This window comes from Chryseobacterium sp. RR2-3-20, from assembly GCF_017808115.1.
GTDB lineage: Bacteria > Bacteroidota > Bacteroidia > Flavobacteriales > Weeksellaceae > Chryseobacterium > Chryseobacterium oryzae.
In genome coordinates, this window is record NZ_JADQBD010000014.1 from 1 (window position 1) to 53,978 (window position 53,978).

The 53,978-nt window shown below is 35.0% G+C and carries 46 protein-coding genes; 18 read left to right on the plus strand and 28 right to left on the minus strand.

Annotated elements, in window-relative coordinates; all coding sequences use genetic code 11:
• Positions 1-305: 305 nt before the first annotated feature.
• The 3 genes from IV513_RS05380 to IV513_RS05390 all read right to left on the minus strand — a co-directional run bounded on the left by IV513_RS05380 (position 306) and on the right by IV513_RS05390 (position 5,441).
• A complete protein-coding gene (locus IV513_RS05380; protein ID WP_209389539.1) occupies positions 306-1,004 on the minus strand; it encodes a C40 family peptidase in 699 nt (232 codons plus the stop codon).
• 341 nt (positions 1,005-1,345) lie between these two features.
• On the minus strand, positions 1,346-3,541 hold the full coding sequence (locus IV513_RS05385) for a glutamine synthetase III (protein WP_209389541.1): 2,196 nt from the start codon (positions 3,539-3,541) through the stop codon (positions 1,346-1,348).
• 115 nt (positions 3,542-3,656) lie between these two features.
• Positions 3,657-5,441 carry a T9SS type A sorting domain-containing protein gene (locus IV513_RS05390; protein WP_209389543.1) on the minus strand — a complete coding sequence of 595 codons (1,785 nt, stop codon included), beginning with the start codon at positions 5,439-5,441 and terminating at the stop codon, positions 3,657-3,659.
• Positions 5,442-5,681: 240 nt separating this feature from the next.
• Between IV513_RS05390 and IV513_RS05395 the strand changes: the two genes are divergently transcribed.
• Entirely contained in the window at positions 5,682-6,959 is a 1,278-nt protein-coding gene (locus tag IV513_RS05395) for a Y-family DNA polymerase (protein ID WP_209389551.1), read from the plus strand.
• An 8-nt stretch (positions 6,960-6,967) separates the two neighbouring features.
• Here the strand turns inward: IV513_RS05395 and IV513_RS05400 are convergent, their stop codons facing one another.
• Entirely contained in the window at positions 6,968-8,101 is a 1,134-nt protein-coding gene (locus IV513_RS05400) for a serine hydrolase (protein ID WP_209389553.1), read from the minus strand.
• Between the two features lie 70 nt (positions 8,102-8,171).
• Positions 8,172-9,713, minus strand: a complete 1,542-nt coding sequence (locus IV513_RS05405; RefSeq protein ID WP_209389555.1) for a glycine--tRNA ligase — start codon at positions 9,711-9,713, stop codon at positions 8,172-8,174.
• A gap of 417 nt (positions 9,714-10,130) precedes the next feature.
• On the opposite strand from IV513_RS05405, the gene IV513_RS05410 reads away from it, so the two are divergent.
• From IV513_RS05410 to IV513_RS05420, 3 genes are all read left to right on the plus strand, one after another.
• Positions 10,131-10,325: a DUF4177 domain-containing protein gene (locus tag IV513_RS05410; RefSeq protein WP_209389557.1), complete on the plus strand. Its 195-nt coding sequence runs from the start codon at positions 10,131-10,133 to the stop codon at positions 10,323-10,325.
• Positions 10,326-10,350: 25 nt separating this feature from the next.
• Positions 10,351-11,046: a pseudouridine synthase gene (locus tag IV513_RS05415; protein WP_209389559.1), complete on the plus strand. Its 696-nt coding sequence runs from the start codon at positions 10,351-10,353 to the stop codon at positions 11,044-11,046.
• 64 nt (positions 11,047-11,110) lie between these two features.
• Positions 11,111-12,148, plus strand: a complete 1,038-nt coding sequence (locus tag IV513_RS05420; protein WP_209389561.1) for a quinone-dependent dihydroorotate dehydrogenase — start codon at positions 11,111-11,113, stop codon at positions 12,146-12,148.
• Positions 12,149-12,190: 42 nt separating this feature from the next.
• Here IV513_RS05420 and IV513_RS05425 read toward each other — a convergent pair whose 3' ends face one another.
• On the minus strand, positions 12,191-13,435 hold the full coding sequence (locus IV513_RS05425; protein ID WP_209389564.1) for a DUF445 domain-containing protein: 1,245 nt from the start codon (positions 13,433-13,435) through the stop codon (positions 12,191-12,193).
• Between the two features lie 249 nt (positions 13,436-13,684).
• Between IV513_RS05425 and IV513_RS05430 the strand changes: the two genes are divergently transcribed.
• The 7 genes from IV513_RS05430 to hemE all read left to right on the plus strand — a co-directional run bounded on the left by IV513_RS05430 (position 13,685) and on the right by hemE (position 19,969).
• Positions 13,685-14,437, plus strand: a complete 753-nt coding sequence (locus IV513_RS05430; protein ID WP_209389566.1) for a murein L,D-transpeptidase catalytic domain family protein — start codon at positions 13,685-13,687, stop codon at positions 14,435-14,437.
• A 142-nt stretch (positions 14,438-14,579) separates the two neighbouring features.
• On the plus strand, positions 14,580-15,854 hold the full coding sequence (gene hemA / locus IV513_RS05435; RefSeq protein WP_209389568.1) for a glutamyl-tRNA reductase: 1,275 nt from the start codon (positions 14,580-14,582) through the stop codon (positions 15,852-15,854).
• A complete protein-coding gene (gene hemC / locus IV513_RS05440; protein WP_209389572.1) occupies positions 15,841-16,749 on the plus strand; it encodes a hydroxymethylbilane synthase in 909 nt (302 codons plus the stop codon). Before hemA ends, hemC begins: the two co-directional genes overlap by 14 nt.
• Positions 16,750-16,842: 93 nt before the next feature.
• On the plus strand, positions 16,843-17,424 hold the full coding sequence (locus tag IV513_RS05445; RefSeq protein ID WP_209389574.1) for a DUF1287 domain-containing protein: 582 nt from the start codon (positions 16,843-16,845) through the stop codon (positions 17,422-17,424).
• Between the two features lie 4 nt (positions 17,425-17,428).
• Entirely contained in the window at positions 17,429-18,088 is a 660-nt protein-coding gene (locus IV513_RS05450) for an N-acetylmuramoyl-L-alanine amidase (protein ID WP_245168869.1), read from the plus strand.
• A gap of 133 nt (positions 18,089-18,221) precedes the next feature.
• Entirely contained in the window at positions 18,222-18,908 is a 687-nt protein-coding gene (locus IV513_RS05455; RefSeq protein ID WP_209389576.1) for a uroporphyrinogen-III synthase, read from the plus strand.
• A 29-nt stretch (positions 18,909-18,937) separates the two neighbouring features.
• Positions 18,938-19,969, plus strand: coding sequence for a uroporphyrinogen decarboxylase (gene hemE, locus IV513_RS05460; protein ID WP_209389577.1), 1,032 nt, complete (start codon positions 18,938-18,940; stop codon positions 19,967-19,969).
• 193 nt (positions 19,970-20,162) lie between these two features.
• Here the strand turns inward: hemE and IV513_RS05465 are convergent, their stop codons facing one another.
• The 14 genes from IV513_RS05465 to IV513_RS05530 all read right to left on the minus strand — a co-directional run bounded on the left by IV513_RS05465 (position 20,163) and on the right by IV513_RS05530 (position 35,950).
• On the minus strand, positions 20,163-20,795 hold the full coding sequence (locus IV513_RS05465) for an NAD(P)H-dependent oxidoreductase (RefSeq protein ID WP_209389579.1): 633 nt from the start codon (positions 20,793-20,795) through the stop codon (positions 20,163-20,165).
• Positions 20,796-20,948: 153 nt separating this feature from the next.
• Entirely contained in the window at positions 20,949-22,169 is a 1,221-nt protein-coding gene (locus tag IV513_RS05470; protein WP_209389581.1) for an aminotransferase class V-fold PLP-dependent enzyme, read from the minus strand.
• Positions 22,170-22,297: 128 nt separating this feature from the next.
• Positions 22,298-23,152: a neutral zinc metallopeptidase gene (locus IV513_RS05475; RefSeq protein WP_209389582.1), complete on the minus strand. Its 855-nt coding sequence runs from the start codon at positions 23,150-23,152 to the stop codon at positions 22,298-22,300.
• Between the two features lie 47 nt (positions 23,153-23,199).
• Entirely contained in the window at positions 23,200-23,727 is a 528-nt protein-coding gene (gene ribH, locus IV513_RS05480) for a 6,7-dimethyl-8-ribityllumazine synthase (RefSeq protein WP_209389584.1), read from the minus strand.
• Between the two features lies 1 nt (position 23,728).
• On the minus strand, positions 23,729-24,418 hold the full coding sequence (locus IV513_RS05485; protein WP_209389585.1) for a tetratricopeptide repeat protein: 690 nt from the start codon (positions 24,416-24,418) through the stop codon (positions 23,729-23,731).
• A 169-nt stretch (positions 24,419-24,587) separates the two neighbouring features.
• Positions 24,588-25,124, minus strand: a complete 537-nt coding sequence (locus IV513_RS05490; protein WP_209389587.1) for an adenine phosphoribosyltransferase — start codon at positions 25,122-25,124, stop codon at positions 24,588-24,590.
• Between the two features lie 3 nt (positions 25,125-25,127).
• A complete protein-coding gene (locus IV513_RS05495) occupies positions 25,128-26,315 on the minus strand; it encodes a hypothetical protein (RefSeq protein WP_209389588.1) in 1,188 nt (395 codons plus the stop codon).
• A 53-nt stretch (positions 26,316-26,368) separates the two neighbouring features.
• Positions 26,369-27,388 (minus strand): hypothetical protein, encoded by a 1,020-nt coding sequence (locus tag IV513_RS05500; RefSeq protein ID WP_209389590.1) that lies wholly within the window; start codon positions 27,386-27,388, stop codon positions 26,369-26,371.
• A 158-nt stretch (positions 27,389-27,546) separates the two neighbouring features.
• Positions 27,547-28,878, minus strand: coding sequence for a quinol:cytochrome C oxidoreductase (locus tag IV513_RS05505; RefSeq protein WP_209389591.1), 1,332 nt, complete (start codon positions 28,876-28,878; stop codon positions 27,547-27,549).
• Positions 28,879-28,886: 8 nt separating this feature from the next.
• Positions 28,887-29,579, minus strand: a complete 693-nt coding sequence (locus tag IV513_RS05510; RefSeq protein WP_209389593.1) for a cytochrome c — start codon at positions 29,577-29,579, stop codon at positions 28,887-28,889.
• Entirely contained in the window at positions 29,572-30,093 is a 522-nt protein-coding gene (locus tag IV513_RS05515; protein ID WP_209389595.1) for a DUF3341 domain-containing protein, read from the minus strand. The genes IV513_RS05510 and IV513_RS05515 overlap by 8 nt, the downstream gene beginning before the upstream one ends.
• Positions 30,080-31,477 carry an NrfD/PsrC family molybdoenzyme membrane anchor subunit gene (gene nrfD, locus IV513_RS05520; protein WP_209389606.1) on the minus strand — a complete coding sequence of 466 codons (1,398 nt, stop codon included), beginning with the start codon at positions 31,475-31,477 and terminating at the stop codon, positions 30,080-30,082. The genes IV513_RS05515 and nrfD overlap by 14 nt, the downstream gene beginning before the upstream one ends.
• A gap of 25 nt (positions 31,478-31,502) precedes the next feature.
• The gene (locus IV513_RS05525; RefSeq protein WP_209389614.1) at positions 31,503-34,565 is read right to left on the minus strand and encodes a TAT-variant-translocated molybdopterin oxidoreductase; all 3,063 of its coding nucleotides are present in this window, start codon (positions 34,563-34,565) and stop codon (positions 31,503-31,505) included.
• A gap of 23 nt (positions 34,566-34,588) precedes the next feature.
• Positions 34,589-35,950 (minus strand): c-type cytochrome, encoded by a 1,362-nt coding sequence (locus tag IV513_RS05530; RefSeq protein WP_209389616.1) that lies wholly within the window; start codon positions 35,948-35,950, stop codon positions 34,589-34,591.
• 184 nt (positions 35,951-36,134) lie between these two features.
• Between IV513_RS05530 and IV513_RS05535 the strand changes: the two genes are divergently transcribed.
• On the plus strand, positions 36,135-36,662 hold the full coding sequence (locus IV513_RS05535; protein WP_209389618.1) for an SPOR domain-containing protein: 528 nt from the start codon (positions 36,135-36,137) through the stop codon (positions 36,660-36,662).
• A gap of 49 nt (positions 36,663-36,711) precedes the next feature.
• On the opposite strand, the gene IV513_RS05540 is transcribed toward IV513_RS05535, so the two are convergent.
• The 6 genes from IV513_RS05540 to ricT form a co-directional block, all read right to left on the minus strand.
• Positions 36,712-37,986: a DUF6080 domain-containing protein gene (locus IV513_RS05540; RefSeq protein ID WP_209389620.1), complete on the minus strand. Its 1,275-nt coding sequence runs from the start codon at positions 37,984-37,986 to the stop codon at positions 36,712-36,714.
• A gap of 72 nt (positions 37,987-38,058) precedes the next feature.
• A complete protein-coding gene (locus tag IV513_RS05545) occupies positions 38,059-39,417 on the minus strand; it encodes a T9SS type A sorting domain-containing protein (RefSeq protein ID WP_209389621.1) in 1,359 nt (452 codons plus the stop codon).
• Between the two features lie 77 nt (positions 39,418-39,494).
• Entirely contained in the window at positions 39,495-41,030 is a 1,536-nt protein-coding gene (locus tag IV513_RS05550; protein WP_209389622.1) for a YdiU family protein, read from the minus strand.
• A gap of 78 nt (positions 41,031-41,108) precedes the next feature.
• On the minus strand, positions 41,109-43,493 hold the full coding sequence (locus IV513_RS05555; protein ID WP_209389623.1) for a transglycosylase domain-containing protein: 2,385 nt from the start codon (positions 43,491-43,493) through the stop codon (positions 41,109-41,111).
• Positions 43,480-43,962: a gliding motility lipoprotein GldH gene (locus IV513_RS05560; RefSeq protein WP_209389624.1), complete on the minus strand. Its 483-nt coding sequence runs from the start codon at positions 43,960-43,962 to the stop codon at positions 43,480-43,482. The genes IV513_RS05555 and IV513_RS05560 overlap by 14 nt, the downstream gene beginning before the upstream one ends.
• Entirely contained in the window at positions 43,955-45,358 is a 1,404-nt protein-coding gene (gene ricT / locus IV513_RS05565) for a regulatory iron-sulfur-containing complex subunit RicT (protein ID WP_209389625.1), read from the minus strand. The genes IV513_RS05560 and ricT overlap by 8 nt, the downstream gene beginning before the upstream one ends.
• A 279-nt stretch (positions 45,359-45,637) precedes the next feature.
• Between ricT and IV513_RS05570 the strand changes: the two genes are divergently transcribed.
• The 4 genes from IV513_RS05570 (at position 45,638) to IV513_RS05585 (ending at position 50,098) form a co-directional block, all read left to right on the plus strand.
• Positions 45,638-46,876 (plus strand): OmpP1/FadL family transporter, encoded by a 1,239-nt coding sequence (locus tag IV513_RS05570; protein ID WP_209389626.1) that lies wholly within the window; start codon positions 45,638-45,640, stop codon positions 46,874-46,876.
• A gap of 8 nt (positions 46,877-46,884) precedes the next feature.
• A complete protein-coding gene (locus IV513_RS05575) occupies positions 46,885-48,363 on the plus strand; it encodes a G-D-S-L family lipolytic protein (protein ID WP_209389627.1) in 1,479 nt (492 codons plus the stop codon).
• A gap of 86 nt (positions 48,364-48,449) precedes the next feature.
• Positions 48,450-49,388, plus strand: a complete 939-nt coding sequence (locus IV513_RS05580) for a ribose-phosphate pyrophosphokinase (protein WP_209389628.1) — start codon at positions 48,450-48,452, stop codon at positions 49,386-49,388.
• A 56-nt stretch (positions 49,389-49,444) separates the two neighbouring features.
• The gene (locus IV513_RS05585) at positions 49,445-50,098 is read left to right on the plus strand and encodes a 50S ribosomal protein L25/general stress protein Ctc (RefSeq protein ID WP_209389629.1); all 654 of its coding nucleotides are present in this window, start codon (positions 49,445-49,447) and stop codon (positions 50,096-50,098) included.
• 81 nt (positions 50,099-50,179) lie between these two features.
• On the opposite strand, the gene pepT is transcribed toward IV513_RS05585, so the two are convergent.
• A complete protein-coding gene (gene pepT, locus IV513_RS05590) occupies positions 50,180-51,436 on the minus strand; it encodes a peptidase T (protein ID WP_209389630.1) in 1,257 nt (418 codons plus the stop codon).
• Positions 51,437-51,621: 185 nt separating this feature from the next.
• Here pepT and IV513_RS05595 point away from each other — a divergent pair, with 185 nt between their 5' ends.
• Both IV513_RS05595 and IV513_RS05600 read left to right on the plus strand, forming a co-directional pair.
• Positions 51,622-52,470 (plus strand): hydroxymethylglutaryl-CoA lyase, encoded by an 849-nt coding sequence (locus IV513_RS05595; protein ID WP_209389631.1) that lies wholly within the window; start codon positions 51,622-51,624, stop codon positions 52,468-52,470.
• Positions 52,471-52,567: 97 nt separating this feature from the next.
• Positions 52,568-52,969 (plus strand): OsmC family protein, encoded by a 402-nt coding sequence (locus IV513_RS05600; protein ID WP_209389632.1) that lies wholly within the window; start codon positions 52,568-52,570, stop codon positions 52,967-52,969.
• A gap of 56 nt (positions 52,970-53,025) precedes the next feature.
• On the opposite strand, the gene IV513_RS05605 is transcribed toward IV513_RS05600, so the two are convergent.
• Positions 53,026-53,865 (minus strand): GLPGLI family protein, encoded by an 840-nt coding sequence (locus tag IV513_RS05605; protein WP_209389633.1) that lies wholly within the window; start codon positions 53,863-53,865, stop codon positions 53,026-53,028.
• Between the last annotated feature and the right edge of the window lie 113 nt (positions 53,866-53,978).

The following is a 53,978-nucleotide window of genomic DNA, read 5'->3' on the forward strand; positions in this document are numbered from 1 at the left end:
TTACTGGTCATAACTGTATAATGTTTAAAAATAGTAAAAAGTTATTTGGCTTCGCCGAACCACTTCGTTAGGTTTCCGAAAAATTTTTTGAGCTTTGAGAGCTCAAAATTTTTCAGAATAACTTTTCTACTTACACAGTTAGTAGGACACTACCTTTAATTAATAAGTTTAGCTTAGAATCAAAAGTTTGGATACAATCCACTTAAGATACTTTATAACTTTTTTATATAACGGAATTCTATACAAAAAATCAAAGCCATCAGAATCTGATGGCTTTATATTTATATCAAATCAATTATCTAAGATTAAAAACCTACTGCTGAAGATGCAGCGAGAGCATTGTAGTTTTCTCCGTTTTCATTAATTACTCTTTTTGCAAACCTAAACTTTGGTCCCCAATAAGAGTCATTTAGAGAAGAAACCATCACTCCTTTGGAAGTAGCAGAATGTATAAACTTAATTTCTCCATCTTCTGTAACTTCTTCTACAATTCCTACGTGAGAAATTCTTTTTCCGTGAGAGAAGAAAATTAAATCGCCTTTCTGAAGATTTTCTTTCTCTACACTTTCTCCTTCCTGAGCCTGAGAAGCTGCTACTCTTGGTAAGCTAAGACCTGCAGCTGCACCAAATACAGACAGTACAAAAGCCGAGCAATCTATTCCATTCCTGGTAGTCCCTCCGTATCTGTAAGGAGTTCCCAAATATGTTGAAGCTTCTGCCAAAATATTATCAATAGTTTGGGTATGCTTAATTGCTTTTGCAATTTCAGAATTTTTTAAAGAGTTCTTTGCATTAGATAAAGCTACTGCCTTTTCTGAAACGAATGAACTGATTAATAATTTCTTATCCTTTTCTAGCTGAGTATCTAGGTCTGCAAGTTTGGCATCTGTTTTGTACTCTTTAGTGTAAGTTGCCGGTTTTGAAACTACATAATTTGTAACGCATGATTGTAATGATATTGTAGAAACAAAAGCAACTAAATAAAACAAAACTCTTTTCTTCATATAAATTTTATTATCCGTGTTAAAAAGGAATATTTATTTCTCTAAAGCATTACAAAAGTAGATATTCCCAAAAAAAACAGCCGTATATGAACAGTATCCAGCACTTGATTTAACACATTTTAACATATCTATTAAGTATGTTAAAGAAAAACAAACCGCAAGCTCCCATTTATGGTGATCCGGCGGTTTTTTTTATTAAGATTTTTTAACAAAATAGATTTTATCTCTTTTCCCAATCGGGATTTGTAATATTTTACCTTTAGCAACACTGCGTTAAATTTCAACAAAAAAAGTTCCCCGGAAAACCGGAGAACCTTCACTAATATGGAACTTTACAGATGTTATCTTGTAAATAACATTTCTCTGTATTTTGTCATTGGCCAAAGCTCATCATCAACCATCATCTCCAAGTCGTCTGATGCATCTCTAATTGTATCGAATAAAGGCTTAACTTTATTACAGTAATCTTCCGCCTGAGTTTGGCTTTCTGTAACAGATTTTGCCGCTTCTCTGGCTTTTATTAAATCTTCTACACCTAACTTAATTTTAGAAACATTTTCAGAAATATTGGTAATTAAACTCATTTGCTCTTTTGCTAAAGATTTGAATTCTTTTTCTCCGAAAATATCTTTCAAGCCTTTTACATTTTCAATTAATCTGTTCTGATAGTTTAATGCAGAAGGAATGATATGATTTCTTGCAATATCACTTAAAACTCTTGCTTCAATATCAATAACTGTAGAATATTTTTCCAGTTTAATTTCGTTTCTTGCTTCTACTTCTCTGTGCGTAAAAATTCCCATCTCTTCGTAAAGCTCTAAGAATTTCTGATCCATTTCCTGCTTTAATGCTTCAGGAGTCGTTTTCAGGTTATTTAGACCTCTTTTTTCTGCTTCTTTAGCCCAGTCATCAGAATATCCATCACCTTCAAACATAATGCTTTTACATTGTTTGATATACTCTCTCAATACATTGAAGATAGCTTCATCTTTCTTAAGACCGGTTTCAATTAAAGCATCCACTTCTTTTTTGAAATCGTTTAATTGTTTAGCTGCAATGGTGTTCATTACTGTCATAGATTCAGCACAGTTCGCAGAAGAACCCACCGCTCTGATTTCGAATTTATTTCCTGTAAATGCGAATGGAGAAGTTCTGTTTCTGTCGGTATTATCCAATAAAATTTCCGGAATTTTTCCGACAACATTCAATTTCAAATCTGTTTTTTCATCTGGAGAAAGTTTGCCTTCAGTTACTTTTTCAAGTTCTTCTAAAACTCGGAATAACTGGCTTCCGATAAATACAGAAATAATTGCCGGCGGAGCCTCGTTGGCACCCAATCTGTGATCGTTACTTGCTGAAGCGATACTTGCTCTTAAAAGATCGGCATATTCGTGAACAGCTTTAATGGTATTAACAAAGAACGTTAAAAACTGTAAATTTTTCTTTGGATTTTTACCCGGACTTAAAAGGTTTTCACCCGTGTCGGTTGCTAAAGACCAGTTGTTGTGTTTTCCGCTACCGTTTACACCCGCAAATGGTTTTTCGTGGAATAAAATATGGAAATGATGTCTGTGTGCGATTCTTGCCATTACATCCATCAACAAAGAGTTGTGGTCTACTGCGACGTTTACTTCCTCAAACATTGGAGCAAGTTCAAACTGGTTTGGAGCCACCTCGTTGTGTCTTGTAGTAACAGGAATTCCTAATTTCATGCATTCTACCTCCAATTCTTTCATAAAGTTCATTACTCTTGTAGGAATTGAACCGAAATAATGATCGTCTAACTGCTGCCCTTTTGCCGGAGAATGCCCCAACAAAGTTTTACCGGTTAAAACTAAGTCAGGACGAGATTGATACAATGCTGAATCTACCAAGAAATATTCTTGCTCCCACCCTAAAGTAGGCGTTACTTTGGTTACGTTTTTATCGAAATACTGCATTACATTGGTTGCAGCTTCGTCTACAGCGTTCAAAGCTCTTAACAGCGGCGCTTTATAATCTAAAGTTTCTCCCGTATAAGAGATGAAAATTGAAGGAATACATAATGTAGTTCCCATAATGAATGCCGGAGATGTAGGATCCCATGCGGTATAACCTCTTGCTTCAAAAGTGTTTCTAATACCACCATTTGGAAAAGAAGATGCATCCGGTTCCTGCTGAATCAGTAAATTTCCACTGAATCTTTCTATAGCTCTGCCTCCTTCGATGGGAGTGAAGAAAGAATCGTGTTTTTCTGCCGTAGATCCTGTTAATGGCTGAAACCAGTGAGTGTAGTGGGTTACCCCTTTGCTCATTGCCCAGTCTTTCATGGCTACTGCAACCTGATCTGCGATGTGTCTTTGGATTTTACTTCCTTTTTTTACAGCATCCATAATAGAATTGAATGCCTCTTTCGTTAAATATTCTCTCATGGTTTCTTCTGAGAAAACATTTTGACAGAATAACTCTGATAATTTTACAGGAACTTCCACAGAATTATCTTTTCTAAAGTCCTTAAATGGTAAAGTTTCTAACGCTTTGAATCTTAAAGTTGACATATTAGGTTTGATTTTACGGGGCAAATTTACAAAAAAATATATTACAAAATAAAAACACCCCTATTTTTTAAGGGGTGCTTTGAAATTATATTCAATATATATTCTTATTGGATTTCTAATTAACCGTCATTTTAAAAACTTTCAAATTTTTATCATTTTCATCAAGAATATGAATCATGTAGATTCCGTTTTTCAGAAAGCCATGCATATCAAAATTCTGGGTTTTTGCTTTTTTAGATGGAGGACTTGCCAAAAATCTTCCTGCACTGTCATAAATCTTAACCTTACAGCGTTGCTTTTCTAAAACATTTCCCGACAAGGTAAAATTCCCGTTATTAGGATTATTATAAAGCACCAGATCTTTTAGCAGTTCTGTTTCGGAAGTTCCCATTTCAGATTCTTTGGGAGAAAACTTCACCAAATAACCAAAAGGTAAATCTTGTGGGTTTATGGCATTAGGATAAGCTCCGTTAGAGGTTGCAATACCGCTTATTGCAGTGGTAGACCCCCAAAGATACAAATTACCTGCATGATCGAAAGATGTATTTATAGACTCTCCATATGTAGAATTAAGATTCTTCGCCCCTCCGAAATAAGAACAGAACTGACGGTTACCACTATCATCGAAACTTGTAAAAAACACATTTCCCCAATAAGAATTATTAGGAGGGGTTGCCAAAAAAGCTCCGGGAGTAGACATATTGTCTGTTCCAAAAGTATTTCCACCAACAACAATTTTATTATTTCCTAATGCTATTTCCCCACTGCCCCATATGTCATCAAAACCATTCCCGCCGAAATAAGTTCCCCACAAACGATTGCCGGTATCATCAAATTTATTCAGGAACAAATCTGTACCTCCCAATATTTGTGTTCTGTAAGTTCCGGGTGTAGCATAATAGCTGCCAACAACACCATCTGCAATTCCGTAGAGATAAATACCATTTTGGTTTACGTTGAAATTAAAAATCCCACTACCAGCTGCACTGGGATTATTTACCCCTATACTGGTTCCCCAAACCAAAGTAGCCGTATCTGCATTAAACTTACAAAGAACTTGGTTGCCGCTGCTTTGCTGAAAGGTTCCGGGAGTAACCAAAGACTGTTGTACACTCAGAGAAAAATCTGTCCAAAAATACAGTCCTCCATTGTAATATGCCGCATAGATAGGTGTTGGAAAATAAGTCCCTATTTGCTTACTTCCTGTTGCCGAAAGCTTTACATAAAAGCCATTTAGACCTGATGGACCAAAGTTGGTGTAATTTTCCTGAAAAACACCGGGGTTGGAAAGCCCTGCAATTTCCTGCTTTACATCTCCCACCACATATACAGCATCGCCATCAGCAAAACAAGATACACTAATAGAGTAAGGTAAATATGTTGCATAGATTACATTACCATTAGGGGCATATTTATACAAAACCACTGTTTTATTGATGGAACCAACCGGGGATGAAAGCCAGGCACCAGAAGTGGCAAGATTGGGAACCAATCCTGCAAATCGCTTTAATATATATCTATTATTCTGCGCATCTATAGCCATTAACCTTTCAGAACTTCCAGCCACAGTTCCTTTATAAGCACCATACAACTGGGTTCCATTGGTTGAAAATATATTTAAAAATTGATTCTGTTGGCTACTATCATAAGCATGCCCCCCTGAAGAAATCGCAAATTGATTATGATATGAAGCCGGGTAAACATTATTATAATCTCCTGTAATGGCGTTTACAAAAACCTCATCTTGCTGATTAACAATAAATGCTTTAGTATCTACAAGATTCAAAACTTCCGTCCCTCCTCCTCCTACATATGTCCCCCAAGAACGATCGTAAGGGAACGATTGCGCAGAGAAGAAAGAGCAAATGAAAAATAAAATAAAGTATACAATTTTTCTCATAGATGAATATTTAAGTGTTAGGCATAAAATTACAATTTTTTTTTAAGTTGTATGATTAAATATTAGTTTCTTTAATTTAAGAAAAGCCAACACTACAGCTTTAAGCGACAAAAATCGTCGTATTTAAAAACATTTAAACCACTAAATACCAACACGTTAATTCAAAAGTTAAAATTTAAATTCAGAACAAAATTTCGTTGAGAAATCTTTAGATTTGTTTTTCTAAAATAACTTTTTCCGATGTACGCTCTGGTAGACTGCAATAACTTTTTTGTTTCCTGCGAAAGAACTTTAGACCCCAATCTTGAAGGTCTACCCGTTGTTGTTCTTAGCAATAATGATGGGTGTGTGGTTTCCCGAAGCAAAGAAGCAAAAGATTTGGGAATCCCCATGGCTGCTCCTGCGTTTAAGTACAAAGAACTGTTTAAGAAACACCATGTAAAATGTTTCTCTGCAAAATTTGAACTGTACAATTTCAAAAGCCAGGAGGTTATCCATATTTCAAAATCTTATGTTGGAGAAAGAGATTATGAAGTTTACAGTATAGACGAACTTTTTCTGGATCTTAGAAGCTTTAAATATTTTGACATCTCTGAGTATTGCATTCAGCTTAAAGAAGAAATTAAAGCCAGCACTAAAATCCCTGTAAGCATAGGAATTGCACCAACAAAAACATTGTGCAAAGTAGCCAACAGAATTGTAAAAAAAGACCCCGAAAGATTTAATGGTGTTTTCGCTTTAGACACGCCAGAAAAAATTGAAAAAGCTTTAAAATGGCTCAACATTGGCGATGTTTGGGGAATAGGAAGAAGACTCGCCATAAAAATGCACGACAACGGCGTTCATAAAGCATGGGATTTATTGCAAAAACCAGAAATGTGGGTTCGTAAAGTAATGGGCATTCATGGGGTAAGAATGATTAATGAACTTAAAGGAATCCGCCAGTTGGAACTGGATGTACCTTCGCCCAAAAAGTCGATTGCCGTAACGAGAAGCTTTATGGAAATGCTTACCCAAAAAGAAGACGTTCGGGAACGTGTAGAAACTTTCGGTATGTACTGCTCCGAAAGATTAAGAAAACAAAATTCCTGCTGCACAATGATTACTGTTTTTCTGCAAACCAACCGCTTTAGAAAAGATTTGCCGGAATACAGAAATTCTAAAACCCAGATAATCTCCAACCCTACCAATTCATCTATTCTTATCGGCAGAATGGTAAACGATCTTTTCGAAGCTTTATTTAAAGAAGGATATCATTATAAAAAAGCGGGAGTAATAGTGAACAATTTTGTTCCGGAAGACCAAAGACAAATCAGCCTTTTCGAAAAAGATACTCAAAACCAACATCTTCCAGCGATGAAAGCTATGGATGCCATGAACAAAAAATTCGGAAAAGACAAAGTACGCCTTGGAAGCATGAGCGGAGAAAACACATGGGGAAGAAAACAATTATCTCCGGAATATGAAAAATTTTTGAAGAGCAATACCCTTTCTGAAGCTAATTTCCGATTTCACTGAAATTTTGCTTAAACAAACACTTTCACCGTTTCGTTTACCAAAAACTTTACCTGATCGGGTCTTCCCCTGTCTGTTTTCGGCAGATTTTGATAGCTTCCGGTTCTTACAATAACCATTTTATGCTCAGGAATTATAATAATGTACTGACCTTGTAATCCTAAAAAATAGTAATGCTTTATAGGATTATCTTGATTGATCCAGAATCCCATTCCGTAAATTTCTTCAGATTTCTGGGTTGGCTTTCGCATCTCATTGATAAAATCAAGATTTAAAAGTTGTTTGCCTTCAAATTGACCATCATTCAAAAACAACTGTCCGAGCTTAGCAAAATCTCTTGACGTAGCATGAATACAGCAATAAGTTTTTTCCATCCCCAAAGAATCTGTGCTCCAAATGGCATTATGTTCCATCCCCAAAGGAATCCAAAATTTTTCGGAAAGATAACTTGCCAAAGTTTGGTTAACCGCTTTTCTCACAGCAAATCCCAAAAGCTGAGTAGTACCACTCTGATATTCGAACCTCTCACCTGGTTTTTCTTTAAATATTCTTTTCAAAGTAGCACCCATCAGGTTTTTGCCATAATATGCTTTTGCATTGGGAAGAAAAGGATTTTTATAATCTTCTTTCCAGTCTAGACCAGATTCCATTTGTGCAAGATGTCTTAATGTTAAATCCTTGGCAAAATCTCTATTTTTAAATTCAACAAAATAATCTGAAAATTTTTGATCGATATTTTTAATTTTTCCTTCTTCCAGAGCTTTACCCAAAAGCATTACAGTTACTGCCTTTGCCATAGAAAACGAATTGGTAAGCGACGTTTTTTTATAGTTTTTATAATATTGTTCGTGAACCAGTTTCCCGTCTTTTACTACTAAAAAAGAAGCAGTATCAGAGTGCACTAAATCATCAACTATATTTTTAGGTAAAACTGTTTTATTGTAATTTTCTGTAGTTTCCCACGGCTTAGGATTTTTCGTTTCGATACTATTTTTAGAGAAAAAATTGCCGTCATCAATATTGGCACTCGTTTTTCCTTTAAGGTAGGTTTTAGAAATTCCGTTAATGAGATATCCGTAACCCAAAATATACAACGCCACCACTATAATTCCTAAAAAAAGAATAACATAAAAAAAAATTTGCATAAGAATTAATCTTTCTTCAAATGTAAAAATAATCAACAAAGAAAAAGCCCTGATTTCTCAAGGCTTTAATTTATATTTTAGAAAGTAAATTTCTGAAGTTCGTTTTCTCATCAATAATTCTTCTCAGCTCAGAAACAGGAACCCTTTCCTGAACCATAGTATCTCTGTCTCTTATCGTTACTGTATGATCGGTTAAAGAATCGTGATCTATGGTGATACAGTAAGGAGTACCAATGGCATCCTGCCTTCTGTAACGCTTTCCGATGGCATCTTTTTCTTCATAGAATAAATTGAAATCATATTTCAGATCATTGAAAACTTTTTCTGCATATTCTGCCAAACCATCTTTTTTCATCAACGGAAGGATAGCTGCTTTAATTGGTGCTAAAGCCGGTGGTAAAGATAAAACCGTTCTTTCTGAACCATCTTCCAACACTTCGTCTTTAAGGCAATGAGAAAATATGGAAAGGAATAATCTGTCTAACCCCACTGAAGTTTCTACAACATAAGGAACATAGTTTTCATTTCTTTCCGGATCGAAAAACTGAAGCTTTCTTCCTGAGAATTTTTCATGTTCCTTTAAGTCAAAATCCGTTCTTGAGTGAATACCTTCCAATTCTTTGAACCCGAATGGGAAATTAAATTCAATATCAGCTGCAGCATTTGCATAGTGAGCCAATTTTTCGTGATCATGGAATCTGTAGTTTTCATCACCTAAACCTAAAGCTTTATGCCAATTCAGACGTTTTTGCTTCCATTGTTCGTAGAAATCCAGTTCTGTGCCCGGAGCAACAAAAAACTGCATTTCCATTTGCTCAAATTCTCGCATTCTGAAAATAAACTGTCTTGCAACAATCTCATTTCTAAACGCTTTACCAATCTGTGCAATACCAAAAGGAAGCCTATGACGTGAAGTTTTCTGAACATTCAAAAAGTTAACAAAAATTCCCTGTGCCGTTTCCGGTCTCAAATAAAGATCCATCGCAGAATCTGCAGAAGCCCCCAATTTAGTTCCGAACATTAGGTTAAACTGTCTTACTTCCGTCCAGTTTTTAGAGCCAGTATCCGGATCAGCAATTTCTAATTCTTCAATTAATGCTTTTACATCAGCCAAATCTTCATTTTCAAGAGACTTTGCCAATCTGGAAAGAATCTGTTCTCTTTTTGCTCTGTATTCCAAAATTTTTGGATTTGTAGCAACGAACTGATCTTTATCAAAAGCATCCCCAAATCTTTTTGCCGCTTTTTCGATTTCCTTATTTTCTTTGTCTTCAATTTTAGCACAATAATCTTCCACCAAAACATCCGCACGGAAACGTTTTTTAGAATCTTTATTATCAATCAATGGATCGTTGAAAGCATCTACGTGTCCTGAAGCTTTCCATGTTGTAGGATGCATCAAAATCGCAGAATCAATACCTACAATATTTTCGTTAAGCTGTACCATCGCTTTCCACCAATATTGTTTGATATTATTTTTGAGCTCTGCACCGTTTTGCCCGTAATCATAAACAGCGGATAAACCATCGTAGATCTCACTGGAAGGGAAAATAAAACCATATTCCTTAGCGTGGGAAATCACTTTCCTGAAAACATCTTCTTGCTTTGCCATAAATTTTTCGTCTTATCTGCAAAAATAGTGAAAAAGCGGGAAGTTGGAAGATGGAAAAGAGAAGTTTTTAACTTTAAATTTTTAGGAGCCGGGAATCTGCTTTCCGTTTCAATTCCTCGCTCGGACGGCTCCGCTTCGCTCCGCCGCCTCGCTGCGGGATTTTCTCTGCAATCAGGGCTAGTTACAAGTCCGTTATAAAACAAAACAAGTTTTAAAAGGCCTATTTGTTCGCATAGTTAAGCCTTCAAATTTAAAAAAATACAAAGGTGTCGCTCCTCCGGAGCTCCGCAAACCTACAAATCATATTACTGGAGCACGTATAATTGTCCAAAACCTAACGGGTTTTTGAAACCCGTTAGGTTTAAGTTTAAATTTCAAAAATTTATTCTAAATTTAGAATTATAAAAGAAATTCATCATGAAAAAAAAAATCGAGTACAAAACAGTTGTTATTGAGCCTAAAGGTTTTTGGAAAACCAGATATGAACCGGCCGAAATGGATAAAATTTTAAACCAATATGGTAATGAAGGTTGGGAACTGGTAACTGCAGAAAGTAGAGATTATGGAGGAAGCTCTTATGGTATAATTTATACTTTTAAAAGAGAGTTGTAGAGCTAATTATATTTAGTTTTGCAAAATGTTAGAAATTCTTTATCAGGACGAATACCTTGTTGCCATCAACAAACCCAGCGGATTGCTGGTTCACAAGTCTTTTTATGCCGGAGAAGCAGATACTTATGCGATTCAGGAACTGAGAAAGCAGATCGGACAAAAAGTGTATCCGGTGCATCGGCTAGACCGAAAAACTTCTGGTGTTTTGCTATTCACTTTAGATAAAGATACGCTGAGAATGATGAGCACCCAATTTGAAGAAAAAATGGTTGAAAAAAGATACATTGCCATTCTCCGAGGCTGGGCAAAAGAAGAAGAAACCATTGATTATGATTTAATTAACGAAAATGAGGTTAGACAAAATGCTGTTACCCATTATCGCAGACTGCAGACTTCAGAGATAGATCTCCCCTTCTTAAAACACCCGACTTCAAGATATTGTTTGGTAGAAGCAATCCCTGAAACGGGTAGATTCCATCAGTTGAGAAAACATTTTAAACATATTTTACATCCGATTTTAGGGTGCAGAAAGCATGGCTGCAATAAACAGAACAAACTTTGGCTTCAAACTTTCGGCATCAACAAAATGACGCTTCATGCTCATAAATTGGTGTTTACTCATCCGGTTTCCAAAGATAGAATTACGCTTAATGCAACTGTTGATGAAGAATTCAGACAAGTAGGAGATATTTTAGGTTTCGATTTAAAAGCATACTCTTAAAAACTATCTCACATCAAGATTTCATTAATTTTAAAATGAGTATTTTTGTAAAACTTTTTTTTCAATGTACAAATCGCTCATTCGCCCGATTCTTTTCAAATTTGATCCTGAAGAAGTTCATCATTTTACTTTTTCAATGCTCAAAAATTTTGGTTTTATTACCAAATTATTTCTTCCAAAACCTATTGAAGACCAACGGCTGGAAAGAGAAGTTTTCGGATTAAAATTCAAAAATCCGGTTGGATTAGCAGCAGGTTTCGATAAAAATGCCGTTTTATTTAATGAATTGGGTGATTTGGGATTCGGGTTTGTAGAAATAGGAACGGTTACCCCAAAAGCTCAGGCAGGAAATCCTAAAAAAAGATTATTCCGACTGATTGAAGATGGCGGAATCATCAACAGAATGGGGTTTAACAATGACGGCTTAGAAGCAGCGATTGAAAAACTGAAAGGCAACAAAGGAAAAATAATCATCGGCGGAAACATCGGAAAAAACACCAACACAACACCAGAAAATTATACTCAGGATTATCTTGACTGTTTTGAAGGACTTCATCCTTACGTAGATTATTTTGTGCTGAATGTAAGTTGTCCGAATGTGGGAAGCCACGCCAAACTGGAAGATGTTGAATACCTCAGAGAATTGATTACAGCAGTTAAAAAAATCAATCAAAGCAAACCCACTCAGAAGCCAATTCTTTTAAAAATCGCTCCGGATTTGAATAACAATCAGCTTGATGAAATTATCGAATTGATTGCTGAAACCAAAATTGATGGTGTGGTTGTTTCTAATACCTCAGTGAACAGAGAAGGTCTGAAAACTTCGCCTGAAATTTTAGAACAGATCGGAAACGGTGGTTTAAGCGGAAAACCCATTCGTGAGAGAAGCACAAAAATGATCAAATATCTTTCAGATAAAAGTAAAAGGGCATTCCCGATTATTGGAGTGGGCGGAATTCATTCTGCAAAAGATGCGATTGAAAAACTAGATGCAGGAGCAAGTTTAGTTCAGCTTTATACCGGATTTATATATGAAGGTCCACAATTAATTAACGATATTAATCAGGAAATTTTAACAAGAGCAAGTCGTTTGCCGAGATAATTTTAAACTAAGCAGGGATTTTATACACTATTTTTTTTTGTTTTAAATGAAAAAATGCGAAATCGTGTAAATTATCAATCCCACCAATCCACCAACCAAAGTTCCGTTCACGCGGATAAACTGTAAGTCTTTCCCAACTTCCAGTTCAAGTTTTTGGCTCAGCTCTTTTCCCTGCCAGTTTCCGACGGTTGAACTGATCAGGTTTCCCGCCTGATGCGTATTTCTTAAAATATATTTGTAGGCCGTCGCTCTTACCCAAGAATCAATCTTATTCTGAAGACTTTCATCGGTTTTTAAGTTTTGAGAAAATTCATTCAGGTTTTTTGAAAGATAAATTTTCAGCGTAGAACCTTCATTTTGAAGCTCTTCTGTTAAAGTTTTTTTAATGGAATTCCAGATATCGGTAGAATATTCTGCTAGTTTATCGTTCTTTAAAAGGTCGTTTTTAATGGTTTTAAATTCATCATTCCATTTTGGATTTTCTTTTAAATCATTAGAAAATTCATAGATTTTTCTGGTAATTAAATCCCGGATTTCATGATTAGAATTCTCTTCCACTTCTTTAAAAAAATCTGAAAGTCCGCTGGCAATTTTATCGGCAATTTTGTTATCCACAAAAGAAGGAATAAAAGAATAACTTCCCTTTTTCACCCTTTCCTTAATCATTTCATCATTTTCAATAATATAATCTTTAATCTGTTTTGAAAGATTGGTAATGATTTTCTGATGGTCGTTTTTGTCTAAAAGATAAATAATTCCGTTTCCGAGAATCGTATTAAGCTTAATATTATTGGTCATTTCAGACACTTTTTTACTGATAAAATGACTGACCTGAGAGTCATCAAGCTTATTTAAAATATCCAGAATAATATCTGATAGATTTTTAATTAAAACTTCCTGATTTTTCTCTTTTCCGAGCCATTCCCCGACAAAACCTGAGATTTTAAGCTTTTGAATATAGGGGCGGATGTTTTCGGGAGAAAGAAAGTTGGAAACCACAAAATTTCCCAAATTATCACCCAGTTTCTGTTTACTGTTTTCAATTAAATTCGTGTGCGGAATGGGCAATCCCAACGGATGCCGGAACAGGGCAGTTACGGCAAACCAATCTGCCAAAGCACCCACCATTGCCGCCTCAGAAAAAGCTCGAACATAGCCAATCCAATGAGACTCTTGTGTTTTTTGTAGAATAGTGGTTGCAATAAAAACTAAAGCCATCAAAACAAAAAGTCCTGTAGCAAAAGCTTTGTATTTATTAAGTTGTTTTCGTTTAATTTCGTCATTCATAATCAAATATAATAAATTCGCAATGAATCCGTTTTACGATAAGTTTCGGTGTGTATAATGAACCAAAAAACATTTCAAAAAACATTCCATAATTTTGTTTTAACATAATTTCTAACAACAAAACACCTGTTTTTTTGGAGAAAATTGAGTTAAATACTCTTAAATTGAGTTAAACTTTTTCGAGATTAACGTATTGATAATTATGTTTTTATAATTTTGCACGACCGAGTTTAATTTAACATAATATTAATGAAAGGATTTTATAGCTTATTAGGAATGGTTTATCTTGTAACAACATCTTTTTACCTTTCTCCGGATAAAAAGATTTACAATTCTAACCATGCCTCCATCAGCAAAGAAACAAAAGCAGAAAGTAAATCGGCGATAAAAAGTACCGAAAGCTCTTCTGAAGAAATTTATAATGCTATTCTTTTTGAAACTGACCACAAACTGAATTTCGATGTTTTCGCAAAAGCTTTAACAGGATATAACAATCTTAAAAAAGCAGGAAAACTGGATGAAAATTCTCATCTTCTTACTGTATGCGATTTTTCTATGTCTTCTAACCAAAAAAGACTTTGGGTAATCGACATGAACGAGAGAAAAGTGGTCTTCAATTCTCTTGTGGCACATGGAAAGAATACCGGTGAAGAGTTTGCAGAAAAATTCTCTAATACCGAAAGTTCTTACCAAAGCAGTTTAGGGTTTTATATTACAGACACAACTTATGAAGGCGGAAATGGCTATTCTCTCAAACTTTTAGGGATGGATAAAGGCTTTAACGATGCTGCCTTACAAAGAGCTGTGGTAATGCATGGTGCAGATTATGTAAGCGAAGAATTTGCAGCAGCCCACAAAAGAATCGGAAGAAGTTGGGGCTGTCCCGCAGTTCCTAGAAATTTGGCTGAGCCGATTATCAATACCATTAAAGGCAAGAATGTACTTTTCATCTATTATCCAGACGAAAATTATCTCTCTTCCTCGGAATGGTTAAAATCTTAAATAAAACAGAAGCAGTCAATTGACTGCTTTTTTTGTTTACATTTTTTTAAATCTCATCATAATTTTATAGCTTTTTACGATAATTATCATACAGAGAATCAGAGAATCATTCGGCAAAAAATATGTAAATTTGCAGCTGATTATGACACAGTATAATAATATTCATCAGACCTCAAATTTTGCCGTTCTATCGGTGAGCTACGAAAAAGCCGATGTAGAAACAAGAGGGAAATTTGCTTTTTTTGATGATAATATTAAAAATTTTGTTGAAAGAATCCATCAGGAAAATCTTGGGGATGCATTTGTGGTTTCTACCTGTAACAGGACAGAGATTTACACCACTACTTCCAATTATCTTTTTGTAGCAGAAGAATACTGCAAAACCATTGGTGTAAATCTTTCAGATTTTCTTCAGTTTGCCAATATTTTAACAAAAGATGAGGCTTTAAACCATCTTTTTAGGGTTGCAGCAGGTTTGGAAAGCCAGATTATCGGAGATTTCGAAATCATCGGGCAAATTAAAAAAGCTTACGCCCGTTTTAAAAGGGAAAGAAAAAATTCTAATCCATTTTTAGAAAGATCGATTAATTCTGCGATTCAGATTTCAAAGAAAATAAAAAATGAAACCGGCATTTCCAACGGAGCAGCTTCTGTTTCTTATGCTGCGGTACATTACATTTTAAACAATCAAAAGAAAATTACCGAAAAAAATATTTTACTTCTCGGTGTAGGAGAAATCGGACAAAACACGGTAGAAAATTTGGTAAAACACGTTTATCAGCCGAAAATTAAAATCGCTAACCGAAGTCAGGAAAAAGCTGCCAAGATTTCAGAGAAATACAATATTCCGAATATCGATTATAATAATTTTGATCGTGAATTGAATGATACCGATATTTTAATTGTTGCAACAGGGGCAAAATCTCCCATTATCAACCAATCTCATTTTTCGAGCGGAAAAGAAATTCTGGTTATCGACCTTTCTATCCCAAACAATGTGGATAAAACTGTTTCTGAACTGGAACATGTTACCTTAATTGATGTTGATGAACTTTCCAAACAAATTCAGGAAACTATTCAGCAAAGAGAAAAAGAAATTCCGAAAGCCGAAAAAATCATCAAAGAAATGGCTAAGGATTTTATCGAATGGGAAAAAAAGAGAAAATTGGCTCCTAACATTCATCATTTCAAAGCTGTTCTTAAAAATATGGAACGCAACGAAATGCATAATTTCTACAGAAAGAATAAATATGTCAATATCACCGACATGGAGCTTTCAGATAAAATGATTCAGAAAATTACGAGCCGTTTTGCAAAATATATCATCGATAACCCTTTAAAAGCCGAAGAAATTAGTAAATTAATGCACGAAATTTTAGTTGAACAACCCAATAAAGAATTCAATGAAAAGCATTAGAATAGGAACCAGAAATTCGGCGCTTGCAATGTGGCAGGCTAGAGAAGTTGCAAGACAATTACAAAACCTCAATTATCTTACAGAAATTATCCCAATCGTTTCTTCTGGCGATAAAAACCTCCATAAACCGCTCTATTCTTTAGGAATTACAGGTGTTTTTACCCGAGATTTGGATATTGCTCTGCTGAATGATGAGATTGATATTGCAGTTCATTCTTTAAAAGATGTTCCCACAAAACTTCCGGAAAGCATTGAGATTGTTGCGTATCTCGAAAGAGATCATCCACAAGACGTGCTTATCAGAAGAAAATCTGCAGAAAATAAAGAGTTTCATGAACTTAAACTGGCAACAAGCAGTTTAAGAAGAAGAGCTTTTTGGCTTAAATATTATCCTGAAGCAGAATTTTCGGATATCCGTGGGAATATACAAACCAGACTTCAAAAACTTGAAGAGCAGGATTTCGATGCTACACTTTTATCCTTAGCTGGAATTAAAAGAATGAACATGGAAATTAACTACGAAATGCTTCCATTGATGATTCCTGCCCCTGCACAAGGCGTAGTTGCTGTTGCAGGACATTCTGACAAAAAAGAAATAAACGATATTCTTAAGAAAATTAATCACCAGAAAACCCAAATTTGTGTTGAAATTGAAAGAAATTTCCTAAGTACATTAGAAGGCGGGTGTACAGCTCCAATTGGTGCTTTTGCAGAAATAATAGAAAATCAGGTAAGATTTAAAGCCGCACTATGTTCTTTGGACGGTAAAAACTGCATCTCAACCGATGAAAGTTTTGAATATAATGAAGACGAAAATTTCGGTGAAAAATTTGCTAATATTGTATTAGAAAATGGGGGTAAAGAATTAATGGCTGAAATTAAAACTCAATTATAAAGTTTTATTTTTCAGTTAATTAAGAAATTATTATACTTTATTTTCAGAGCTTCTTTTTAAATTTTCCACTTTTCGGTTCTAAGTTTTCTGCCTATGAAAAAGTATTTTTCGTTCATTATTTTTTTATTTGTCCTATTTACTGCAAATGCACAAAACCCTTTTGCACATAAATTGTCTACTGCTGCCTTAGCTTTAACCAAAGATAAGGTAACTTATGATCCTTCATACATCACGATAAATTATCCTAATGGTGATGTTGCTGCAGATAAAGGCGTTTGTACAGATGTAATTATAAGAGCTTACAGGAAATTAGGCATCGATTTACAGAAAGAAGTGCATGAAGATATGAAGAAGAATTTTTCTTTATATCCTAAAAAATTTGGTTTAAAAAGACCAGACACCAATATAGATCATCGAAGAGTTCCTAATCTTATGGTATTTTTCAGCAGATTCGGAATTTCCAAATCAACGGAAACAAAACCTGAATTATATGTTCCCGGAGATATTGTTACATGGCTACTTCCTGGAAATCTAACCCATATCGGAATAGTCGTCAACAAAAAATCCGCAGACGGAAAACGATATTTAATTGTTCATAACATCGGTGGAGGACAGGTTTTGGAAGACTGTCTTTTTAAATTTACCATTACAGGACATTATCAATATTCAAAATAATTTTATGATGAAGAAGATAACTTCCATTATTTTTTTAATGATTCTGAATTTCAGTTTTGCACAGACTTCAGATTTAAAAATCATCAAAAAACCCATTAATTATTCTCCGGAAAGAATTCAGCTTAGTTTAGAATATCTCAAAGAGCATCATGGTCTTATACAGAAAACGGCAACCATTACTCCGAAAATAATTGTCCTTCATTATACTGCCGCAGGAAATGTTGAAAGTAATTTTAAATACTTCAACAAAACTTATCTTGAAAATGCAAGAAATACCTTAAAAAAACAAAGTAAGCTAAACGTTTCTTCACAATTTATTATCGACCGTGACGGAACTGTTTATCAGTTGATGGAACCCGATCAATTTGCGAGACACACCATCGGTCTTAATTATTGCGCCATAGGAATTGAAAATATTGGCAGCAAAACCCAACCGCTTACAGAGAAACAGGTCGTTGCCAACGCTCAGCTCATCAGACTTTTAACTCAAAAATATAAAATTGAATATCTAATTGGGCATTCTGAATATGGAGCTTTCAGAAATTCTAAATTATGGAAAGAAACTGATTCTAAATATTTCACAGAAAAAGAAGATCCCGGAAAAGATTTTATGAGCAAAGTGAGATATCAGGTAGCCGATTTAAAATTAAAGGAAAAGCCTTAAAATAAATTCTTAAACTAATTTTTTCATTTCTTCTCCAATAGAACAAAGCTTTTCAAGCCCATTAATAGTTAGCATTTAAAAAAACTTTGCGACCTTTACATTAAATATTGCCACTTAAAAAGGCAATTGAGAAATGAACATTTTATTTACTAAAAATATCAATAAAAATTATCTTTCTGAGAAATTAGGAGACGATATTTCGGCTAACTGCATAGAGGTCATAAAAACAACATCTCTTCCTGTAAAAAATTTCGATTTAAAAGATAAATCTATCATATTTACAAGCAGTAACGGTGTAAAAGCATTTTTTGAAAACGGTTTTCAGCCTCATGAAGATTTTACCGAAAAAAATTATAATAAAATCTACTGTGTAGGTGAGAAAACCAAAAAAGAGCTTAGAAAAAACGGGTTTGGAACCTTTAAAGTCTTAAAAAACGCAGAAACTCTTTCACGTTTCATTATAGAAAACTGTGCGCAGGAAAAATTTCTTCATTTTTGTGGAAATCTTGCATTAGATATTCTGGATCGGGAGCTTCCGCTACAGAATATTCAGTATAAAAAAGTTACGGTCTATGAGACGAAAGAACTAAATCCTAAGGTACATGAAAAATATCATGCAATAGTTTTTTTTAGCCCAAGTGGAGTTCGTAGTTTTGCGAAAAATAATTCTCTGGAAAACACCCTTCTTTTTTCGATTGGTGAAACCACTTCCAAAGAACTGAAAAAACTTACAAAAGCTGAAATTTTTACCAGTAAAGAGAATACTTTGCTGAATTTAATTTCGCTTATCAAAAACAAGGTTAAGATTAGCAAAATCTAATCCTGAAACCTATAATATCTATCAAGATTATGATTAAAAACGACCTATATTTAAAAGCACTTCGTGGAGAAACTGTAGAAAGACCTCCTGTTTGGATGATGAGACAGGCAGGAAGATATTTACCGGAATTTATTGCACTTCGTGATAAATATGATTTTTTTACGAGATGCCAAACTCCCGAATTAGCCTCTGAAATCACAGTTCAACCGATCCGCAGATTTCCTTTGGATGCTGCAATTTTATTTTCGGATATTTTGGTAGTTCCGCAAGCTATGGGAATAGATTTTAAAATGAAAGAATCTGTAGGACCTTGGCTTGAAGAACCTATTAGAACAGCCGAACAGGTAAATAATGTGGTTGTTCCCGATGTAGATGATACTTTAGGATACGTTTTTGATGCCATTGAACTTACTTTACAGAAACTGGATAACGAGATTCCTCTCATCGGATTTGCCGGTTCCCCATGGACCATTTTCTGTTACTGTATTGAAGGAAGAGGATCCAAAGATTTCAACATTGCTAAATCTTTCTGTTTCTTACAGCCAGAAGCAGCACACCAACTTTTACAGAAGATCACAGATACCACAATTGCTTATTTAAAAAGAAAGGTAGAAAAAGGAGTATCTGCAGTTCAGGTTTTTGATTCTTGGGGCGGAATGCTTTCTCCAGCAGATTATCAGGAATTTTCGCTGCAATACATCAATCAGATTGTAGATGCATTAAGTCCATTAACTCATGTTGTAGTTTTCGGAAAAGGATGTTGGTTTGCATTAGAAGATATGGCAAAATCTAAAGCATCTGCTCTTGGAGTAGATTGGACCATAACTCCCGAACTTGCAAGAAAATTCACCAATAATTCTGTAACATTGCAGGGAAATTTCGATCCTTCTCGATTACATTCTACTCCGGAAACCATTAAAAAAATGGTAACTGAAATGATTAACCGTTTTGGTAAAGATAAATACATTGCTAATTTGGGACACGGAATTTTACCTAACATCCCTGTAGAAAATGCAGAAGCATTTATACGAGCTGTAGTAGATTGGAAACCAAATCATTAAACAGATTAACAATTTAAAGCAATTCTTGCTTAAAATTAATCTGTGAAATTCTAAACTAAATAAAACCGCCTTTCAAAATTTTGAAAGGCGGTTTTTATAAAATAATTGTTATTTAATCTGAGTTGGAATAAGGATTTATGATAAAATGCAAAGTTAAACTAATGATTAAAATATTGCTTATCCTGAACACTCGTTATTTAATTTCAGTAATGAAATCTTCTTTTGCTTTTCTTACTTTGGTAAGATTTACCAACCAGTCGTTTTCAGAATCTCTGTAGCCTAACGGTAAAAGCAGAACACTTCTTAATCCTTTCTCTCTTAAATTCAGAACTTCATCTACTGCATCTGGAGAAAAACCTTCCATGGGTGTTGAATCTACTTCTTCAAAAGCTGCTGCGATAATAGCGGCTCCAAAACCAATATATGCCTGTTTTGCTGCGTGAGTAAAATTCTCTTCAGCCGGTCTCGGAGGATACACTTTTAAAAGCTGCTGTCTGTAGTTTTCCCAACCTTCATTTTTGAATCCTCTAATTTCGTTTGTTAAATCGAACATATTATTGATTCTCTCTTCGGTATAATTATCCCATGCTGCGAAAACCAAAAGATGCGAGCAATCTGTAATCTGAGACTGATTCCAAGCGTGAGGTTTTATTTTCTCCTTAACCTCCTGATTGGTGATGACCAAAATTTCGTAAGGCTGAAGCCCACTGGAAGTAGGAGCAAGCCTTGCCGCTTCTAATATGATGTCTATCTTATCCTGTGGTATTTTTTTACCATTCATTGCTTTTGTAGCAAATCTCCAGTTTAGTTTTTCTAACAATTCCATAATTGAATAAATTTCTCTGACAAAATTAATTTAAATACACTTCAAAAACTGCATAAAAACTAAATTTGAATTATTGTTAAAATCTATAATGTAACAAATATTATTACATTAAAATTGTTATCAAAAAACTTCTGTTTGGCTAACTAAAACCGTTTAAGCAAGCATTCTTTTTGCCTTTTTAACTCCTTCTACCAATACATCAATCTCATTAAAGGTATTATACACCGCAAAACTGGCTCTTACAGTACCGGCAATATCAAAGAAATCCATAATTGGCTGCGTACAATGATGTCCTGTTCTTACCGCAACACCCATTTTATCGAGGATCATCCCTACATCGGATGAAATACCTATTCCTTCAAGATTAAAAGAAACTACACCAGTTCTATGGGCTTTCTCACCATAAATTTTTAATCCTTCAATTTCCAGAAGCTGTCTTTGGGCATATTCCAATAAAGCATTTTCATGGTTTTGAATATTTTCATGCCCTACTCTTTCGATAAAATCAACAGCGGCACCTATAGCGATGTTACCTCCTACATTGGGTGTTCCGGCTTCATATTTGAAAGGCAAACCTGCATAAGTAGTTCCGTCAAAAGAACAAGTGGCAATCATTTCCCCACCTCCCTGAAATGGTGGTAACTTTTCAAGAATTTCTCTTTTCCCATATAAAACTCCGGTTCCCATAGGAGCGTACATTTTATGCCCGGAAAAAACAAAAAAATCACAATCTAAAGCCTGTACGTCTATCTTAAAATGTGGAGCCGACTGTGCACCGTCTATAATGATATAAGCATCTGAAGCTGCCCTTGTCTTAGAAGTAATTTCCGAGATCGGATTAACCACTCCTAAAGCATTAGATACTTGGTTTAAAGAAACAACTTTTGTTTTTTCACTAAGAAATTCATCTAAATATTCCAGTTGCAAAACACCATTTTCATCCATTGGTATTACTCTCAGTTTTGCACCGGTTCTTTCGCAAAGCATTTGCCAAGGAACAATGTTGGAGTGATGCTCAAGATATGAGATGATTATTTCATCGTCTTTTTTTAATTCAGAAGTTAAAATATAGGAAATTAAATTTATCCCTTCAGTCGTTCCTTTCGTGAAAATAACTTCAAAATCATGCTCTGCATTGATGAATTTCTGAATTTTCCTTCTGGAAAGTTCCATTTCTTCTGTTGCCAATTGGCTCAAAGTATGAATTCCACGGTGAACATTAGCGTTAATCTCAGTATAATAGCGGTTATAAGCTTCTAAAACTGAATTCGGTTTTTGCGATGTTGCGGCATTATCCAAGTAAACCAAAGGTTTACCATTTACTTCCTGATTTAATATAGAAAACTGACTTCTAATTTCTTGAATGTCAAACATTTAATTAAATTTTAATAATAAAGCTCCTTATTTAGAACTTTTCAAATTTACGGCTTTTTCCTGAAAATTTGGTTCAAAATATCTATTAGGTTCATAAAAAAACCTGAAGAAAACTTCAGGTTGTAAATTTATCTCGTTAACTGGCTAAAGGTATCCCCTTGTCGAATATCTCCAGTATTATATCCTTTCATAAACCATTCTTTCCTTTGCTCGGAAGAACCATGGGTAAAACTCTCCTGATTCACATATCCTTGAGATCTTTTTTGAATATTATCATCTCCAACGGCTTCAGCTGCATTTACGGCAGATTCCAGATCTCCAGGTTCAATAAAAGATTTTTCACGATCGCCTGTTATTCTCGCCCAAACTCCTGCATAAAAATCTGCCTGAAGCTCTGTGGCAACAGAAATTCTGTTCAGTTGTTCTTCAGAATATCTTCTGCTTCTTCGGGCTTCGTTCGTTTTGTCTAGTGTTCCCAACAAATTCTGTACATGATGTCCCATCTCGTGAGCTAGAACATACGCAACAGTAAACTCGGTAACTTTTGCACCAAATCTTTGCTGCAACTCACTAAAGAAACTCATATCCATATACACTGTTTGATCTGCCGGACAATAAAAAGGTCCCATAGCAGATTGTGCAGTACCACATCCCGAATCTGTATTTCTTTCAAATAAAACCACTCTAGCCGGACGATATTGCATACCGTTTTGACCAAAAACCTGAGTCCAGGTTTCTTCATTTTCTTTGGTAAGCATTCGTATAAATTCTTTTGTGTTGAGCTCTTCTTGTGTAAGCTGTCGCTGTTCTGTTCTTTGTGGTGAGCTAACTCCCGAAGAAAGTATTGCAGAAGGATCGCCACCTAAGAAAAACACAATTGCAGCAATAATAATGGTTCCTAAACCACCACCAACGATTGCCCCGCCTCCGCCGGAACCTCTTCTGTCGTCTACATTATCGCTTCTATCGTCTGTCCATTTCATAATTTGTAATTTTTAAAGTAAAGTTAAAAATTTTATTCAATCAGAAATTATTGGTTTTGAGAATTCCCAAATCCTATATTCCCTTTTTTATCGGATAGATTTCTTTTAAAATTAATCATGCTTAGAGCAGTAACAGCTGCTTCTACCCCTTTATTGCCTAAATCGCCTCCACTTCTCGCAATCGACTGTTCTTTTTTATCATCCGTTAAAACACAAAAAATAGTCGGCGTATCTGTAAGGATATTACAATCTTTTATTCCCTGCGCTACAGCATCGCATACGAAATCAAAATGAGGCGTTTCTCCTCTTATAACGCAACCAATTGCAATTACCGCATCAAATTTACGCTCCTTACACAGTTGCATACTTGCATAACTTAATTCGAAAGCACCGGGAACAGAAAAAACTTTTACATTTTCTGCTTTTACACCCTCTTTTTCCAGAATTTCCAAAGCTGCATCGCGAAGATTATGTGTTACAAAATCATTCCACTCAGAAAAAACAATGCCGATAGAAAAATCTTCGGCATTGGTTAAATCAAGTGGCTTGTAATCTGATAGATTAACTGTTGCCATTTTAGTTTAGATATTTAGACATTTCAATGTAAGAATCCGACATTCCGTTGTCGTAATCCTGATATTTTTCGTCGATTGTAGTAAAGTATTTTTTAGCTTCGGTATTTTTCTTCATTCCTAAAGCCAAAATACCAGCTTTTCTTGTAAAATAATAAGAAGTATATGGGTCGTCTGATGCAGAAGCCGCTTTATCTAATAAAGACAATGCTTCATCATTCTTATTCAAACCAGATTTTGCATCTGCCATTGCTCCATATTTCATCGCCATTAAAGTCTTATTATCTGAAGAAAATTTATCTAAAAGATCGTAAGCTTCCTGAAATTTACCTTCTTTAAACTTTATAAGCCCTGCATTGTAAGCAGATAATTTCCCAATTTCAGTAGAAGAATATTCGTTATAGGTCCCCATAAAACCTCCAAAAGCTTCTTTATCTTTACCTTCTGTAAGATTTTTCTGTGCTGCTAGATAAGTTTTTACTGCCTCTGCATTTTTTGGAGCCACAATAAATTGCTGATATCCGAAAAATCCTAAAACTCCTGCAATTAGCACTACAAAAGCAATACTTAAAGGTTTTTGATATTTTTCCAGGAATTTTTCTGTATTTAAAGCCTCTCTGTCGAGATCTTTAAAAAACTCTACTGTTTCTTTTCCTTCCAGCTCTTCCTGAGCATTTTTTCCCAATTTTGCCATAAATTCTTAAAAATTGAACTGCAAATTTAATTGTTTCTGAATGATTTACAAAATGTTTATTTGTATTATTAATGAATCCCCTTAAATACTTGAAAATCTATTAACTCATTTCATTCAAAATTAGATTCATTTTAAAATATTTTCCTTTTTGATGTCGCTAAGATTAATTTTAATATTCTAAAATATGATAAATCTCTGCACCGAATTTTTTTAGCTTTTCATCTCCTTTTAGGTCTTTTAAACCAATCAAAAAACTAAATTGCACTACTTCAGCACCTTGTTTTTCTACCAATTTTGCTGCAGCTTCCGTTGTTCCTCCGGTTGCCAAAAGATCATCATGAATGAGTATTCTCTGTCCTTTTTTTATTTGTCCTTCTCTGGTTTCTATTTCAGCACTTCCGTATTCCAAATTATATTTTTCTGAAATAACAGGAGGCGGAAGTTTTCCTTTTTTTCGGATTAAAATAAACGGAACATCCAATGCTACAGCAATGGCAATCCCAAAAAGATAACCACGACTTTCGATTCCACATACAGCATCTACTTTACCTTTACTGAATTGTACTAAATCTTTAATGACTTCTTCATACAATTTAGGATTAAGAAAAACAGGTGAAATATCTTTAAACTGTATTCCCGGAATAGGAAAATCAGAAATATTTTCTATAGTTGCTTCCAGCTTGGCAATTAGTTCTTTGGATGTCATAATTTAGGGATTAATCTTATAACTGGATATTTTCCATTCTCCGTTTACATTCTTCAGACCAAATGTTGCTTTTAAAGATGTGGTTTTACCGTTTTTATCGGTAACATCATACGTGGCATTGACACTGGATGAATTAGTGGAAGAACCATTGGTTGTAATATTTTTCACACTCACACTTTTAATGGCACCAAAACCAGAAGTAGGATTCGAGAATGATTCGTAGCTTCCCCAACTTGGATTATTGGACGATTCAAAAGCGGCTTTCAAATTTTGAGAATTTACATTATTCAAAAATTTACTCACTGTATTTTTAGGATCTGCAGTTGGCTGTTTAGACTGTACCGGCGCAGAAACAGAAGGTTCTGTACCCGTTTGAGTTCCTGCGGGATTATTCGGATCGATAACAGCATTCGGATCTTGGGTAACCATCGTAGAATCTGTTTTTGGAGCTTCCGGAACTTTCAGAGCAGAAGGGTTAACATCCAAACCAATTTTAGACATTTTAAACGTTTTTGCAGTCGTTTTAACAGAAACAGTAATGTCGATCTTATTATCATAAATTTTGGACGCCAATAAAGAAGCAAATTTTAAATTGAATCCTTTAAAATTATTATCCTGCATTAGATTTTTTGCCGTAGAAATTTTTGTTCCGTTGCTGTAAACCTCCAATATAGCTTCTAAGCCAGCCCCTGTAAATGCTACCGGATTTCCGGCATTATCTACCAAACGAGGAATAATCTGAATAGCAGTAGGACCATTTCCGTTATCGCCAGATAATTGAGTCGCAATACTTAATCCACTTGCTTTAACATCGTTAGGATCGCTTTCTTTAGCTAAATCATCCCCAAAAATATTCATTTCACCTAAGGAAGGCGGTGCAGTACTTGCCCACTCTATTCCGTTTTGCTGAGCAACCTGATCTGCCATTGCCAAAATTTCAGGCACTTTTTTTCCATTAATGAGTTGACCGAGTGCTTTTAATTCTGCAACATCACCATCTGCTTCAACACCGAAAGTTTTAAGAATATAAAGAGCTTCGTTAAATTTAATTTGCTTTATCGTAGTAAGACTCGATGCCATATCGTTGATACTCGACTGCAAAGTCTGAGTAGTGGATGCATCTACACTGTCTTTCTTACAAGAAGTAAACAAGAATAGACTGAACAACAACAGTAAAGAAAACTTTTTCATTTTAATAATGGTTTCCGACAAATTTAGTAAAAACCTTTATTAATACCGTTTTTTTATTTTTTGTTTTCTTTTTCCTTCAAATCTTCTTTAAAAAATGATGAAAATACGGACTGCATATTTGGAAATGATGATTCTTGCCAGTAATTTGTAGAATAATTACTATAATTTTTATTGAGTCTTATTTTTCCTTCCACATCATTCTCGTTGCTGAAATCTATTTCTGTAACATAAAAATTTCTGTAAGAAATGAGTTGGTTATATTCCGGTTCAGATTTATGTTTCAGTTTAATATATCCTATTTCAGCCGATTCCAAAAAGTCTCTTAAGGTTTTTTGAGATGCTTTTTCATATGAGTGATCTATAACAGCACTGATATCGTATAATCTATAACCGAATAAAGCAAGTTCTTTTTCCTGCAAAGCACTTCCGCTTATTTCAATCTCGTCTTTGGATGTTCCTTTAATTTCTTTAATATTTGCATTTCCAATTCTAAAATCTTCTATATTGCCTGCATTTTTAAGTTCGGGTAGATTAAGAAAAGCATTATAATCGAATTGACTTGTCTGTTTATGATCTTCCGTGGGATTTTGAAGTGTAAATAATCTATACTGTTCTATATTTTTACTTTTAAGCTTTTTAGTTTTATTATCAAAAACATAAGTGGCAATTCCATCAATGTAGCAATTTAGCTTTCCGTTAACCGTTACATAAGCATTAAAATTCCCTTTAAGAAAAATATATTTCGCCGGTTTGTTGTTTTTAATTACAACAGCTTCAATCTCTTTTACTTTATCATTAAGCTTAACAATATCTTTGTTGATCTCGTTGAATGAAAGTTTTGCTAACGGAAAATTATCATATATCAATTGAAAATCTTCCTGATCTTGTTTAATAGCAGACTGATCTATTTTACCATCAATATCGGAAGTTGCAAGAATATTTCCATCCTTTCCAAAAACAACCACTTTAGATAATGGTAAACCTGTTTTTTCAGATACAAATCTGATATTTTGTGAATTGAATAAGCTAAAAAATATCAGAAATAGAAAATTGAGTAAATAGGTCTTTTTCATAGTTTAGTTTTAATTGAATTAAGATAATAAGTTATACACTTAAAAGACTCCCAAATTATAAAAAGGTTGCCTGTTTAAAAAATTAAACTTATAAATTATTCAAAAAAAAGAGACTGATTTCAATAAATCAGTCTCTTTTAATATTAGTAATCCTTAAATTAGAAAGGATACTCGTAAATTTCAGATTCGTGTAGGTAAGGGTTACCTGTAGGAATTAATTTTAATTTAGCTAATGCAGAAAGCACAGTAAACATAAATAATCCCGCTACAAATAATATAGAACCTAATACCAGCAATAGAACTTCAGGTGTCTTCCAGTAAGGACCAACCGTTCCTGGCATTACCATATTAAAGTAGTCTAAAATGTGTCCACAAATAACTATTACAGCCATTGTTGTTACTACTTTGTAATTTCTCTTGATGCTGCTGCTTACTAATACCAATAATGGCAATACGAAGTTTACAATAAGCATTGGTAAGAAAGTAGAAGAATAGTGTTCGAATCTTCCGAAGAAGTAATTAACTTCTTCCGGAACGTTTGCATACCAGTACAACATAAACTGTGCGAACCATGTATATGTCCAAAGCATACTTGTTGCAAAAAGGAATACGCCTAAATCGTGTAAGTGATTATCGTTGAATTGTGGTAAGAAACCATTTTTTTTCAAGAATACACTTAGTAAAATAATAACAGCAATTCCACTAGAAAGGCAACTAACCATTGAGTACCAGATATACATTGTAGAATACCAGTGAGGGTCAATAGACATTAACCAATCCCATGCCCAAGCTGCAGAAGCAAATCCGAAGAATGCAATATATCCTACTGCCCATCTGTAAAGATATTGGTAATCTACTCTAGACTTTGTTTCGTCTACTTTTTTAGACATGGCCTTAAGTTTCCAAGCGAAGAACGAAGCTCCAACAACGTAGATAATTGTTCTTACTGCGTAGAAAGGAATATTCAAGAATCTTTTCTTTTCGAACAAGATTACATCAAATTCCGGCGAACCTTCTCTAGTTAATTCAGGATCCATCCAATGGAAAAGATGACCATTATGCGTGATATTAAGAATCATAATAATAATCAAAATAGCACCACCCCAAGGGATGTAAGAAGCAATAGCTTCCATTACTCTAGTGATAATAATTGGCCAACCTGCGTGTGCAGCGTGCTGAATACAATAGAAAAACAATACACAGCAGCTAACTCCGAAAAAGAATACGGCTACAAAGTGAATAGATGCTAATGGTGAATTATGAACCTGCAATTCAGCATGTTTAAGATGTGCTTCATGATCCTGCGGACCCACCATTTCGCTTGAATGTGTAGGAGCAGTATGACCTGAAGCATGTAATGCCTCCATCATGTGCTCAATTTTTTCTGTTGACATCCCTTTGTTCATAAAGAAACCAACAGCAAAAAGAACTAAACCTACAACAAGAAGTATTATAGAAGCTGATTTTAATTTTGGTGAAAAACTATACATTTCTTTTCTTATTTTTTAGTTTCGGTAGTTTCTTTCTTCTCATCCGGAGCAGCAGTTGTAGCAGCAGGAGCAGATGCTTTTTTGAATGTATTCATTACATACATTGCAACTCTCCATCTATCGCCAGCATTTAATTGACCAGCATAAGATCCCATTGCATTTCTACCGTTTGTTAATACATAATGTACAGATCCTACAGTAATATCTCTATCTGCGTAGTTTGGTACACCAGAATATGCTCCACTTTGTACAATTGTTCCTTGCCCGTCACCACCAGTTCCGTGGCATGCAGCACAAGTATGATCGAAAAGTATTTTTCCTCTTTCCAAATCTTTTGCAGCATTCGCAGGATTTAGCGGAGAAGTGGTAATTGCTTTTGATGCATCATATCCTGCATTATATTCATCTGGTGTTTTTGGAAGTTTACCTTCTTCAAATACGCCATCTTTATTTTGAGCAACTGAACCTTCTACAGGAGAAAGACCAGTAGCACCATTATTTCTTACAAACGCAGGAATTTCATTTTCATGATCAGAGTATGCATCTTGAGCTTTCATTAAAGGATCGTAAGCTACAGGGAAATACATATCTGGAAAATAAACAAGAGGTGCGTTTTCTTTTGGTCCGCAAGAATTAAGTAAAACTGTAGTTAAACCTAAAACCGCTGTAATTTTTAAAATATTTTTCTTCATTTTAAGCATCTTTAACGGTTATTTCTTCTACTCCTGTTTCAATAAGTAACTGTTTCACAGATTCTACATCATTGGTAACAAATTCCATTAAAAATTTATCATCCGTTGTTCTAGGATCTGGGTTTTGTGCTGGAGCACCAGGATACATTTTGTTTCTAACCAAGAAAGTTAAAGACATCATGTGTGCTGCACAGAAAACCATCAATTCAAACATTGGAACCACAAATGCAGGCATATTGTGTGCCCAGTCGAAAGCTGGTTTACCACCAATATTCTGAGCCCAGTCGTGGTTCATTACATACCAAGTAACTACAGCACCAATACTCACACCATATAAAGCATAAATAAAAGCAGCATCAGAAATTCTTGTTTTCTTTAAGCCTAAAGCTTTGTCTAGTCCGTGAACCGGAAACGGAGTATAAACTTCGTTGATTGCGATTCCTTTATCGTTGAATGCTTTAACGCCGTTCATTAAATCGTCGTCATCAGCATAAAGTCCGTATACAATTTTAGTGGTGCTCATCTCCTTCTTTTGCTTTATAAGTTTCACCTGAGATTTTCAAAATTGATTTCAATTCAGCCTGTGCAATTACAGGGAATGTTCTTGCATATAATAGGAATAATACAGAGAAAAATCCTATTGTTCCTAGATATACACCCACATCAATAATTGTTGGCTTAAACATAGTCCAAGATCCTGGTAAATAATCTCTAGAAAGGTTAATTACGATGATATCGAAACGCTCAAACCACATACCAATGTTAATGATTAATGCAACAATGAATGTCCAGATAATATTTGTTCTCAATCTCTTGAACCAGAATGAAGCCGGGATAACAAGGTTACAGATAATTAAAGACCAGAATGCCCACCAGTAAGGTCCAACAGCTGCACCAGGAGAAAGGTAAGTAAAGTCTTCATATCTAGAACCTGAATACCATCCGATGAAATATTCTGTTGCATAAGCAACTGTTACCATACCACCTGTTAAGATGATTACGATATTCATAATCTCGATATGATACATTGTAATATAATCCTCAAGGTGACAAACTTTTCTTGCAACCAATAATAGAGTCTGTACCATTGCGAATCCTGAGAAGATAGCTCCCGCTACGAAGTAAGGAGGATAAATGGTAGAGTGCCATCCTTTAATTACTGAAGTTGCGAAGTCAAAAGATACGGTAGTGTGTACTGAGAATACAAGCGGTGTTGCCAAACCTGCAAGAACCAAAGAAAGTTCTTCGAATCTTTGCCAGTGTTTTGCTTTACCACCCCATCCAAATGCAAGGAAAGTATAAATTTTCTTAGTCCAAGGTGTTTTTGCTCTATCTCTAATCATTGCAAAGTCAGGAATTAATCCCATGAACCAGAATACTGTAGATACAGAGAAATAAGTAGAGATTGCAAATACGTCCCAAAGTAGAGGAGAGTTAAAGTTCCCCCAAAGAGAACCGAACTGGTTCGGTAAAGGGAATACCCAATAACCTACCCAAACTCTACCCATGTGAATTACCGGGAAGATAGCCGCCTGTACAACAGCGAAGATTGTCATCGCTTCTGCAGAACGGTTTACCGACATTCTCCATCTTTGTCTAAATAATAATAATACCGCTGAGATTAGTGTACCGGCGTGACCAATACCTACCCACCATACAAAGTTGGTAATATCCCAACCCCAGTTAATAGTTCTGTTAAGCCCCCATGCTCCAATACCTGTCCCGATAGTGTAAGCGATACAGCCAAATCCGTAGATGAACAGAACCAAGGCTGCATATAGTGAAATCCACCATAATTTACCTGCTCTTTCTTCGATAGGTCGTGCAATATCTTCTGTGATATCGTGATAAGTTTTGTGACCAATAATCAGAGGTTCCCTTATCGGAGCTTCGTAATGTCCTGACATTTTTTACCTATTTATTATTTAAACTTTATTTTTCTACTCTGTTTCTTACTTTAGTATGATAGAACACATTTGGTTTTGTTCCGATCTCTTCAAGTAAATAATATCTTCTGTTATCAGAATATAGTTTTCTAACTTCAGATCCTTTATCATTCATATCTCCAAACTTCATAGAACCTGTAGAACAAGCCTTAGAACAAGCTGTTTGGAATTCACCGTCTACCACTTTTCTACCTTCTTTCTTAGCTTCAAGTATGGTATTCTGAGTCATTTGGATACACATAGAACATTTCTCCATAACCCCTCTTGTTCTTACAACAACATCAGGATTAAGAACCATTCTTCCAAGATCGTTATTCATGTTGAAATCGAACTTGTCATTCAAGTTATATGTAAACCAGTTGAAACGTCTAACTTTATATGGACAGTTGTTCGCACAATATCTTGTACCGATACATCTGTTGTAAGCCATGTGGTTTTGTCCTTGCTTACCATGAGAAGTTGCCGCAACCGGACAAACAGTTTCACACGGAGCGTGGTTACAGTGCTGACACATCACCGGTTGGAAGATAACATCAGGATTTTCTGCAGGATTTTCTAAAGCTCCTTCAATACCTAAAACTCTGCTTCCGTAAAGTTCCGGAACAGCCATTCCTTCTTTCAATCCGTCATAAACATCAACTTTCTGTTTAGAAGAATAGTAACGGTCGATTCTTAACCAATACATATCTCTAGACATTCTCATTTCTTCTTTTCCTACAACTGGAACGTTGTTTTCTGCCTGACAAGCAATGATACATGCTCCACAACCAGTACACGAGTTCAAATCTATAGATAAATTGAAGTGAGGACCGTCTGTGTCATCAAAAGCATCCCAAAGGTCTATTTTACCCGCTGGAAGTGCACCACTTATGGTGTGATATTCCAATGGTTTATTCCAACCTTTATGCTCATCATCGAAAGGTACGTTAATAAATTCAGCCAAAGGAACTTCTTTAGCAATATCATAACGACCCATTAAAGTATTTTGAAGCTGAATTCCAGCAAACTCATGATCTTCACCTGTTTTCTCAATGGAAACATTAGAAACCGCTAAGTTAGATCCATCGTATAATGGATAAGCATTTACTCCTGTATCAGCTGTAGCACCAGAATCTTTTTTACCATAACCTACTGCAAGACCAACAGATCCGTCTGCTTGACCTGGCTGAATAAATACCGGAACATTTTCAACTTTAACCCCATTTACTGTAAGATTCACTACAGAACCATCTAACTGCATTCTTGCATTCAAATCGTTCTCAATACCTAATCTTTCAGCGTCTTTTGGAGAAATAGTTAAATAGTTATCCCAAGACATTCTTGTTAATGGATCCGGTAATTCCTGCAACCATGGATTGTTTGCCTGAGTTCCGTCTCCCATTGAAGTCTTTGTATATAAAACTAATTCTAAATCTGAAGCTTTAAAGTTTCCTAATTCTGCAATCGCCTGATTTGCATTTCCTCCTGTATACGCTAAAGAAGTTGCATTAGCAGAGTTTACAAAACCATTATATAATGCTTTATTAAAAGAAGTACCACCAAGGATAGATGCAGCATTCGCTTTTAAATAATCATAATAATTATTAGCAGCATTGTTTTTACCGTTTTTCCAAACCAATAAAGATTCTTCAATCTGTCTAGATTTATAGATTTTCTGAATTGTTGGCTGCATTAATGTATAAACACCAGTCTGAGGTTCTAAATCTCCCCAAGACTCTAGCCAGTTAGCTACTGGTATTACAGCTTTCGCTGCTTTATACATTTCGTTCTTTTTATCAGTAACCGCAATTACATAAGGAACTTTTTCTAAAGATTTTTTGAAATCGTTTCCTTTATTGTAAGAATAGATTGGATCTACATTGTTTGTGATTAAAACACCAACCTGACCTGCATTTACCCATCCTAAAAATTCCTGGAATCTTGCTTTGTCAAATTCTTTTAGGAAGTTTGCTTTACCAGTGAAAGCAACAGAACCTAATTTTTGGTTGATTAAATGTGCTAAAACCTGAGCCGCTTTAGAACCGTCTGCAAAAACGACAGCTTTGCTACCTTTCGCCTGAAGTTCTTTTGCAATACCTGAAGCAACTTTATCTGAAGAACCTCCTCCTACAACTGCATTGTAAACTTCCACCAAAGTTTTGTTAACCAAGCTTGGTTTCAGTCTGATTCTCTCGTCTGCATTAGCTCCTGTTAAAGACATATTAGATTCAACCTGAACGTGTCTTAACATATTTGCTCCTGGAGTTCTAGCCGCAGCATAAGATGATTCTAAACCTGATGCATTATAATCTCCTAAAAAGTCTGCCTGGAAAGAAACAACTAATTCTGTTCCTTTAAAATCATATACTGGTAATGCTCTTGTACCAAATACTTCCTGTGCTGCATCTAAACCTGCAGAATATGGAAAAGCATCGTAAGTTACCAGTTCGGCAGTAGGATATTTTGCTTTAAATTCAGAAAATAATTTTTTGAATGTTGGTGAAGCAAAAGAATGCGACAGCAAAACAATCTTTTTTCCTGAAGCCTGAGCTTCATTAAGACCTTTGATAACAAAATCGTCTACTTTATCAAAAGTTTCATCTTTACCGTCTAGCTTAGGTTGTTTTACTTTATCATTATCATAAAGAGAAAGTACACTTGCCTGAGCTCTTGCATTTGTTTTACCTAAATCTCCCGCAACAGGATTGGGTTCAATTTTAATAGGTCTTCCTTCACGTGTTTTTACTAAAACACTTGCAAAATCGAATCCATCAAAATAAGTTGAAGCGTAATAATTAGGAATACCCGGAATAATTTCGTGTGGTTTTACCACGTAAGGAATCGTTTTGATTACCGGTGCTTCACAGGCAGCAAGTGTAACTGCTGCTGTAGAAAATCCTAACAGTTTCAAGAAATCTCTTCTTGACGTTCCAGATTCGTTCTTCTGAGCACCTTCTAAGAAATCTTCTACCGGAATTTCTTCTTGGAACTCTTTCTGAGCCAGCTTATTATTTAAAGCCGGATCTTTAAGTTCGTGAATACTTCTAAATTGTATTTTGTTTGAAGCCATTTATACTTCTAATTTTTTAGTTATTAATAATGACATTTACCACATTCAAGACCTCCAATTGCATCTACAGTAATCTTACCGCCATCTTTAGGGTATTGCTTTTTAAGCTTTTCGTGTAGATTTTTGAAGTATTCTTTATTATAACCGTTGTTCATATCGATTTCTGTCGTTCTGTGACATTCGATACACCATCCCATCGTAAAGTCGTTCGCCATTTGTACAACATTCATGGTATCGATTTTTCCGTGACAAGCTTTACAAACTACGTCAATTTTGTTGTCAGGATTTTTCTTGTTGAATGAATTGATAATCGCCTGTTCACCAGCAATAACGTGTTGAGAGTGATTAAAGTAAACGAAATCCGGCATATTGTGAATTCTCGTCCATTCTACAGGAGTTGTTTTACCTGTATATTGTTGCTTTGCAGGATCCCAACCTGTTGCAGCGTAAATCTTCTGGATTTCACCATCATAGAATGCTTTATCTTTTCCTGGCTCAAGGTATTTACCGTTGTATTCTGAAATTGTTCTGTGACAGTTCATACAAACATTCATAGAAGGAATTTCGGATACTTTACCGTATTTAGCACTTGAGTGACAAAGCTGACAGTCGATTTTCTGTTCACCAGCGTGAATTTTGTGAGAGAAATAAATTGGCTGCTCTGGTTTATATCCTTTGTAAACACCGATCCACATTATCCAGTTCCAAATACCATAAGTTGCCAAAATCGCCAAAATTGCTAATAGCCCTTTACCAACGTAGTGATATTTTGCATAGATTTCGCTGAAAGATTTTACTCTTGTTTCATTAAGCACTGATAATTCTTCAGACTGACCTAATTTTACAAGCTGTCTTAACTTGATTAAAATCCAAACCAAAAGACCAGCAATTGCCAAAAGCGAAATAATAGCAACATTAGAAGTGGTATTATTACTTGCTGGAACCTGCGCTGTATCTGCACCTGCTTTGGTAGCATCTGCAGCTTTATCTGTTACCGGAGCAGGCGGATTAGTTGTGTACTCTAAAATATCATCAATATCCTTATCCGAAAGATTTGGAAATTGCTGCATCACAGTTTTGTTGTGCTTTTCGAAAACTTCATTGGCATACTTGTCGCCAGAAGCTCTTAAAGCTACATTGTCTTTAATCCACTTATGAAGCCAATCTGTATCAAGCCCTTGATCTTTTTTCAATCTATCAACAACACCTTTCAATGCGGGTCCTACAACCTGTTTGTCTAGTGCGTGACACGCTGTACAATTTGCCTTGAAAAGTTTTTCGCCGTTTTTAGGATCGCCGGCTTGCCCGTAAATTGAAGCACTTGTTGACAGCAATAATCCTATTGCAACCAGCCCTTTTTTATAATGCTTTCTCCAACTAATCATTTAAATTATCTTATGTTAGTAAATATTGAGTATGTAATCAATTCCGCAAAAATAATATTTTTAAGAAGAATTTAACGACCTTAACAAAAGGTAAAATGTCATTTAAGTTTAATTTATAACTATTCTAAATAGTAGCGTTTGTGGGGTTTTTATAATTATCCTAAATTTGCTGAAACAACTTTAAATGAAAAATTTAATAAAAATATTTGCTTTTTTATCTTTCACCGGCTTTTACACTGTTGATGCACAACAAGTTGTAAAGAAAGACACTCTATCCGGAACTGCTCTTACCTTAACTATGGATACTAAGGTAAATGATGCAATTTCTGCACTTGAAAATAAATGCAATAATTCTACAGTTTCTAAAACTTCGGATGAAGAAACCTTTACAAAGCCCGCAAAAGTCTTTGTTCCGAGCCGAGAACTGACCAATGCCGAAATTTGCAGAAGAAATCCTAGAATTTTAGGTTATAAAATACAGATAACAACTGTAAAAAGTAATGACGAAGCTAATGAAATTAAAACATATTTCAGAAAAAGATTTCCCAATATAAAGGTGGAAACAGATGCTTCACTTAGACCAAATTATAAAATACTTGCCGGAAGTTATTTCAACAAACAAAGTGCATCGGGAGATCTTTCAAAAATAAAAGAATACTTCAAATCTGCTACTGCCGTACAATACAGGGTTTTCTGTGCAGAAGCAAAATAATATTTCTTTAAAACAATAACACATTGCCGGGAATTATTTCCCGGTTTTTTTATCTGTAAAATTGATTGATAAAATCGAAAAATTCATACATTCTGATGTAATTGTTTTCAATAATAAACACAAGCATTACTCCCACAACAGCGGTTAAAAAAGAAAGTATTTTGGGAGAGTTTTTATAAGAATAGAAAAGCCAGCCTAATAAAAGAGGAAATACAAAGACAAAATGCCCACCATAAATATACGAGGTATGAAGTCCAAACCTCAAAACACAGTGAATTAAAATGTCTACTAAAAAGGAAAGCATAAGAATCTGAACCAATTTGTTTTTAAAATTCTTACCATAACTCCATAATACTAACCCAATTAATATAACTATAAAAGCATACTGAAAAAAAGTTGTATACACATCCATGAATAAAGCCTGGTAATAAAATCCTTTCATATTATGTTTTTCACGAATGAAAAAAGCAGGAAACAAAATATTTCCTCCAAAAAAATATGAAACAATCATATCCCAGACCGGAACCGACTTCACATTAGAAAATTTCTCATATTGCTCACCAGATTTGGAAAGAATATTCTGATACTTAAAATCTATTCGACACAAATACAGTAAAACGAAAACAACAATTGTAGTTACCACTCTTATCACTGCATTACCGAATTTTTTCCAGCTTTTAAATATATCTTTCTCAAATAAAACTGGGATAAAAACTTTTACAATATTGGTTACCGTAAGTCCGCCAATCGAAACACCTGCCAAAACCATAGCAGAACCAGCTATTTTTTTATCTTTTTTAATCTGAATAGCTGTATAATAATTATAAAGTATTAAAAGGAAAAATGTGTACGTATAAGTTTCCGGAGTAAAGGATAATAGAATATTTGTGGAAAACACACTGAAAAACAAGACAATTAACAGACTTAACCAAAGCGGAAGTTCTACAATATTTTTTAGGTATTTAAAAATTTGAATCAGACTTAAGCTGATGGTAAGATTACTCAGCCAAGCTAATGTAAGCCTGAAACCCACACCTGTTTTACCATTGGAAACCCAAAATGCCAATTCTCTAACCCAGTTAAAGAAATAGTAAGAAAGAGGATGTCTTTCAAAACTTCCGCCGGTCATTACAATAGCTTTATTGTCGAAACTAAAGTAAGCATCCCAAGGAATTCTTGCATCAAAGATTATTCTGTAATGCTGAGCCAGATAAGTCCCCAAAATACCATACACAGTTATAAAAAAAGCAAACAATAGCAATTCTGCTAGAGTTGAAGGAAAAACAATTTTAAAAAAAGAAATCAGTTTAGATTTAAATGACACAAGAGAATTTTTTGCAAAAATAAAACAAAAAACCCACCTTCGCAGTGGGTTTATTTGTTTTAAATGATAAGATTATTCTTTAATAATTTTTTCTATTGCGGAAGTACCATCCACAAACTCTACTTTAAGAAGGTAAATACCTTTTTCTAAAGACCTTAAATCTGCTTTACCAGAGAAATCTCCTTTAGAAACTACTTTTCCTGAAAGATCTAATAATGAAGAAGATACTATTTTTTTGTCTGTTTTAATACTAACAAAATCTTTTGTTGGATTAGGATAAGCATTTATAGAATTTTTAGTTTTTTTAACATCTGCAACACCAAGGTTTTGTGTCGACTTAAACATTCCGCCCGCGGTAGAAGAAGTATTGAAACCTCCTGAGAAACATGTATTCACATCGGAACATCTTACAGCCAAATGTTGCACGCCGGTATCAAGAGATGCCCAAGTTGTACCATTATCTAAACTCTTCCACGATCCTCCCGATGTACTTGTTGCAACCAAAAAATTTGTTCCTGGAATATATGTTATGTCATTTATTTTATTTGAAGCATTAATACCCGTAAAGGTTACTGAAGACCAAGTAGTTCCACCATCAGTAGTTCTGTAAATTTCCAATCCAGTTGGTGTAGCAGAGCTTCCTGTTCCTGTAAATGTTTTCTTCATCACAATACCTCTGTTAGCATCACTCCAAGCCATATCACCATTTACGCCAGATCCTCCAAAATCTGTTAATCCATAAGAAGATCCTGTAAATGCTACATTCCATGTTAAACCTTTATCGGTAGACTTATAAACTCTACCCTGATTAGTATAAAAGAATATATTATTTCCTACGGCATAATATCCCGCATTGTATCCGTATTCCGAGCCTAGCGGGTTTGGAATGTTTGCTGAAGCAACTCTAGTCCAAGAAGTTCCTCCATTAGAAGAAGTATAAAGTTCAAATTCTCCATTTTCAGGATCTCCTCCGGCAATTACATTATTAGCATCAAAAGCATGTACAAAATTCAAAAAAGATTCTCCAGCTGTTGAAAAAGGTTGTTGAGCCGTCCAAGTTACTCCGCCATTTGTTGTTTTATAAACAGCTCCTATACCATCGTTTGAAGTAGACAATAATGCACCAACCCATGCTGTAGTGGCACTTACGCCAGAGATATTTGTAATGGTAAATGCAGGGTTTCCAACATTAATACTACCCGCAGTCCAAGTAGTACCACCATTAGATGTTTTAGTAAATTCCTGAACATTAGGGGGATTCGCAGATCCTCCATCATAAGCAAAAGCCCAAACAACATTAGAATCAAAAACTTCTAATCCTGAAATTCCTCTGGATGCCGTACTGAATCCGGAATTCTGTGTGCCCCAATACTGAGCAAATGCTGATGTAGAAAATATTAATACAAAAGCAGAAAGTAAAGTTCTTTTCATAAGATTTAATTTTGTTTAAAATTAATAATAAAACCGTTATCTGTATGAATTATTTTTAAATTTTAAGCAAAATAATTCTAAGAACTGCATGAAAGCATAGAACATCCTGAAATATCATCATACTTTGAGGGTCTTTTGATGGAAAATTGAGGATAAATTTCTTTATACGGGTTTTTTAGGGCTGAAATAAGCTTTTCAAACAATTCGTTCTTTCCTTCATTAATTTCTTCAATACATTCGAAGAGAACATAATTTCGAAGAATAAATTTCGGATTGTTTTTTTTCATCAGTTCTAAAGAATCTTCTCTTGAGAAAGTATTGTCCAACAGTCTATTTTGATAAGTTTCAAGGAAATGATTAAGCTTGTCTTTTTTATTTTGATCTAAAGCTCCATAACTCACAGCTTCGAAATCAACATCTTTTTCGTTACGCATCTTTTCAATTTCATGGAAAAACAATGTGTAATCGAATTGCAGTTCATGCATAAGCCCTTGCCAATTGCTGAAAAATTCTTCATCACTTTTTTTCAGTTCATCAAACCCAAATTTTTTGCATAACATTGTATCATGCGCTTCCCAAAAGTAATTTCCGTACTGATTTAATGTTTCTTCTAAAAATTTTTCATCTTTTATTAAAGGAAATAATGAGTTGGCTAACTGCCACAAATTCCATTGCGAAATTTGTCCCTGTTTTCCGAAAGCATATCTTCTGCCGGGCAAATCTGTAGTATTGGGAGTAAAATTCAAATCATATTCATCCATCATAGAATATGGACCATAATCTATGGTTAACCCAAGAACTGACATATTATCGGTATTCATAACACCGTGCACAAACCCCACCCTATACCATTCTACTATTAAATCTGCTGTTCTTTTACATATTTGAGCAAAAAAATCTTTGTATTTTTCAACTCCTTCAGACTTTATATCCTTAAAATAGTTGGCTATAGCAAAATCTGCCAAATTTCTAAGCGTATCGTATTCTTTTTGTGCAGAAATTAATTCAAAATGACCAAATCGGAGAAAACTTTCTGCGGTTCTGATAACTACTGCACCTTTTTCCGACTCCGGGTTACCATTGTACATCATATCTCGAACCACATGTTCTCCACTCAAAGCGAGGCTTAAAGCTCTTGTTGTAGGAACTCCCAGATGAAACATGGCTTCACTCATTAAATATTCTCTTACTGAAGATCTTAAAACCGCTCTTCCATCTGCATGACGTGAGTATGGTGTGGCTCCTGCACCTTTCCATTGGATTTCTGTTTTCTGCCCAAAATCATTAATAATTTCTCCTGCAAAAATTGCACGCCCGTCTCCAAGTTGTCCTGCCCAATTCCCAAATTGGTGTCCCGCATAGGCAGTTGCATAAGTTTTAATATTTTGTGGTAAATCTGAAGCTGTTAAAAACGGAATATCTTGCTCCTCAAATTTTCCAAGTCCTATTTCTTCGGACAGTTCTTCATTAAAATGAATAAGTGTTGTATTTTCAAACCCAACAGGTTTCACCAATGAAAAAAGAACTTTCGGAGTGTTTCTCTGCATGGTATTTCCTGAAAAATCTCCGGGAAAAATCTCAGTAAAAGGTTGCTGTATTTTGTCGATATTCATACATCAAAGATATTAAAAACCAAAAAGAAAAAGACCTTCCAAATTATTGAAAGGTCTTATAACAATTATTAAGATTGTTTACTTATTAAAATCAATATTTTCTCCCGTGTTGAGATTCTCATTGATGTTTTCTTCTTTCTTACCTGAGTTATTTTTAGGTGAATTATCTGCAGGTCTAGGATTTTTGAGATCATCTATGGTTTGTAAACCACCTTCGTCACCATATCCACCTCCTAAACCTTGAAGATTGCTACAGCCATCTTTCCAATCACTTGGTTTTACAAATTTATCGTCTGGAGAAATTTTAAGACTCTTATCTGCCCATACTTTCTTCATATAAATTGCCCAAATTGGCAATGCCATTTTCGCTCCCTGCCCTTCACCAGTTCCTAAAAAGTGAGTAGCTCTGTCTTCCCATCCTACCCAAGCTCCGGTTGCCAGTTTCGGTACCATACCCATAAACCAACCATCGGAATTATTTTGTGTAGTACCCGTTTTCCCTGCAATTTCAACAGCTTTAGATATTCCTCTTCTTCCTAATTCTCCGGAGGCAGTACCAAACTCTGCCACACCTTTCATCAATTCAATCATGGTGTAAGCATAATTAGGGTTCATTACCTCTTTTGGATCCTGATTTACTTCTTTAATAACTCTACCATTTACATCTTCTATACGCCAAATCATTTCAGGTTTGTTGTAATTACCATAGTTGGCAAAAGTACTGTAGGCTCCCAACATTTCATAAATTGTGATATCGGAAGATCCAAGTGCCATTGGCAAACTGGTAGATATTTCTTCTGTAACTCCCAAATCTCTTGCAGTCTGAATAACACTCTGAGTACCTGCCATTTCTGCCAATCTAACAGCAACAGGGTTCTTAGAATGGGCCAAAGCATTTTTAAGTGTTAACATTCCACCAGAACCTTCAACATTCCAGGTTCCTTTTCTGTAAGATGCGTTAGAAATTGTTGAACATGGAGTTAAACCTAATTTCATGATTGCAGTTGCATATACAAATGGTTTAAAAGTAGATCCTACCTGTCTTTTCCCTTGTTTGATGTGGTCATACTGGAAATGCTGCCAATTGATTCCTCCAACCCATGCTTTAATTTCTCCTGTTCCCGGAACCATAGACATTAACCCCGCCTGTGCAATTTGCTTATGATATCTTATTGAATCCCAAGGGCTCATCTCCACTTCTTCTTCTCCAGCCCAAGTAAACCTTGTCATTTTAACGGGTTTATGAAATTCCATTAAGATTGAATCTTCAGGCATATTTTCTGCAACCATTTGTTTATAACGACCTGTTCTTTTAACAGCCTGCATCATCAAATTATTTATTTGAGTGGAGTTCAGTTTATAAAAAGGTCTGTCTTTTCTTCCTCTCTGTTCTGCATCGAATCTTCTTTGAAGGTCTGTTAAATGTTCTTTAATGGCTTCTTCTGCATACTTCTGCATTTTGGAATCTAAAGTAACATATATCTTCAAACCATCTTTATAAAGATTAAGTTTCTTCCCTGTATCTTTTTCGTAGTCTTTAAGATATTTATCTATTTCTTTTCTCAGATAAAATTTATAGTAAGCAGAATAATCATCGGTAATATCTTCTATTGGACGATAATCTGTTACAATTGGAGTTGCAACTGCTTTTTCATACGTTGGCTGGTCGATATAACCTGTTTCCAGCATCTGCTTTAAAACGACATCTCTTCTTTCTTTTGGTCTTGCACTATTATCACGAAGAGGATTATTGGCATTTGGAGCCTCCAACATAGAGACAAATACCGCAGCTTCTGGTAATGTGAGCTGAGAAGCAGATTTGTTGAAGTAAATTTTAGATGCCATTTCAATACCATTGGCATTGTGGGTAAAATCGAACTTATTGAAATATAAAGTTATGATTTCTTCTTTAGTATATCTTTTTTCGAGACTTACTGCTACTACCCATTCTTTAAGCTTTTGAATTGCTCTTTTAACAGAGTTCTTGGAGGGTTCTTTGGTAAAAAGCAATTTTGCAAGCTGTTGGGTAATGGTAGATCCACCACCTCTTCCACCTCTGAAAACTACGGCTCTTACCACCGATTGCAAATCTATCCCAGAGTGTTCTTTAAAACGTTCATCTTCTTTTGCCTGCAAAGCATAAATAAGATAAGGCGGAAGATTTTTATACTCAACCGGCTGTGTTTTTTCTTTCTCAAATTTCCCTAACAGAACCCCGTCTGAAGAAAATATCTGAGACGCTACATAAATATCCGGATTTTCCAGCTCTTTCACATCCGGCATTTCGCCCAAAAAACCTTGCGAGACCGCAAAAAAGAGTCCCGAAATCCCTAAAACCACTGCAATAAAACCTACCCAGATGATTTTCACCCATCTTTTCCAGGCAGTATTTTTTTGATTTTTTTTAGGAGGAAGCGGGAACTTATTTCCCGTACTCCCTGTATTTTGATTATTTTGTTCCATTTGTACTTACGGTTTTTGCCGTTTCTACTTTTATTCCTAAATCTTCAATTCCCGGAAGTGCATCGTTTCTCATTGCCTGAGAAACTGCGATCTCATATTTGCCTTTTTCCGGAAATTTATAATTCAGTTTATATTGAAATAATGTTTCTTTCGTTTCACCAAACCCCGTTCCCAACCACTCTCCGTTCGGATTTGCCAAAATGTAATTCAGCGTATCTATCTCTGCTTTTTTGGTTTTTAGATTGGTAAAATTTACGATAAATCTTATATTACTGTAAGGATAATCGTTATTGTTTCTTACAACAAATATAATATTTTTAGCATTTTCAGGATCGGAAATATCAAGATTAAATTTTTGTTGATTTTTTTTATCCCATTTATTATCAACATGATTCATCATTACCTGATCTTCAGATGTATTACATGCTACAATACTCATTAAAAGAAGAAAACCTGAAATTTTACGCATTATTATCTTTTTTGGGAGGAAATTTCTTTTTAAATTTCTTTTTAGGTTGCTGATTTTGAGGTTTTTTCTCGCTATCGTTAGCAACTATTGCCTCTGTTTTTTCCGATACCGATTTTGGAGATTGCTTTTGCTGCGGTTTTGGAGTGTTTGCAGAATTAGAATTTGGCTTCGTACTTCTCTCTTGTCTTACCGGTCTTTCACTTTTCTCAGCACGTACGTTTTTATCCGTCGATTCAGGACGATTCTTCCTATTTCCGTTCTGGCTATTGTTCGGTTTGTTCTGATTTCTGTTTCGGTTGGAACCTCGGTTCTTTTTCTCGAATCGGTCTACACTGTTTTCCTGAATAAGATCCACGGTCTGAACTGCCAATTCAGGCTGTTTCAATTCTTCAAGAGGTAACGTTCTTTCGCCTTTTTTATTTTGAGAAATCAGTTTTTTTACCAAAGCTACATCAAAATCGTACCATGCCATAGAACTGTCGACATACGCAAACCACATTTTCTTCTTGAAAACATCAATTTTAATACAAAAAGCCTTTCCTTTTTCAGTTTCCAGTGTTGTAGACGAAGATGGAAAATCGCTTAATGCATCCAAGTAACTGTCTAGTTCGTAATTCAGACAACATTTCAGCTTTCCGCACTGTCCCGCCAATTTCTGAGGATTGATGCTTAATTGCTGATATCTTGCTACATTGGTATTTACTGATCTGAAGTCTGTTAACCAGGTAGAACAGCACAATTCTCTTCCACAAGATCCTATTCCTCCAACTTTTGCGGCTTCTTGTCGGAAACCGATTTGTTTCATATCAATTTTGGTACGGAAAGTTCCTGCAAGCTCCTTAATAAGCATTCGGAAATCTACCCTGCTATCTGCTGTATAATAAAATGTAACTTTAGAAGCATCTCCCTGATATTCCACATCTGTAATCTTCATTTCAAGACCCAATCTGTGCGATATTTTACGGGATTCTATTTTTACACTTTCTTCTTTTTTTCTGGCTTCCTGCCAGATTTCTATATCTTTTTGGTTGGCAAGCCTGTATATTTTGGGTGCTCCTTCATCCGAAAATCTTTTTTTCTTCATCTGAATTTTCACCAATTCGCCTGTGAGACTTACTACGCCCACATCGTACCCCGGACTAGATTCTACTGTTACAACGCTACCTATATGTAAAGGAATATTATTTACATTTTTATAAAAGGATTTTCTGTCATTTTTAAATCTAACTTCAACAAAATCACACCTATTAGATGATGGATTTTGAATATTTGAAAGCCAGTCGAAAACACTTAATTTATAACTATTACCGCAGGTATTTACATTTTCACAGCCATTCGCAGATTTTGTTCCGCATGAATGCCCAGAATCGCCGGATGTTTTACATCCACAACTCATATTATAATTTATTTAATCTTGCAAATTTATTGATTTTTATCTTTATACCATTTCCAAATGTACTAAATATTAATTTCAGATATTGTTTAATATTAAACAAGAAGGTATTCAAACCTAAAACCAAAAATTAACTATTTATTAATCAGATATTTATAAGTTTATTAAATCAATTTGCTATTTTAAACATAGTTTTAATTGATGCTTACGTTTAAAATATTAAGAAATATTAACAGATGTATTCAAAATAATTTTATATTTGACTTATATAATATATAGTCTATGAAAAAAATTTTAATATCCACCGCTTTATTGGCTGGTGTTTTATCTTATGCGGGAGGCTTCAGGGTTTCTCTGCAAGGTGTAAAGCAATTGGCAATGGCTCATACAAGTGCTCATGCTGAAGATGCAAGTGTAGCATTCTTCAATCCTGCGGGAATGTCGTTCATTCCTTCCAAATTGAGTATTGTAGCCGGAGGTTTCGGGGCAAGCAATAAGGTTACTTTTCAAAATCTGAATACCTTAAGCAGTGCAGAAACCGACAACCCTCTTGGAACCCCTATCTATGCGGCAATTGCGTATAAACCAGCTAAAAATATTTCAGTAGGTTTTAGCTTCTCCACACCTTTTGGGAGCACGGTGCAATATCCTAACGATTGGGAAGGAAAAGAATTGGTTCAGAAAATGGAACTTAAAAGTTTCTACTTTCAGCCTATGGTTTCTGTGAAAATGACCGACTGGCTTTCTTTCGGAGCAAGTTATATTTATGCTAAAGGAAAAGTAGACTGGGATAAGGCTGTAACACAATTCGGAGGCATTGTTAATATTAATGATAATAAAGCCAGCGGACATGGCTACGGATTTGGTTTTTATTTCAGACCAGACCCTTCGTTTGATATGAGTATTGCCTACCGTTCTCCTGTAGACATGAAGGCAAAAAATGGTACAGCAACTTTTAAAGCTCCTTCTCAAAACACAGTAAATGCTCTTTTGGGACTAAACAGTGCAGGACAAGACAGTTTTACCGCAACACTCCCTCTTGTAGAAGAATACACCATTGGTATGACATACAAAGCCACTTCAAAATGGCTTATTTCTGCAGATTTTAATTATCACGGATGGGGAAGATACAGTAAACTTACTTTAGATTTCGCCAATGCTCCTATCGGAAATCAGGCAGATCCTACAGTTTTGGTAGCTCCTAAAAACTTCAAAAACTCTAAAACCTTCAGATTGGGAACCCAATATGCTTTCTCCAGTATGATTTACGGTCGTTTAGGAGCATATTATGATGAATCTCCTTATTCAGATGAAAACTTCATCCCCGAAACGCCATCATTCAACACTTATGTAGTAACAGGAGGTCTTGGATTTAAACTGAAACAATTCGGTGTAGATGTTGCAGGAGGATATGCTATGCCACAGGCAAGAGATGTAAAAAACCCAAACATTGGTTTCTACGGACAGGCTAAAGCTAAAGCATTCTATTTTGGTCTTGGATTATCGTATAACGCTTTTTAATTAAGAATATGAAAAAAATTATAATATCAACATTAGCTGTATCCGCACTTCTTTTTACAACAAGTTGTAAAACAGATTTTGATACTGATGTAAAAGATATAGCTGTTACAAATGGTGAAGCAAACTTCTCGAAATATGTAGCACTTGGAAACTCACTTACTTCAGGCTTTAGAGATAATGCATTGTATATTGACGGACAGAACGAATCTTATCCGTTAATTCTCTCTAACCAGATGAAACTTGCAGGAGGAGGTGCATTTAAACAACCTATGATGCCAAACAATTCGGGAGGATTTTCTAATCTTGCCAATCCTGCGACAGGAGATTTTTATGGCAAAATTGTTTTAGGTGTTGGATGTAATAATGCATTAGCACCAAAACCATCTGCACCCGGAGCCGCTTTGGACAATATCTCTACTGGAGGCCCTTACCAGAATCTTGGAATTCCTGGAGCTAAGTCATTTCATCTTGGACTTAGCAATTACGGGATACTAAACCCTTACTATACAAGGTTTTCTACAGGGGTTAGCCCGATAAGCGCTGCAGTTTCTCAAGCTCCAACATTTTTCTCATTATGGATAGGAAATAACGATGTCCTTTCTTACGCCACAAGTGGAGGAACAGGAGTAGACCAAACAGGTAATGCTAATGTAACAACTTATGGCAATAATGACATTACAGATCCTACCCTTTACAAATCAGTAATCAACAGTTACGTAACAGCACTTACTGCAAATGGCGCTAAAGGTGTATTGGCAAATATTCCGAATGTAACATCAATTCCATTTTTCACTACAGTTCCTAGTAAGCCAATTTCTAACCTTACTGATGCACAAGCGAGCCAACTGAACACAGCTTATGCTCCTTACAATGCAGGAATTCTACAGTTGAAATCTATGGGTGTAATTACAGATGCAGAATACCAAAGCAGAGTAATTAAATTCACCGCAGGAAGCGTTGCCAACGGTGCAGTAATTTTAGACAAAGATCTGAAAGACTTAACAGGATTGAATCCGGCACTTAAATCTTACAGACAGACAACAAGCGAAGATTTCATCATATTACCTGCTGCAAATCTTATCAAACCTTTCGATGCGACATGCAATCCTCAAGGAATGAGCGCAGGAACTGCAGTTCCTTTAGCAGACAAATATGTACTTACACAAAAAGAAACTTTAAAAGTTATGACTGCTACCAAGGCTTACAATGATGCCCTTAAAGATATTGCAGCTTCTAAAGGACTTGCTTATGTTGATGCAAATACGAAGATTAATGAACTTGGAGGACAATCTGGTATTGTGTGGGATGGAGTAAGATACAGTGCTAAATTTGTAACAGGCGGAGCTTTCTCTTTAGATGGAGTTCATTTAACCGGAAGAGGGTATGCCATTATAGCAAACGAGTTTATTAAAGCAATTAATGCTAAATACAAATCTACCCTTCCACAAGTAGATCCTAACAAATATTCTGGGATTACCTTCCCATAAAAATTAATAAAAATAAAAACTTAGAAACCACAGGATTAATTCTTGTGGTTTTTTGTTAAATTTGCAAAATCTTTTAAAAAGTAAAAATGGCTGATCAACAAAGTTATCTGTTTTCAACAAGAACGAGCAAGGATCTTGCAGAAAAAATCGCCCAGTATTATGGGAAAGAGTTAGGAAAAATCATCATTCAGGAATTTAGCGACGGAGAATTCGAGCCTGTTTTGGACGAATCTGTAAGAGGAGGAAGAGTATTTCTTATAGGATCTACATTTCCGCCGGCAGACAATCTTTTGGAGCTACTTCTCATGATTGACGCAGCAAAAAGAGCATCTGCAAAAAGCATTACTGTAGTACTTCCTTATTTTGGTTTGGCAAGACAAGACAGAAAAGATAAACCAAGAGCTCCTATCGGTGCAAAACTGGTTGCCAATCTTTTAACAGCTGCCGGAGCAACAAGAATTATGACAATGGATCTCCATGCAGATCAAATTCAGGGGTTCTTCGAGATCCCTGTGGATCACCTTTATGCTTCTACCATTTTCGTAGATTATATTAGAGATCTTAAAATGGAGAATCTTACCATTGCATCTCCAGATATGGGAGGTGCGAAAAGAGCAAAAAATTATGCCGGTCACCTAGGAGCCGATGTTGTAATTGCTTATAAGGAGAGAAAAAAGGCAAATGTAGTTGAAGAAATGTTCCTTATTGGAGATGTTGAAGGTAAAAACGTCATTCTTATCGACGATATGATAGATACTGCCGGTACACTTTGTAAAGCTGCAGATATTTTAATGGAAAAAGGAGCAAAATCTGTGAGAGCAATGGCTACACATGGTGTCCTTTCGGGAAAAGCTTATGAGAATATAGAGAACTCAAAATTATTGGAAGTTATTGTAACTGACTCAATTCCTGTAAAAACATCTTTGTCATCTAAAATAAAAGTGCTATCTTGCGCCCCATTATTTGCAGATGTTATGAAGATGGTGCACGAGCATCAATCTATCAGCAGCAAGTTTGTTATTTAATTAATAATCAAACATTTGCAATTAAAAATAAAAACAATTTTTTAAATTTTTTATAAATGAAATCTATTACAATTCAAGGTACAAAAAGAGAAAGCGTGGGCAAAAAGTCTACAAAAGCTTTACGTGATGCTGAATTAGTTCCTTGTGTTGTTTACGGAGGTGAAGCTCCTTTGAACTTCTCTGCTACAGAGAAATCTTTCAAAGGTTTGGTATACACTCCTGAAGCACACACGGTATCTATTGAGGTTGACGGACAAACTATTCCGGCTGTTCTTCAGGATATTCAGTTTCACCCAATTACAGACAAAATTCTTCACGCAGACTTTTATCAGTTAGCTGAAGACAAACCTGTTGTTATGGAAGTTCCTGTTAGAATTACAGGTCGTTCTAAAGGTGTTGTGGCTGGTGGTGTTCTTCGTCAGTCTTTCAGAAAATTAAAAGTAAAAGCGATTCCTGCTAATTTGCCAGACGAAATCGTTGTAGATGTTACTCCATTAAGAATTGGTAACAAACTTTATGTAGGAAGCATTAAAGCAGAAGGATATTCTTTCATGCACCCAGACAATGCAGTTGTTGTAGCTGTTAAGATGTCTAGAAATGCAATGAAAGGTGGTGCAGCAGCAATGGATGAAGAAGATGAAGAATTAGAAGAAGAAGTAAAAGATCAATCTCCTCTTGTTCCTACAACAGAAGAGAAATCTGACGAATAATAAAATTTTCGACTTAAATTAAAAAGTCCGTTTTCACAAATTGTGAAAACGGACTTTTTTATAATCCGATAGCTTGATTTCTTAGAGAATATCTTTTTTCACAATATTCACAATCACTTCAGTTGCTTTCATCATACTTTCCAAAGCTACATATTCGTAAGGTCCATGGAAATTGATTCCGCCAGCAAAAATATTCGGACAAGGCAATCCCATGTAAGATAATTGCGCTCCATCTGTTCCACCTCTAATTGCCTTAATTTTAGGCTCAATTCCGGCTTCCTTCATTGCTTTTGCAGCAAGATCTACGATGTGCATTTTACCTTCAAATTGTTGCTTCATATTGCGGTATTGCTCTTTAATCTCGATTTCGGCAGTTCCTTCTCCATGCTTTTTATTAAAATCGGCAACTTTCTCTTCCATAAATTTCTTTCTGGCTTCGAATTTCTCTTCATCGTGATCACGGATAATGTATTGAAGTTTTGCTTCAGCAATATCTGCATTAATATCCATTAAATGATAAAAACCTTCAAAACCTTTCGTAGTAGAAGGAGTTTCGTTGACAGGAAGCATTTGTGCAAATTCAGATGCCAGTAAAGCGGCATTAATCATTTTTCCGTAAGCATAACCAGGGTGAACACTCAATCCGTGAATTTTCACTACCGCTCCGGCTGCATTAAAATTCTCATATTCCAGTTCTCCTACCTCTCCACCATCCATTGTATAAGCGAATTCTGCTCCAAATTTTGCTACATCAAATTTGTGTGCTCCTCTCCCAATTTCTTCGTCTGGAGTGAATCCTACAGCAATTCTTCCATGTTTAATTTCCGGGTGAGCAATAAGATATTCTGCCGCCGTAACAATTTCTGCACAACCAGCTTTATCGTCGGCTCCTAAAAGAGTATTTCCATCAGTCGTAATTAAAGTCTGACCAACATATTTCTTCAAACTTTCGAATCTTGAAGGAGATAAAGTGAAATTTGTTTCTTTATTTAAAACCAAATCTTCACCCTGATAGTTTTCCCAAATCTGAGGTTTTACATCTTCACCACTGAAATCCGGTGAAGTATCGTAATGGGAAATAAACCCGATGGTCGGTAGATTATCATTCTCCAAATTTGAAGGAACATATCCCATAATATATCCATGCTCATCAATAGAAACATCTTCCAGACCGATTTTTTTCAATTCTTCTGTAATATAATTGGCAATATCCAATTGTCTTTTGGTAGAAGGGGTTGTTTCGCTTTCCGCATCGCTTGTGGAATATATTTTTACATAGCTGATAAAACGGTTCAGCAGTTTTTCTCTCCACATTGAGTTGAATTCCATTGTACTCATTTTTGATTTTTAAATTTTAACAAAGTTAGCAATTCTCAATGTCCGAACAGATTATTGTTATCCAATAAATTTCATTGATTTTATGAATACAAAATAAAACGCTGACAATCAATTAAATGAATTAACAATCTCTATTCCGATTTAAATAGTTTAGTTTTATTATATTTGAGAAAATCAAAAGTAAAATGTTTCTTACCGAATGTCCGAGAGACGCCATGCAGGGTTGGGACGAATTTATACCCACCAGTAAAAAAATAGATTACATCAACTCGCTGATGGAAGTGGGTTTTGATGTGCTCGATTGTGTGAGTTTTGTATCTCCGAAAGCCATCCCGCAAATGGCAGATTCTGCCGAAGTTGCCGAAAATATAGACAAATCTTTATCTAACACCAAAGTTTCTGCTATTATTGGCAATTACAGAGGTGCAGAAAAGGCTTTAAAACATCAGTCTGTAGATATTTTAGGATTTCCTTTTTCTATTTCTGAAACTTTTCAGCATCGCAATACCAACAAAAATCAAGAAGAAGCTTTTGATGATATTGTAAAAATTCTTGAACTCACAAAATCTGAAAACAGAGAATTTAATCTCTATTTCTCCATGGCATTTGGAAATCCTTACGGAGAAATGTGGAAATGGGAAGATGTAGATTTTTGGGCTCAGAGATTTTCGGAAATCGGAATTAAAAATATTTTACTCTCGGATACTACCGGAGTAGCAACAGCCGAAAAAATAAGTTTATTATTCGAAAAAATTCCTTCTAAATATCCCGAAATAGATTTTGGAGCCCATTTCCATAACAGATACGAAGATTCTTATTCTAAATTAAAAGCTGCCTACGACAAAGGTAGCAGAAGATTCGATTCTGCCATAAAAGGAATTGGCGGCTGTCCAATGGCAAAAGATGATTTAGTAGGAAATATGCCAACAGAACAGGTAATTAATTTTATGAGTGTAGAGAAGGTAAATCATAAGCTTAATTTACTGAATTTTGAAAGCTCATATAATAAAGCAAAAGATATTTTTCATTTTTAAAAAAAAGAATAGTTTTTGTAATATTACTGAGTGAAAGTTGATATTCAACAAATAAGAACTGTAAAAATTATTTTCTAAAATCATTAAATTTAAAAAAATGACTTCAAAAATAACCTACATAGGAGATTTAAGATGTTCTGCAGAACATTTACAATCCGGAACAATTATAGAAAGCGATGCACCTACGGATAATCATGGAAAAGGTGAAAAATTTTCTCCCACCGACCTTTGTGCAACTTCTTTAGCCGAATGTGCTCTTACAACTATTGCTATTTTAGGAAAAGATAAAGGAATTAATATTGAAGGAGCCTATTGTAATCTTCAGAAAATAATGGCTGCAAACCCCCGAAGAATAACAGAAATCGTATGTAATTTTGTGTTTTCTGACCAATATTCTAAAGAGGAAAAAGCTTTTATTGAAGAAACAGCCCATAACTGCCCTGTTGCCAAAAGTCTTCATCCAGATTTGGTACAGACGATGGTTTTTATTTATCAATAAATAATTACCACAGATTTCTGATTTTTTTAAACTCACTCCTCTCTGGTTATAATTACTTATTCTTTCTCAATAGGATTAAAAGGTCTTGCTGGAACTTTTGGTATAATCTCTTGTCCGTCAGCTGTTATAGCTTTTGATTTTACAAAGAATCCAGGATTATCGTGATAAGTTTTCTCAAGTCTGAAAAAATCATCTCGGCTGATATTCTTAATCGATTTTTCTTTTCGCCAATATATTTCTATTGGCTTTTTTGTAATAGCAACTGCCTCAAAGCTATATTCTTTATTTTTATCTTCAATTTTTAAAATAAGTCCAGGTAAATTACCAAAAATAAAAGGACCATCGTAGATAGGTATTGAGGTAGTATACCAAGCATTATACTCTCTCCCCTTGTAAGAAAGAGTTGCTTTATTACAACTGTATCCCAAAATATTTTCAGAGCCTTCTATAAGTTTCCAATTCATTTTTGGGATATTTTCTTCATATTGATATACATCGCGAAAACGCTCTTGAATAGATATAGTTCTATTACTAAAATTCTTCAATACATTTTTTCCAAACACGGTATGGTATCTAGAGTACTCGTTGAACTCTTTTGCTCCAATACTGTTTTGCTTGCTGAATAAATTTTCTAAAGAGTCTCTTTTTACTAAAATTAAATCTGTAAACTTAGAATATTTGCTATTAATAGCCAATAGTGCATGTGTTGAAGATGTAAGAGATGGATTATTTATGTCTTTTATATAACTTACTTTAAAGAAAATATTAATATCTGATAATCCCAATGAATCTGCACTGTAGGGAGAAGACAACATTCTAAAATTACTTGGCATTTCAAAACTTTGTGCAAATATTGAAATAGACAAAAAATGAAATAATAAAATAAGTTTTTTCATTTGTAAAATAATTATTTATGAATATCCGTAATTTATCATAACTTTTGTATATTTGTAGTAATCAAACAATTAGATATGAATTTATTCAGTTTTTCAGCACATTTTGGGACAGA

Excerpts from the sequence above, each read along its gene's own strand:
- hemE (WP_209389577.1), top strand. The coding sequence starts at position 18,938 with ATGATTAAAAACGACCTATATTTAAAAGCACTTCGTGGAGAAACTGTA.
- IV513_RS05430 (WP_209389566.1), top strand. The coding sequence starts at position 13,685 with ATGAAAGGATTTTATAGCTTATTAGGAATGGTTTATCTTGTAACAACA.
- IV513_RS05545 (WP_209389621.1), bottom strand. The coding sequence starts at position 39,417 with ATGAAAAGAACTTTACTTTCTGCTTTTGTATTAATATTTTCTACATCA.
- IV513_RS05505 (WP_209389591.1), bottom strand. The coding sequence starts at position 28,878 with ATGTATAGTTTTTCACCAAAATTAAAATCAGCTTCTATAATACTTCTT.
- IV513_RS05470 (WP_209389581.1), bottom strand. The coding sequence starts at position 22,169 with ATGTTTGACATTCAAGAAATTAGAAGTCAGTTTTCTATATTAAATCAG.
- IV513_RS05490 (WP_209389587.1), bottom strand. The coding sequence starts at position 25,124 with ATGACATCCAAAGAACTAATTGCCAAGCTGGAAGCAACTATAGAAAAT.
- IV513_RS05585 (WP_209389629.1), top strand. The coding sequence starts at position 49,445 with ATGAAATCTATTACAATTCAAGGTACAAAAAGAGAAAGCGTGGGCAAA.
- IV513_RS05425 (WP_209389564.1), bottom strand. The coding sequence starts at position 13,435 with ATGAATGACGAAATTAAACGAAAACAACTTAATAAATACAAAGCTTTT.
- hemA (WP_209389568.1), top strand. The coding sequence starts at position 14,580 with ATGACACAGTATAATAATATTCATCAGACCTCAAATTTTGCCGTTCTA.
- IV513_RS05385 (WP_209389541.1), bottom strand. The coding sequence starts at position 3,541 with ATGTCAACTTTAAGATTCAAAGCGTTAGAAACTTTACCATTTAAGGAC.
- IV513_RS05400 (WP_209389553.1), bottom strand. The coding sequence starts at position 8,101 with ATGCAAATTTTTTTTTATGTTATTCTTTTTTTAGGAATTATAGTGGTG.
- ribH (WP_209389584.1), bottom strand. The coding sequence starts at position 23,727 with ATGGCAACAGTTAATCTATCAGATTACAAGCCACTTGATTTAACCAAT.
- IV513_RS05485 (WP_209389585.1), bottom strand. The coding sequence starts at position 24,418 with ATGGCAAAATTGGGAAAAAATGCTCAGGAAGAGCTGGAAGGAAAAGAA.
- IV513_RS05555 (WP_209389623.1), bottom strand. The coding sequence starts at position 43,493 with ATGGAACAAAATAATCAAAATACAGGGAGTACGGGAAATAAGTTCCCG.
- IV513_RS05455 (WP_209389576.1), top strand. The coding sequence starts at position 18,222 with ATGAACATTTTATTTACTAAAAATATCAATAAAAATTATCTTTCTGAG.
- IV513_RS05550 (WP_209389622.1), bottom strand. The coding sequence starts at position 41,030 with ATGAATATCGACAAAATACAGCAACCTTTTACTGAGATTTTTCCCGGA.
- IV513_RS05390 (WP_209389543.1), bottom strand. The coding sequence starts at position 5,441 with ATGAGAAAAATTGTATACTTTATTTTATTTTTCATTTGCTCTTTCTTC.
- IV513_RS05605 (WP_209389633.1), bottom strand. The coding sequence starts at position 53,865 with ATGAAAAAACTTATTTTATTATTTCATTTTTTGTCTATTTCAATATTT.
- IV513_RS05595 (WP_209389631.1), top strand. The coding sequence starts at position 51,622 with ATGTTTCTTACCGAATGTCCGAGAGACGCCATGCAGGGTTGGGACGAA.
- ricT (WP_209389625.1), bottom strand. The coding sequence starts at position 45,358 with ATGAGTTGTGGATGTAAAACATCCGGCGATTCTGGGCATTCATGCGGA.
- pepT (WP_209389630.1), bottom strand. The coding sequence starts at position 51,436 with ATGAGTACAATGGAATTCAACTCAATGTGGAGAGAAAAACTGCTGAAC.
- IV513_RS05500 (WP_209389590.1), bottom strand. The coding sequence starts at position 27,388 with ATGAAAAAGACCTATTTACTCAATTTTCTATTTCTGATATTTTTTAGC.
- IV513_RS05495 (WP_209389588.1), bottom strand. The coding sequence starts at position 26,315 with ATGAAAAAGTTTTCTTTACTGTTGTTGTTCAGTCTATTCTTGTTTACT.
- IV513_RS05465 (WP_209389579.1), bottom strand. The coding sequence starts at position 20,795 with ATGGAATTGTTAGAAAAACTAAACTGGAGATTTGCTACAAAAGCAATG.
- IV513_RS05420 (WP_209389561.1), top strand. The coding sequence starts at position 11,111 with ATGTACAAATCGCTCATTCGCCCGATTCTTTTCAAATTTGATCCTGAA.
- IV513_RS05510 (WP_209389593.1), bottom strand. The coding sequence starts at position 29,579 with ATGCTTAAAATGAAGAAAAATATTTTAAAAATTACAGCGGTTTTAGGT.
- nrfD (WP_209389606.1), bottom strand. The coding sequence starts at position 31,477 with ATGTCAGGACATTACGAAGCTCCGATAAGGGAACCTCTGATTATTGGT.
- IV513_RS05475 (WP_209389582.1), bottom strand. The coding sequence starts at position 23,152 with ATGAAATGGACAGACGATAGAAGCGATAATGTAGACGACAGAAGAGGT.
- IV513_RS05405 (WP_209389555.1), bottom strand. The coding sequence starts at position 9,713 with ATGGCAAAGCAAGAAGATGTTTTCAGGAAAGTGATTTCCCACGCTAAG.
- IV513_RS05530 (WP_209389616.1), bottom strand. The coding sequence starts at position 35,950 with ATGATTAGTTGGAGAAAGCATTATAAAAAAGGGCTGGTTGCAATAGGA.
- hemC (WP_209389572.1), top strand. The coding sequence starts at position 15,841 with ATGAAAAGCATTAGAATAGGAACCAGAAATTCGGCGCTTGCAATGTGG.
- IV513_RS05395 (WP_209389551.1), top strand. The coding sequence starts at position 5,682 with ATGTACGCTCTGGTAGACTGCAATAACTTTTTTGTTTCCTGCGAAAGA.
- IV513_RS05410 (WP_209389557.1), top strand. The coding sequence starts at position 10,131 with ATGAAAAAAAAAATCGAGTACAAAACAGTTGTTATTGAGCCTAAAGGT.
- IV513_RS05415 (WP_209389559.1), top strand. The coding sequence starts at position 10,351 with ATGTTAGAAATTCTTTATCAGGACGAATACCTTGTTGCCATCAACAAA.
- IV513_RS05575 (WP_209389627.1), top strand. The coding sequence starts at position 46,885 with ATGAAAAAAATTATAATATCAACATTAGCTGTATCCGCACTTCTTTTT.
- IV513_RS05600 (WP_209389632.1), top strand. The coding sequence starts at position 52,568 with ATGACTTCAAAAATAACCTACATAGGAGATTTAAGATGTTCTGCAGAA.
- IV513_RS05535 (WP_209389618.1), top strand. The coding sequence starts at position 36,135 with ATGAAAAATTTAATAAAAATATTTGCTTTTTTATCTTTCACCGGCTTT.
- IV513_RS05525 (WP_209389614.1), bottom strand. The coding sequence starts at position 34,565 with ATGGCTTCAAACAAAATACAATTTAGAAGTATTCACGAACTTAAAGAT.
- IV513_RS05445 (WP_209389574.1), top strand. The coding sequence starts at position 16,843 with ATGAAAAAGTATTTTTCGTTCATTATTTTTTTATTTGTCCTATTTACT.
- IV513_RS05515 (WP_209389595.1), bottom strand. The coding sequence starts at position 30,093 with ATGAGCACCACTAAAATTGTATACGGACTTTATGCTGATGACGACGAT.
- IV513_RS05450 (WP_245168869.1), top strand. The coding sequence starts at position 17,429 with ATGATGAAGAAGATAACTTCCATTATTTTTTTAATGATTCTGAATTTC.
- IV513_RS05580 (WP_209389628.1), top strand. The coding sequence starts at position 48,450 with ATGGCTGATCAACAAAGTTATCTGTTTTCAACAAGAACGAGCAAGGAT.
- IV513_RS05570 (WP_209389626.1), top strand. The coding sequence starts at position 45,638 with ATGAAAAAAATTTTAATATCCACCGCTTTATTGGCTGGTGTTTTATCT.
- IV513_RS05560 (WP_209389624.1), bottom strand. The coding sequence starts at position 43,962 with ATGCGTAAAATTTCAGGTTTTCTTCTTTTAATGAGTATTGTAGCATGT.
- IV513_RS05380 (WP_209389539.1), bottom strand. The coding sequence starts at position 1,004 with ATGAAGAAAAGAGTTTTGTTTTATTTAGTTGCTTTTGTTTCTACAATA.